The following is a 49931-nucleotide window of genomic DNA, read 5'->3' as shown; positions in this document are numbered from 1 at the left end:
GGGAGATATGCTCGCCAGCTGTTGTAGTTTGTTTTCCCCCACCTAAAGAGGTGGGAGACATCTTAAAGCTCGTTATATTACTATCACACGCAAAAAGCTGCTGCACAAGGAAGCCATATGCTATCCAGGTGCAACAGCTTTTTTGTTTGTTGTAAAAAATACTTGTTCTTATCCCAGGTCTACCAGTGTCCGTTTGCGCTTGTCAAACATGACACCCTGGGTGTAGCCATAGCGCCCCACATAATCAATGGCTTCGTCGATATAGCTGCCGCAATCCTCCGGCTTGTGGGCATCGGAGCTGGTTATTATTGGCAAATCAGCCTTGGCGGCCAGCTTCATGAACTTATAATATGGGGTTATTTCCGCAATTGGATAACGGTAAACCGTACCCGTATTCACATCAACGCACATATTGGCCTTTTTCAGGGCAGCTATGGCCCGCTCCAAATATGGCGTGGCATCAAAGGATGGAATAATCCTGTAGAGGCGGATATTGTAAGGATGACCCAGCACATCATAAAGTCCGCTGGCCACCATATGCTCTATTTCCCGGGTATAGGCATCATAAATATCATCCAGGGTATGATGGTTCCACTCGGACATTATTTCCTCGGAATCATAGGCCCAGCCCCGAATAAAGTGAATGGAGCCAATAATATAATCAAAATCGTATTCCTTCAATATTTCCGCTACCTGCTCCTGATTTTGGAAATTGCACACCTCTATGCCGGTTTTGGCCTTGTAGCCCGCCGATTTCAGTTTTTCCATAAATTCAAAATAATCATCCAGAGTGTGCTTGAACTTGTTGGATTTCAGCCACTGCTGCTGGAATTTTCCCACAAAGGACTCATCCAAAATCAAATCATCATAATAAAGCTGCTTAAACTCCGGAAAGGTGTGGCTGTGTTCCGAAATACCGATTTCATCCAGGCCCCGCATGGCAGCAGCCTCAAAGAAGCCCTTGGCCCAGTCCACATCATAGTCGCCTTTTTCAAAATGCATATGATAGTCAAATTTCATATACTGATCTCCTCTACCCCAAAATAACCTATGGTAAAAATTGCCTAAATCAAACCCTGCTTAATAAATTCCTTGATTTGGTGCATAACGCCGTGGTCTTCGTTGCTCCCGGCAGTAAACCGCGCCACCTTCTTCAGCTCCGGATGGGCATTTTCCATGGCGTAGCTGTAATACACCGATTGCATCATTTCATAATCGTTCATATAATCCCCAAAGGCCGCACATTCCTCCGGCCTGAAGCCAAATTCCTCCTGAACATGGTTGATGGCCCAGCCCTTGTTGATACCGGGATTGAGTATATCCACCCAGTAGTTGCTGCTAAGTGACACCTGCTGCTCCGGCTCAAACTGTGTTAATACCGGCATAAGATTGCGCTCTGCATCCAGCCCCTCACAGTCCGCAAAGGCCATTTTGACGAATTCATCCTCCACATCATCAAAGCTGTCCACAAATTCGCTGTGGGTAAAGAAACGGCGGGCCTCATGGATATATGGCTTCCACTCTCTACGCACATAGGCGTGCTTTTTGCCGCACAATATGGCATAAATACCATGTTTATCCGCCTCGGCGATTACCCGATGTACCAGATCCAGGTCCAAAACGCTGGAACAAATTTCCCTTCCCCGATACATATTAAAGGCCCCATTTTCCGCCAGGAACATAAAATCATCTTTATACTCCCCCATTTGCTCCAAAAGGGCAAAATACTGACGGCCACTGGTAGGGGCAAAGATAACGCCGCGCCTTTTAAGCTCTGCCATGACCTCCGGAAATTCCCCTGGCAGCTCCCCATTGTCATCCAGCAGGGTACCATCCATATCCGAAAAAATAATCCTTATCATAAAATCTCCCGTAAACAAGCAAATTACCAATATTACTTTACATTATAGCAGGTAATAAGGTTATTTCAACACAAAAAAAGGTCAGTGACTGTTGACTTCAGCTCGGGTCTCAGGGCTAGAACTTTTTTGCCTATTAATTACATAGCAGGAAAAATCAAAACTCGCTACGTCCTTTCAGGACTCGCTCAAACAATTGATTTTTCCTGCTAATTCCAGTATGGCAAAAAAGAGTTCATTAACGCCCTTCGCCCTAATGCTTCAGTCAACAGTCACTGACCTATTATTAATGAAATATCTAAAAGTGGGCAGAGGTAGATGGGCTTGAACGTACGGCATCGCTGCGTGAAGAAATCTTTTTCTTGGTATACTACGCTTTAGTGAAAAAAGTCGATGTTTGAGCGTAGCGAGTTTCGACTTTTTTCGCTATTTAATAGAGCAAGAAAAAGTTTTAGCAGCGTGACCGTGTGAAAGACAATCTGCCTCTGCCCCTTTTTTTATAAGATATTGCAATAATAGAATGGCAGGAACTACTGGATGTAGCATTTAGGACATGTTTTAGGTTCATGACCGACGCTACAGACAGTAGTCCCTGCCTTTTATTATTTAATTACCCTTTACGTCCATGATACAGACACCATGGCTCCTCGGCCATATAGTCCCCGTCGTTATAAAAGGCGGCCCTTGCCCGGCATCCGCCGCAGGCTCGCTTGAACTCGCATTCTCCGCAGCCATCCTTATATTCCAGGGTCCGCAGGGTGTTCAGCACCTCATTATTCCTCCAAATCTCGTCAAAGGGCATCTCCCGCACATCCCCCAGCTCCATGTTAAGGTATGCACATGGCTGAACCTTACCCCGTGGGCTGATAATACAGTAGGCCGTACCGGCCAGGCAGCCCCGGCGGAAGCGGGTCTTTATCCCCATCTGGGCCGCAATACGCATAAACTGGGGAGCACAGGTAGGCTTCAGCTCAATGTCCACCTCAGTCTGCTTCTTCATAATGCGGGTAAGGGTTTCCTCATACTGCTCGGCCCGCAGGGACTCAGCCTCAATGGTCTTGGCCCGGCCCGTTGGCACAAGGAAGAAGAAATGATGGGCCACCGCCCCCTCTGCCACAGCAAAGTCCGTGATGGCCTCCAGCTCGTGGTTATTCCAGTCCATTACAGTGGTATGAATCTGAAATGGCAGTCCCACTGCGCGGCAATTTCTCATGCCCTGAACGGCGCCTTCCCAGGCCCCTTCAAACTTACGGAACTCATTGTGCTTTTTCTTGTCCATGGAATCCAGGGAAATTCCCATACCCATGGCTCCGGCCTCCTTCAGCTTCCGGGCCATTTCCAGGGTTATCAGGGTACCGTTGGTACCAAATACACTGCGAAGGCCCAGGGAGGTGGCATAGGACACCAGCTCCAAAATATCCGGTCGGGTAAGGGGCTCACCGCCAGAAAAGATCATTATCTTAAAGCCTGCCTTGGCAATCTGCTCCAGCAGGGTCTTGGCCTCACTGGTGGAAAGCTCCTCCTCCGCCTTGCAGCCCGCCTCCCGGTAGCAATGGTCACAAAACATATTACAGGCATTTGTTACGTTCCAGGAAACTATCATTATTTATTACCTCCGCTAAGGCCAATTTCTTCATCCGTAAGGTAGCAGGCAGGATCAGATTCCCAGAAATCCCCGGTACGGGCCTCTGCACGGGTTCTGAAATTTCCGTTGCAATTATCAAGGAATTTGCACCTGCTGCAGCGTCCCTTTAAGAGAGGCTTTCTATCCTTCAGACCGGCCATTATCGGATGACCAGTATCGGTCCAGATTTCGCTGAATTTCCTATCACGCACATTACCAAAGGTATGATGCTGGGTAAACTGGTCAGGGTGAACGTAACCAAAGGGATCCACCTCACCGAAGGCAATGCCGGAGCGGTTGCCGCCATTCATGGATATAAATTCCTTTATCTGGGCCGCCAGCTGGTCATCGCCTGCCGCCAGTGCCTTCAGGTACATGTACACACCATCACAGTGGTTATCCACAGTGAGAATTTCCTTCTCCAAGCCCCGTTCCTCAAAATCCCTGGTGCGGCGGATAATGATATCCATGGCCCCACGGGATTCCTCCGGAGTCACATCCTCATCCATCATGGCATTGCCCCGGCCGGAATACACGAGATGATAGAAGCATACCCGGTTAATATTTTCACGCTCAATAAAATCGAAAATATTATCCAGCTCCTGAATATTGTGATGATTTATGGTAAAGCGAAGGCCTACACGCTGGCCTACCGCCACACAGTTCTGAATCCCCTGCATTGCCTTTTCATAGGCCCCGTCAACCCCACGGAATTTATCATTTACATCCTTTAAGCCATCCAGGGAAATCCCCACATAGCCCACCCCGATGTCCTTGATACGCTGGGCCACCTCACGGGTTATAAGGGTACCGTTGGTGGAAAGGGTGGGGCGAACCCCCTTCTTCTGGGCGTATTCTGCCAGCTCAAAAAAATCAGGGCGAATAAGTGGTTCGCCGCCGGAAAATAACAGTACAGGAACCCGGAAATCCGCCAAATCATCAATAAAGCTCTTGGCCTCCTCAGTGGTAAGCTCATTTTGATATTTTTTATTATCCGAGCTCATGTAACAATGGCGGCATTTTAAATTACAGGTCTTGGTGGAATTCCACACCACCACCGGTCCCATACCCTCGCCGGCACCGTTTTTCTGGGCATGGGCCCCCTTGGTATAACGCAGGGAATCACCATAATATTCCCGCTTAAATAATAACTTTGTAACACTAATCATTTTCCATCACCTAAATATACCCCTATTACTCACACACTTATTCCTTGCGGCCAATACCCGCCAGCAGCAGGGTAAGCTTCATTTCTATATTCCTTTCAAAGGATACCGGAATATGGCTGAAGGCTGCCGCCTGAAACATGGAATGAAACATTTCCGCCATAATCTCCGGCGATATATCATCCCTGAATTCCCCACTGGCCTGGCCGGCCTTCAGCAGCTCCAAAAACCTTCCCATAAACTCCGGGGCCGGCATGTCCACCCGGTGACCGCCACGGGGATTGGACTGGCTCATGGCTCCCGTAAAGAGCAATGGCAGCAGATATCTGTTTTCGCTCACCAGCTTGGCGGTAAGCATTACCATTTCCCGCAGGATAACCCCGTAGCCCGGTTGATTTATCATCAGGCTGTGCAGCTCCTCCGACATCACCCCGGCGAACCTGTTAAGGAGATTGATGAGAATGTCCTCCTTGGAATTAAAATAATTATAAAAGGTTCCCAGGCCCATATCTGCCGCATTCATAATATCAGCAATGGAGGTGGACTGAAACCCCTTTTTACTGAACTGCTCCACCGCCGCATTTAATATGTCATTGCGGGCCTTGATTTTTTTCAGCTCACGACGCCCCAGCCTTTCTTCATTATTTTCCTCATTATTTGCCATTATATCTGTCCTGTCCGATGTAATTGGATGTCCAGCCATGATACTACCTCCACGGATCCATGTTTAATACCCACGCTATGAGTAAAATGAATCCAATTCACTTTTTAACAGCTTTCTAAGTATATCACAAAATAAAAGCGCGAAGCAAGTGCTTCGCGCTTAATATACAATGGTGACCCAGGAGGGACTCGAACCCCCGACCCCTTGATTCGTAGTCAAGTACTCTAATCCAGCTGAGCTACTGAGTCATTGGCTGGCCTTAAATAACCAACAAAAATATGTTATCACAATAAAATATATTTGTCAATATTTTTTCACCCCGGCAACTGGGCTTTTTTCTCGCCGTCAGACACCAATGCGCCACTTAGCTTAACAAATTCCCTGTCGGCAGGGGTAAAGGAAAAAATTTTCTGATGCTCTGCCGGAATTATCTGATTTTCCTCAGCAATACTTATATCCAGCTGAATGCGGTTATTTCTGTCCCTGCGGAAGGAATATTCCCCTCTGGTACTGAGCCATTCATTAATCATCTCCAGATTAATAAAGGAGGCCTGTTTATTGTACTCCCTGTATTCATCTGTGGCAGCGGCAGCTGCCTGCTTCATATCAGAAAAGCTGCCTATCAAAAAGAAATCTGTACTATTTTCCGTAGTCAGCAGCTTCGTCACTATATAGGCCAATGTTTCCTCCTCATTTCTTCTTCCATGGCAGCAGCCGTGACTTCTTCACGTTAGTATGCTCCCACCCCACAATAACCTCCAGCACGGAGCCGGACACGCACCTGGTCTTGGCTGAAATACTTATGCAGTTGGCCGGCTTGGTGCTTGGGTCAATCTCCGCAATCTTCAGCCCGGTCCGTACCGGACAATCATCGTGCAGCATGCCCCGCAAGACACCGGCAATTGGCGTCCTTATATCCATTACATGGCCGCCTTCCACGTGGAGCCGTCCAATGAGCTCATCCTTGTCTATTACATAAGCAGTGGGATGCCCCGCCTCCAAATAACCATCACAGGGGGAATTTATGGAATGGGACTCCCGCATAATGGCCCGGGCCTCTGCTGTATCCCGTTCCGGCAGGGCAATGCCGTCCCGCAATATACGGCCGAGATTGTGGCCTCGGGCCGTCTCAATAACACAGGTAACATCCTGGCCTGCCACAAAGCCCGGCCCGATGCCTATGGTGAGGGGGGCCATATTTTTATTGGTGCCCAGATTACGCTTGGCATAAATCGCATCCACCAATATTTCCGGTTTAAAAATATCCAGGCTTTCCAGGTCCGGATCCACCATAATAACCAGCTTCCCGTCCTTCAGCATTTTGGCTGCTTCCTTGGCATCAGCCGCCTTATAGCAGGTCACCCGTTCCACCGTGGCCTCCCCGTCGTAAATTGCCTCAGAAAAAACAATATTCCGGCGAATGGCTGAGGGAAACTGCTTCTCCAGCATCAAAACCTTGTAACCGCAATTATACAACCGATGGGCAATACCGGTGGCCAGCTCGCCACCGCCCCTTATCATTACAAATTGTTTCATTTCTAGCTATCCTCATATATACGAACCCGAAGCCGCAATCCCCGTTCATCACACAGCTTCTGACAACGGTCTATCTCCTGCTGATTTTCCACCTTTTCCACCACGGTCATGACCACCTCAGGAACATATTCCTTGCAGTCCACAGCAAATTTCAGCATGGCCTCAAAGGACTCTATACCGTATTTGGCCCTGGTCAGCTCCAGATAACGTTCCTTATTGGAGGCATTCAGGCTTATGGAAATGGTGTCCAAAATTCCCCCGGAAAAATCACTGGCTGTACTGCGTCCGTACATAAGATCAGACAGGCCGTTGGTATTAAGGCGGGTTTTTACCTCCGGGTGAGTGTCCTTAACGTATTTTAAAAGCTTCACCACTGCATCAATACGGCTGGTGGGCTCACCGAAGCCGCAAAAGACTATCTCCGACACCTTATCCCAGGGAAGCTCATCCAGAAGTGACTTCACCTCATCCACCGAAGGCTCCTCCTTGAGCCACAGGCTGCTTTCCTCGGCCATTTCCTTCATATTGCGCAGACAAAAGGTACAGGCACAGTTGCACCTGTTGGTAAGATTTACATAAATACTCCGTTTGCCCTCCGGCTGCTCCCGTAGACTGTCGGCCACCGGCAAATACCGGCCGCCGGCATGAGTTGCATAAACTATCATATTGCCACCCCATATATAACTCTTATCTCAGCTCAGTCAAAAACTCCTCAAAGGCCAGACCGTAATTCCAGGGCAAATCCAGCTCACAGGTATATTCCAGCACCCTGTTAATAAAATCCGCCGCCTTGATAACTGCCGCCTCCAGGGACTCGCCATTTACCAGACTGCCGGCCACAATGGCTGCAAAGGCATCACCGGTACCGGACCGGTCGTCCCCCACCTTGTCCCTTTGAATAATCCGCTGAACTCCGTTTTTTTCGTAAACATAATTCTTGATGTGCTTATCATCACTGAGGCCGGTAATAACCACCTGCTCCGGGCCCCGTTCCCCAAGGCCCTTGGCCATTTTTGCCAATTCCTCCTCCCTGATTCTGCCCCCCTCAGGATATTCCACATCCAAAAGCTGACAGGCCTCAGTGAGATTAGGCGTTACCAAATCCGCCCATTTCAAAAGGCGGCGCATTTCCCGGCACATTTCCGGGGTATAGGAGGAATACAGCCGCCCATAATCCCCCATTACCGGATCCACCATTACCCTGGTATTCTCCCCCTTAAAGCGGTGAATGAACTCCTCCACCAGGGTTATCTGACCCAGGCTGCCCAAAAAGCCTGTGCAAATTCCATCAAATTCTATTTTGTGCTGTGCCCAGCTGTCCATATAGGGGGTCATATGCCGGGTATAATCATCTATAAAGGGATGCTCAAACCCGGTATGCACGGATAATATGGCCGTTGGCAGGGGACAGGCCTGTATTTTCATTGCTGAAATCAATGGCAGCTCCACCGTAACTGAACACCGGCCAAAGCCTGTTATATCATTAACCAACGCTATGCGCTTCTGTCGTTTCATCAAAATCGTCCTCTATCATCTGTACCCACAATTATTTAACCCGTCTAAGATACGGTGCCACCCGCTTCCTGAGCTTTGGATCCCTGCTAAGGGCCTCCTGGATAAGCCTCTTTTCCTTCTCCTTGGTGGCCTGCCGGCTGATATTCACCAAAATCCCCACAGCAAACAGGGACATAATCAGGGAGGTACCACCATAGCTGATAAAGGGCAGCGGAACACCAACAACGGGAATCATACCGCTTACCATAATCACGTTGGACACAGCCTGACCGCCTATCAGCAGCAGGATCCCCACCGCCAGCATCTGTCCATAGGAATCCTGGGCCTGCTTGGCAATGCGGGCCGCATAGCCGCAGAACAGCATATATACCATTAAAATGGCCACCACCATAATAAAGCCCATTTCCTGGCTGAATACGGCAAAGGCAAAGTCCGTATGAGCCTCCGGCAGGTAATCATACTTGCTGAGGCCCTCGCCGATGCCCATACCAAACAGACCGCCGGAACCAATGGACATCAGGGATCGTACCGTCTGATACCCCTGGTCATTCTCATATGGCCACGGGTCATAGGTAACCATCAGACGCTCCATTCGATAGGGCTGCATGTAAATCATAAGGCAAATCAGGGCACATCCGCCCAGCACCAGCCACTTCAGCTTGCTTAATTTAAGGCCGCCCACGGCCAGCATAATAACCGGAATACCCATAACAATACAGGCAGTACCCATATCCGGCTCCACATAAACCAGGAGAGCCAGGACACCGATTACCGCCAGCTGGCGGTTAAACAAATTCAGCTCCTTGCCCTTGCCGTTTCTGTAGGATATGTAATAGCCGGCCAGCATGATAGTCACCAGCTTGGCAAATTCCGCCGGCTGAAAGGAAAAGCCCGGCAAGGGAATCCAGCGGCGGGCACCATTGACCGGATCCGTAAACAGCAATACCACCAAAAGACAAACTATCAGTATTGCCGTTACCGGAATAATCAACGACCTCCACTTATGATAGTCAACCCGGCTCCCCAAAAAGCAGCAGGCTATTCCCAAGGCCATGCTGACCATGTGCTTGGCCAAAAAGGCATAGGGAGTCCCATAGTCCCGCTCCGCCATAACAAAGGTGGCACTGAACACATTAAAGGTTCCGGCAATAAGCAATATTATCACCAGGGCTATGATGGCCTCATGATTATTTTTCCATATCTTTACCCGCCGACGGCGTTCAAGTGGTTCTACTTTACGTTCAAGTGGTTCTACTTTATTCAAGGAAAGATTACCTCGCAACGATTAATTTTTTCACCAAATCCACTAAACTTGCGCTCATATTCCGTCATGATATTGTCCGGTCGGTGTTCAGCATGTAGGTCATAGGACACATCCTCCACCTTAAGGCCGGCCTCCTGAAACTGTTCCAGGGAAAAATCAAAGAGGGGACGATTATCGGTCTTAAATTCCAGCTTCCCCGGATGCTTCAGCAGCACTGAATAACGCCGCAGAAAGCCCACATGGGTCAGTCGGCGCTTGGCATGCCGGGCCTTGGGCCATGGGTCACAGAAATTTATATAGAACTGGTCCACCTCACCATGGTCAAAAATCTCTTCAATATGGTTAATATCAAATACCAATAATCTTACATTGGTAATTTCCAGCTCCCGAATTTTCTTGGCAGCCATGTACAGCACATCCTGCTGGGCCTCAATGCCAATGAAATTTATATCAGGATGTCCCAGGGCCATCTGGCTAATAAAATCCCCCTTGCCGGTACCCAGCTCCACGTGGAGAGGGGCCTTGCGGCCAAATACCTGATCCCACCGGCCCTTTTGGTCATCGGAGGCCGGATTATCCTTTGGGAATACAAAATCATCAAAGTTATGAATAGCCTGGTCCACCCAAGGCTTCCTACGTAAACGCAAACTTATCGCTCCTATTCAAATATAGTATTGTAGTGGCAAATTGATTTGAGCATTAGATTTCGATGCGTAAATAAACTATTTTTTTAATCCTGCACATTGGGAAAATATCCATTGTTTGAGCGTAGCGAGTTTGGATTTTTACCAATGCTAATTAAAAATAAAAAATAGTTTTAGCAGCGAAACCGAGCGAAAATCAAATGCCACTATATAACATTTTACTTTTTCTCAAAGCCATACTTTTTTAGATAGCGGTACAGGGTAACACGGCTTACGTGAAGGAGATTTGCCATACGGGACACATTGCCTCCCGCCGCCTTCCAGGCCTTCACAAAAATATCCTTATCTTCCTTCCACTTGTTGTCCGGCTTCACATCTCCCATCAGATTTATATCCTCCGGGCGGATAACCCCATCGGCAGTTTTAAAGAAGGCCACCTCCAGGACCCCCTGAAGCTGCTTTATATTCCCCGGCCAATCATAATTGGTAAGGAGCTTGACCGTTTCGTCCGAAATGGTTTTCTGTGGCATCTGGTGCTGACTGGCCAGCTCATTGACAATATGAACGGCCAAATCCCGTATATCCTCCCGCCGATTGCGCAGGGACGGTATACGAATTACACTTCTCGAAATAATATCATATAATTCCCTTGCAAACAAGCCTCTTTCCGTAAGCCGTTTCAAATCACTGTCACAGGCCCCCACAATCCGCACGTCTATGGACCGTTCCACGTCCTCCCCTACCCGGTTGGACTGACTGGTATTAAGGGCCGCCGCCAGCTCCACGGCAATATTTTTGGGCATTTTCTCTATTTCATCAATGAACAGCGTGCCGCCGGAGGCCAGCTCCAGCTTCCCCGGATGACTGATATCCGCATTAAGGGCCACGCCAAATATCTCCTGCTCCAAAATTTCCGGGGTAGTATCACCACAATGAATGGTAATAAGCGGCCCCGCCGCCCGTGGACTGGCCTGATGAATACCGTGGGCCATCCGCTGTTTTCCCGTACCGGCTTCCCCCTGAATCAGCATATGATGCTTATTTCTGGCAACGCGCAGTGCCTTGTCCTTAATGGAGCTAAAGTTAGTGCCGCCGCTTACCAAGGAGCTCAGGCTATATTTGGCCGTAAAGCCGGCTGCATGGGCCACCAGAGTCCGCAAATCCTCAATGGGCATGGATACGGCCACCACGCTGTGTACCGTCTCGTCCCCGTTATAATCCAGGGGAACTACTGTGGTAATATCCTCGTAGGTCTTGGCCTGGGTAATCCAGGTAACCTCCTTGTTGTAAGAGGGTACCCCCTTGAAGCCCCGGTAAATAGGGGTATGGCGATAATTCATTATCACCTCATTGAGATTGGTCTTAACCTCATTGTTATCCTGTGGCTTGGCCCCAATTCCCATCAGGCGGCTCATGCCCAGTTTATTGGCATAGGCCACCTCATCCCCGGCCATAACATGGTATACCGCAAAGGGCGTGGCATCCAAAATGGCCTCCTGGGCCTTAATGCGGGTAAACTGATGAAGGTAAACCTCCAGGGACTCCTTTATGGTCAGTAGCATGGCAATAATCGCATCCTGGGGCATATCAGTCTGCTCCACCGCCACCAGGGAAATGACATATTGCAGCTCGTTATCCACAATAATAGGTGCTGAGCAGGCATCACTTTGCTGGCATTCCTCTGCCCACATTTCCGGACCAAAGAGCCAGAAGGGTGCCCGATGCTCATAGGCAATGCTGATACTGGAGGTTCCCACCTCCTCCATGCCAACCCGAACCCCCTCTATCTCACCGGGAGTCATCTGATAAAAGGGCATGGAATAGCTTTTTAATACCCTGCAGTTGGCATCCAAAATAAGCAGGCTGATATTATATTTCTGAAAAAATTCACGGACATTGCCACTGATGTTTTCCAGATATTTAATCGCCGGTTCATGGAGCTGCTGGAGCTCCTTCAATTCAGAGGCTGACAAGCGGTTCTCCGTGGACATCTTATCCGATGGAACCTGCAGGTTGGCACTTTTCTCCCAGGATTTGGCTACCCAGGGGTGAACATTGGGGTCTATTTCCCCGGTATCTATAAATCTATGATAATATGCTTCAAGCTTTTCCCTGCTTCGACGTTCTCTGATCATAAAACCTTCACGCTCCCATCTATTTTATTTTGCTATTTAAAAAATAAATGTTTCTATAGCTTTGCATATACTCTAATTGTAACATCAGTGATTTTTCTCTGCAAATTTTCTGGCCTAAAAGTTACAGTTGATACCACATTTTACCCTATATAATGTAATATTTTTTCTTGTTCCTTTTTAAAGAGCTGGGATTATGATATAATCTCTATATCTGTACGTAGATGTGCAAAATTTTATAGATTGGTGGTTTATAAATGTCTACTCAATATAAGAAAATCCAAAAGAAAAATGCTGCCGCCATTGGCATTGATAAGGAAAAATCAAATATGAAACCAAAGGCCTCCAGGGATATGCTGCTGCTTATCATGATTGCCCTAACCGTGTTTATCATGGCCTTGGGCTGGCAGACCCTGGATCAGCTTGGTGTGGCCATGTATACCTGCCTGACAATCGGTATGGTATTGACATACATTAATCGTCATGGCAGCTTCACTGACCAGGTCCACAGAATACTCATCTGGGTCAGCATGGGAACCCTTTTCTCTTCCATCGTACTGTTGGGACTAAGTGTATATATGCAATACTTTGCATAATTCCCATTGACAAAAATGAAAACAGGAGCCCTTCAGCTCCTGTTTTTTTGTTGCTAAATATCCCCAATAGGCATAGGCTGACTCACTTCCAAAACCAGCTTATTTTCATCCCCCGCCGACAAATAATGGCGTTCCGGAAAATTATTGGTAATTGACTCAATAAAATATTCCCGCAGTGTATATTTTCCCCCATTGACTGCCATTAATATATCATATGGGCTGCCATTATCCCGCACAATAACCTTTACGGATTTACGCTTCCCCGGCTTCAGCATAAAGGAGAATTCCATGTGAAAGGGCTTCCCCTGGCACCGTTCCACAGCATGCATACCGATTTCCTCCACCAGCAGTCTGAGGTTTAGCAGCTGCTCTGATGTCAGCTCCCACTTCCTTAAATATTCTCCAATGTGGTGGGATAAATCCATGATCTCCCCCTTGACGGAATCTACATCATAGGAGCACTGGCCCTCCATCATTTCCCGGGTGATCAGGAGAAAATTATCGGTGCTGTACCACAGCCTGACCACCAACGCATTAAGGATAAACGCCAAGGCATAGCCGGCTCCTACCCCCAGCCACAGTCCTTCCATACCGGCGCGGGCTCCTGCAACCATTCCCAATACGGGACAAAGGATAAGCAGCATGGTTTTAACCAGCAGGCCATAATTGCGCTGCTCAATGTAAATATAATAATTGCTGTATATGAGGGTGGTGCCCAAAAATACCAGAAATAACAAAAAAATTCTCAGACAGGCCGCCGCCTCCTGAAGCAAGGGGCCATCCTCCACCCCAAAGAGCAGGGGTATAAGCTCCCCAAAAACACCGGCCCCCAAGGCTACAGCCAGGCTTATGCCCACCGTATGCGCTATCCCCAAATCCATGGTCTTTTGAATACTGCCAAAGCTCCCCTCAGAATGGTATTGACACACCATAGGCTGCAGGCAATCCACCACACCGGTATACAGGGCCAGGGCCAACACCAATATATTGGTAATAATCGTTACCACGATAATATGGTTCTCCCCCCAGCGGGCAATAACATAGGAGGACAATACCACCGGCAGCAGGGACAGGAAAAGAGTGTCCACGGAATGATAAAAACTAAGATACACCCCTCGGCATATCTGCCTGATATTAAGGCACCAGTGAAAAGCCAGCCTGCTTTTGGGGGAAAACAGGAAAAAGCATTGCACCAAACATGATATGCCGGTACCCAGCACCGTAGCCAGGCCGATACCCATTGTACCAAATATCTGGCACAGCAGAATATCCAACACCACATTGGACACAAAGGCAATGGCAGAGGCCCTTAGGCAAATCTGCTCCTCCCCCTCCTGTATGAGAAAGGTATACACAAATATATTGAAAAATACAATGGGCGGCAGCCATTTCAACCCATCATAATATCCCCGGGCATGGGCCATATATTCCGGTGAGATCTGCCAATAGGACAGCAAGCTATCCTGAAATATATGCAAAAGCCCCACCAGCACAATACCCAGGCCCAGAGACAGAATTATACCCTGGCTGAACAGGCGATTAACCTCCTGACGGTCCTCCCGGCCCTGGGCGTAGGCTGCCATCATACCTAATCCGTCAGCTATAAGATAGCTGATAAAAAACAGGGTGGTGACCAAGGGGAAAATCAGGGACATGGCCGCCACAGCCTCGTCGCCAATAAATTGACCAGCCACCACATTGTCCGTAAGCATAAGAATGTAGGACAGAGTCATGGATATCATGGCCGAGACAAACACGGAACGAAATCGGCTGGATATAACCGTTTTTTGACGAAAAGCAGACAAAAAGCTCATGCCAGCAGCTCCAATACGGATTTATCCTTTTGCTGCAGGCCCTTCATCATGTCATCCACCAGCTGGGCAAATCTGCCCATAGCCTCCTCAGAATAGCGGCTGGCGTCGTATTCCAGCTTCAGGCGATAGCTGTCATCATCCTCGATAATAACATGAATATCCAGAGAATTCTCTACAGCAGATGCCTTATTTTGCGGCAGATCCTGAATAACGGCCTTAGTACCGAACAATGAAATCTCTCCGCTGGCATTGCCCATGATATTCCCCTTTTGCAAAATAAAGCTGGCGCAATCATCCTCCAGCCCCTCGCTATAGACTGTCCCTAAGCTGTCCCGATATTGGAAGCCCTCAGTCAGCTTGGCGTCCAAATCATGGATATACTCATCTACGGTCATATCCCGATTATAGTCATAACGGACGGGTATTTGGATAAGCATCAGGCCCATAAGTCGCATTTCCATTCGGTTGGCACGGCCATTATGCACATAGCTCATAATAGTTTCCCTGCTGCCCGCCGACTTGGCCATGGCCAGCATTACCCCGGCCATTAAAAAGGTTTGTTCAGCATACCCGCTTTCCCGGAAAAAATCCTTGCTGATATTTTGTAAAGTTGCCAAATGGGCATCGAACTTCCAGTTTCCATCTGATTTGTCAATTGGTGGCAGGTGCTTTTCCTCCGCAAAATCCTTCAGCATAGTGCGCCAGTAGGCTATTCCCGCCTCATCCTTGGCTTTATCCGCCTCCTGACGAACATACTCCGCATAGCTATAGGCCTCCTGCTTAACCGGTTTTCCCCTATAGCGGAGATCCACCTCCCGGAAGAACAGCATGGACACCGCCACACCATCCATGATCACATGGTAAAAATCAGTGTAAAGATATTTTCCCGATGGAGTAATCATTAAATAAATGCGAAACAGGGGCCTGTCAATAATCTGATATGGCTTTTTCAGCTCCTGCTTGCGCCGCTGAAATTCCTCCTCGGACATGGTCTCAAGCCGCACCTTGGACAGGCTGCCGTCAAACCGTTGGCACAAATCCCCGGTTTCCGGGTGAAACAATAACCGGCACCGAAAAATGTCATGGGCCGCCAGGGTACCATTAAGGGCATCCGCCAATCGCTCCATGTCAATGGAATCATCCAATCTAGCCAGACCTCCGGCATTCATCATGGTGGATTTGGCCTTCTGCAAATGAGTATCCAGCATCCACCGCTGGATTGGCCGCAGCGGGTAAAAATCCTCCATACTGTCGGACATGGTGCCATCCTCACTGTCCTCTTCAGTATGGATAATATCAACGAAACGGTTAAAGCCGGTCATTTCAAAGACATCGCTGACATCAGCATTGGGATTGACCACCTTAAATTTGATATTTTCCTTATCAGCCCACTTGTGGGCGGCCAGCACCATACGCAGGCCCGCTGATGACAAATAATTCAGCTTGGACAAATTAAAATGCAGCTCATCAAAATCCGTCGACAAGCTGTCCATCCGTTCATTTAAGCAGCTGACCGTATTGGCATCCAGCCGCCCCCCAGCTTCATAACAATTATTCTGCAATCTGCCTACTTCCTGATTATATCAACAGTGAGTTCCATACAGCTTCACCTCATAGCACAAAAATATATTGTTTCTTTATACCATATTTTACGATACTGCCATAGATGGGCAGGGGAGAATTTAGATTAGGACGGCTATAATTTTTTGAACACACCCATAAAAAAGGACTGGTCAGAAGACCAGTCCAACTGTATTATCATTTTATGCCTCGCCCTTGGTTCCAAGAGCCTTAAGCCGTGCCAATGCACGCTGGAGGGATGCCTCAGCCCGCAGGAGATTAATATCCCCTCTGGCCTCGCCTCCCGCCTTATAATCATGGATACGCTGCTTGGCACGCTCCATGGACTTACGGGCACGGGCTTCATCAATTTCCTCTGGCAGCTCTGCCACAGACGCCAACACGGAAATTTTTTCCGGCTGAACCTCCATAAAGCCACCGCCTACTGCCACCAGCTTCTCGGTACCTTCCAGCTTTACCCGCATGGCATGGGGCACCAGACCGGTTACCAATGGAGCATGGTGGGGCAAAATACCCAGCTCACCATCAGTGGAACGGACAATCAGCATATCAATATCGGCAGAATAAACCACCTTATCCGGAGATACAATCTCTAGCTTTATTGTAGCCATGGATTATCCCTCCTTTTTCATCTTCTCTGCCTTCTCCAGAACCTCTTCGATACCGCCTACCATATAGAAAGCAGCCTCCGGCAATTCATCGTATTTACCCTCCAGGATCTCCTTGAAGCCACGGATGGTGTCACGAAGGGGAACGTACTTGCCAGGTGTACCGGTAAAGATCTCTGCTACAGCAAATGGCTGGGACAGGAATCTCTGAATCTTACGGGCACGGGCTACTGTCAGCTTATCATCATCGGAAAGCTCTTCCATACCCAGAATTGCGATAATATCCTGCAATTCCTTGTACTTCTGGAGAACTGCCTGAACGCCACGGGCCACCTCGTAATGCTCGGAGCCAATAACATTTGGATCCAAAATACGGGAAGTGGAATCCAGTGGGTCCACGGCTGGATAAATACCCAGCTCAGCAATCTGACGGGACAGAACTGTGGTTGCATCCAGATGGGTAAAGGTACCGGCTGGTGCAGGGTCTGTCAAGTCATCGGCTGGTACATATACAGCCTGTACAGAAGTAATGGAGCCCTTGTTGGTGGAGGTAATACGCTCCTGCAGGGCACCGATATCCGTAGTCAGGGTTGGCTGATAGCCTACTGCTGATGGCATACGGCCCAGCAGGGCGGATACCTCAGAACCGGCCTGAATGAAACGGAAAATGTTATCAATAAAGAGAAGCACGTCCTGACCCTGAACATCACGGAAATACTCCGCCATGGTAAGTCCGGTTAGACCTACACGCATACGGGCTCCAGGCGGCTCATTCATCTGGCCGTATACCAGAGCAGTCTTGTCAATAACGCCGGACTCAGTCATCTCAGACCACAGGTCATTACCCTCACGGGTACGCTCACCTACACCGGCAAATACGGAATAACCACCGTGCTGGGTAGCGATGTTATGAATAAGCTCCATGATAAGAACTGTCTTGCCTACGCCGGCACCACCGAACAAGCCGATTTTACCACCGCGGGAATATGGAGCAATAAGGTCAACGACCTTGATACCAGTCTCCAAAATCTGGGTTGCAGTTTCCTGCTCATCAAATTTAGGAGCCGGACGATGAATTGGCCAGAACTCCTTGTTGCCAACCGGTTTCGGATTGTTGTCAACCGTCTGACCCAAAACGTTAAATACACGGCCAAGGCAAGCGTCGCCCACCGGAACCTTAATAGGCGCCCCGGTATCTACAGCTTCCATGCCACGGGTAAGACCATCGGTAGAGCTCATGGCGATACACCGGGTAACGCTGTCACCCAAATGCTGCATAACCTCTACTACCAGATCTATTTCCACGTCGCCGGCTTTACCCTGGATTGTAATTGCATTAAGAATCTCCGGCAGTTCACCTGCAGGAAATTCAATATCTACGACAGGTCCGATTACCTGTACGACTTTACCTTTTGCCAATGGTAAACCCCCTTATTTAAGTGCCTCAGCACCGCCCACGATCTCTGTGATCTCGCGGGTTATGCCGGCCTGACGAACTTTATTATAGTGCAAATCAAGTTTTGCGATAAGCTCCTGAGCATTATCCGTAGCATTACTCATGGCATTCATACGGGAACTGAGCTCGCTGGCCGAAGCCTGAAGCAGTGCCGCATAAATAGTGGTAACTAAGTACTGCGGCAGCAGATACCCCAGCACCTCCGCTGCATTTGGCTCATAGATGTATTCTGTACGAATTTTCTTTTCGCCCTCCTCCGCGGCAAGATTGCCGAAGGGCAGCAGCTTAACGGTTTCAGGTACACAGTTAATTGCCGAAACGAACCTGGTATATACCATGAACACCTCTTCAATTTCCCCGGACTTAAAACGCTCAATAATGTCCTCAGCTATCTCCTTGGCATTTTCAAACTTAGGGCGTTCGCTGATACCAATGTACTCGCCGGAAACATCATAGCTACGGTTGGAAAAATAATCCCTCGCTTTACGGCCTACAGTTATAAGCTGGGTATTGCCCTTATCCGCCACCTGGGCCACAGCCTCTTTAATGGCATTACTGGAATAGGCTCCAGCAAGGCCCTTATCAGAAGCCATTACCAAAATGAGGCGCTTGCCCCCTGGATAATGTTCCAAAAGGGGATGACTGAAATCAGTCACATTTGCGGCAACATCAGATACGACCTGAGCCATTTTTTCTGCATAAGGCTTATTGGCAACAGCCGCCTCCTTGGCCTGACGAAGCCGGGAGGTTGCTACCATGTTCATGGCATTTGTGATTTGCTGTATACTCTTTACGCTCTTAATACGACGGCGTATGTCCTGTAAACTAGCCAAATAAAATCACCTCGCAGCCTTATGCCATCTTATAGGTTACAGTTTCCTTAAATTCCTCAATAGCCTTGGAAATCTCGGTCTCCAAAGCATCATCCAGCTTTTTCTGATCCGCAATCTTCTGAAGAACAGCCTCGTGCTCATTGTGCATGAACTTCAACAAATCGGCCTGGAAAGGAACCACCTTGGCCACAGGAATATCCGTCAGGAAGCCACGAACGGCGGAGAAGATTACAACCACCTGCTCCTCTACGGCCAGCGGAGAATACTGGGCCTGCTTCAAGGTCTCAACCATGCGGGCACCGCGATCCAGCTGGGCCTTTGTAGCCTTATCCAAATCGGAGGCGAACTGGGCAAAGGCTGCCAGCTCACGATACTGGGCCAAATCCAGACGCATGGTACCAGCTACCTGCTTCATAGCCTTAATCTGGGCACTGCCGCCTACACGGGATACGGAAAGACCCACGCTGATTGCCGGACGGATACCGGAATAAAAGGCATCAGTTTCCAGCATTATCTGACCATCGGTGATGGAGATTACGTTGGTAGGAATATATGCAGAAACGTCGCCGGCCAGGGTCTCGATAATTGGCAGGGCGGTAATGGAACCGGCACCTAAATTATCGGAAAGCTTGGCTGCGCGCTCCAGCAGACGGGAATGCAGATAGAATACATCGCCAGGATATGCCTCACGTCCTGGTGGACGACGGAGCAGCAGAGACATGGCACGATATGCGGCAGCATGCTTGGTAAGGTCATCATATACGCAGAGGCAGTGTCCGCCCTTGTACATGAAATACTCGGCCATGGCAACGCCGGAATAAGGAGCCAGATACTGAAGCGGAGCACTGTCGGAGGCTGTAGCAACAACTACGATGGTGTATTCCATAGCCCCGGCATCCTCCAGGGTTTTTACTACACGGGCAACGGTGGAGGCCTTCTGACCAATGGCCACATAAACGCAGGTACAGTTCTGGCCCTTCTGGTTCAGAATGGTATCTACGGCAATGGCCGTCTTGCCGGTACCGCGGTCACCGATAATCAGCTCACGCTGACCACGGCCAATTGGTACCAAGGCATCAATTGCCTTAAGACCAGTCTGGAGCGGCTCATGTACTGACTTTCTGTCAGCGATACCAGGAGCCTTATACTCCACCGGACGATATTCGGTTGTATTGATAGGTCCCTTGCCATCTACCGGGCGGCCCAGTGCATCTACTACACGGCCAACCATGGCTTCACCTACAGGAACCTGCATGATGGTGCCGGTACGCTTTACCGTATCTCCCTCCTTGATGGCAGTATCGCCACCAAGAATAACTGCACCAACGTTGTCCTGCTCCAGATTAAGAACAAGACCATATATATCGTTACCGAAATCCAGCAGCTCGCCTGCCATAGCCTTGCTGAGGCCGTGAACATGGGCGATACCATCACCGATTTCGATAACAGTGCCTACATCATCAACATTCAAATCAACATTATAATTCTTGATTTGATCCTTGATAATGGCTGTTATTTCTTCCGGATTCATTTTCATACTTCGCTGTCACCCCATTTTCTCAATTACTTGCCATTAATTCAGCCTTCAGGGCCTGCAAACGACCGGTGACACTGCCATCGATGCGCCTGTCACCGATTTTTACAACTACGCCGCCGATGATTTTCTTGTCCTCATGCATGCGCAGCTGTACCCTTTTGCCGGTCACTTCTTCCAATTTGCGGCCAAGACTTGCCTTAAGCTCTGACTTTAAATCAAAGGCACTGGTTACATCAGCGATTACAATGCCCTGTGCTTTATTGGACAGTTCCTGATAACACTCGTTAATGGCCTCCAGCAGCACGATGCGCCGCTTGTCCACCAGAAGCAGCAAAAACTTGAACATCAAGTCAGAAACCTCACCCTTTAAAAGCTTGGTAATAAGTTCCTTCTTGGCTTGAGGCTGTACCTGCGGGTTGGTCAGGAAGCCTTTAAGATCAGCCTGGGAAAAGAGGTCATGGCTTACCTGGGCAAGCTCCTTGCCGTACTTTTCAAGCTGATTTTCCTCTTTGGCAATCTCAAAGATTGCAACCCCGTATTTACGGGCAAGCTGTATATTTAACATGGCAAATCACCAATCTTGTCCTTATCGAGCTGGTCGATAAACTCCTTGATAAGTGCTTCATTCTCAGCAGCATCAATATTCTTGGAAACGATTTTCTCAGCTGCGGCAATGGAAAGTGCAGCAACCTGTCCCTTGAGCTTTTCAACTGCCAGAGCGCGTTCCCTCTGAATCTCCTGCTGGGCAGCATGCTTCATCTGATCGATCTCAGCTTTGGTTGTCTGCATGCTGGCCTCATGATCTTCACGAGTGCGCTTTTCTGCCTTGTCAATGATCTCCTGAGCCTTTACACGGGCACCTGCCAGCTGTTCCTGATACTGCTTCAGGGTAGCTTCAGCAGCTGCTGCATCGTCGTCAGCCTTCTTAATACTGCCGGCGATTCTTTCCTCACGCTCTTTTAACATCTTAACAATAGGCTTGTACGCAAAAATACGGAGAAGAACAACAAGAACCAAGAAGTTCAGCATCTGCGCAATTAATGTTGCGTTAATATCAATCAATTCTATTGCCCCCTCTACTTAATAGACTCATCGGCAGCGTTAATTACTTGATGAGCGGATTAGCGTAGAGAATAATCAGGGCAATAACGGTGGCGATAATACACATTGCCTCGATCAGACCTACGGAAATCAGGGTGTTAGTGAAGAGTGCGTTCTTTGCCTCTGGCTGACGGGTCAAGCCCTCAATAAACTTACTGGTTACCAGTGCATCACCTAAAGCTGCACCAACTGCTGCCAAACCCATAATAATACCTACACCGATCATAGCTGCCGCTACCATAACTGAATGTTCCATTAGATAATCCTCCTTAAAATAAATAACGATTTTTTCTGTTTTCGTCGTGATAAACTCCGTGCAAAATAATATTTTGCACTACGCTCTTACACAAAATCTAAAGCTCATCTGCATCCTTCGGATTTGCTTCGCTAAGATTTCATAGTAAAAATAACGAGAAAACGTTCCTACTCCTCACTGTCCTTTACTGCATTGGCCAAATAAGCCAGGGAAAGGCTGGTGAAGATAAATGCCTGTACTCCGCCGATAAACAAACTGAAAGCCAGCCATGCTACAGATGGGAGAATTGCCCATTTAGCCAGCATAAGCAAAATAATGATGAGAATCTCACCTGCCAGAATGTTACCAAATAGACGGAAGGCCAGTGTGATTGGCTTGGCGATTTCCTCAATAACGTTAATGATAACAAATATTGGGAACGGCTGGAAGAAATGCTTAATATAATGCATTCCCTTCATGTATACGCCCAAAGTGTGTACCATAACGATAATGAAAAGTGCCAGGCCCAAGGTGGTGTTCAGATCATTTGTCGGCGATGCCATAGTAGGCACCAGACCAAGCCAATTGGCTACAATCAGGAAAAGGAACAATGTCACAATCAATGGACAAAGGAATTCTCCCTTTGGACCAAGACTGGTAAGCGTCTGCTCCCTAAGCCACACGATGAGTCCCTCAACAATGTTCTGGGCACCAGTTGGTACCATTTTGAGGTTCCTGGTGGCAAGTATAGCTATTAATAAAACAATGGCCATACTTATCCAGGTCATCACCAGTGTCTCCCAATTGAAGGTCAGGCCGGCAAACTGCACTGTTTCGCGAACACCGATTTCATGCATAACCTATACCCCCTTCTAATGTATCCGGACCATGCCGGACACAACATGAGAATTTACATCGACTCACTTACAGATATCTGCTGTAGTTGGTCTGTATCAACAGGACCATACCCAATAGATAAACGATGGCAAAGCCTGTGACCACTGCCACAAACTGATCCATCCCCATATGGATAGCCACGGCAAATACAGCCCCCAGCAGTAACAGACGCAAAATAAGTCCCATTGCCATGGTACTCTTTGCCTGGGCTGCAGTCATATCCGCACTGCGCCACAACCGTCCCAGCATAATACCATACCAGGCAATACCCATAATATAACCGGCTGCTACCCCGCAAAGCAAAATTATCTGCCCATATACCAGAAGATAAACTGCCATTATGGCCGTCAGCACTCCCAGTATTCTTAACATCCTTAGGACGTTAGTCGATATAACTTCCCGCATATTCCTCCTCCGACAAGTACATTACCCGTCTTCGTTGAATATAATATTATTCTATGCCGGCAAAAAACCAACATAAGATAACTATAATTATAGCATAAGTAATTAGCGTATTCACCTAATTTTCATACGATGAAAAGCAGGAAATAAAGCCTAAATTATGCCTTTAAGCTGCTTGTAGGTTAAATAAAAGGCCACAGGAACCCCCAGAATAATGCCAACCAGCTTCCCACCATAGGCCAATCCCAGAAGGTCATCTGCAAGGGAACCCATGAAAATACAAATCCCTATAACTACTGCAAAGAAAATACCTATGCCCCCCAGGACGCCAAAGGCCTTCAACGCCTGGGACAAGCCCCCGGCTTCCCGACCCTTATTCTCACTACTATGGTTATTCGCCGTCTTCATGGTTTTCACCTGCCTTTGCCAATTGAAATATCTGTACAATTTGCAACACTTGAAATTATAGCAAATTTCCTTTATTTGTGAAACAATTCTACTAAATTTATGAAAATAATTTCATATTAATATTCTCATAATTTCTATTTATGGTTCTCATGTAAAGGGGCAGGTGGTGGTTACTGTCGCGACGGTCATGGCCCTAATTTTTTGTCCCCTTTAAATAGTGAAAAAATCATAACACCCTTCCCTCAGACAAATGAAATTTTTCACTAAAATTGATGTACGGACAAAAAGCCTTTCTTAGGGATTAATGACCTAAGTGCTCCAGTAAGCCCCCCTGTCCTTATGTGCAATAACTGTGGGTGGCATGGAATAAGGACATGAAGCATGCGAAGCTCAAAAATGACACATCTGTAATAAACTCATCGAAGCCACTGTGATGTGGCGGACGGTTACTAAGTCCGTCCATACCATCTTTAAGCCGATAAATAAATTGATGTGGCACTAGCGAAGCAAATGAATGGCCTATTCCATGACAGGACCCACATTGTAACAAATAAAAAAAGGACCACGGATAACGCAGTCCTCAACATCATGAAATTATTTGGCCACAAAGCGGTCTGGCTTGGCATGACCCTTTCCATACTTATGGAGAATAGCCTCCACAATACGACGGGATGCCTGGCCGTCACCATATGGATTGCAGGCCTCAGCCATGCTGTTATATTCCTGCCTATCCGTCAGCAGCTTCTTGGCTTCCTCATATACCACCCCTTCATCAGTACCAATGAGCTTAACGGTACCAGCCTCCACGGCCTCAGGCCGCTCTGTGGTATCACGCAGCACCAGCACCGGCTTGCCAAGGGCTGGGGCCTCCTCCTGAACGCCACCGGAGTCAGTGAGAATCATATAGGCCCTGTGCATCAAATTGGCAAAGGGCTCGTAATCCAAGGGATCAATGAGGTAAACCTTGTCATGGCCCCCCAATTCTTCCTTAACTACCTCACGAACCTTCGGGTTCTTATGAACCGGGAAGACAATCTCCACATCCTCAAATTCCTCAGTGAGCTGACGCAGAGCCTTGTATACGTTGCGCATGGGTTCACCCAGATTTTCGCGGCGGTGGGTGGTAACAAGAATTATCCGCTTATTTCTGTAGTCAATGCTCTGAAGGGTATCGTTCTCAAAAACAAAATCCTCCCGGACAGTTTTATGCAGAGCATCAATAACCGTGTTGCCGGTAACAAAAATGCTTTCCTTATTGATGGATTCTGCCAAAAGGTTGCTCTCGGAGGTATTGGTAGGGGCAAAATGCATATCCGCAATGGAGCCGGTAAGCCTGCGGTTCATTTCCTCCGGGAATGGCGAATATTTATTGTGGGTTCTCAGCCCAGCCTCCACATGGCCCACTGCCGTCTGATGATAATAGGCGGCCAGTGCACCGGCAAAGGTGGTGGTAGTATCACCATGTACCAGCACAATATCGGGCTTTTCCTTCTGCAACACCTTATCCAGGCCCATCATAGCCCGGGAGGTAATATCAAATAAGGTCTGACCGGCAGCCATAATATCCAAATCATAATCCGGCCTGATATGGAACAAATTCAACACCTGATCCAGCATATCACGATGCTGGGCAGTAACCGCCACCACCGGTTGAATTTCTTCAGGATGTTTAGCCAGCTCCAACACTACCGGAGCCATTTTAATTGCTTCTGGGCGGGTACCAAACACGGTCATAACTTTAATTTTTTTACCCATCATAATCCCCTTCCACATACAATATACTAATTATAAATTACTGGCAATCACGGATTCTTCATTCTGAGAATCCCCAGCTTTTTCGCACCAACAAACACCACCAGCAGCACTGCCACAACGATGGCAACAGCAATACCGCCGGATACCTCATTGAGAAGCACTGCACTCATGCCCAGCATGGCACTGATTACATACATCAGCAATACGGCCTGACGCTGATTAAAGCCCATGTCCAGCAGGCGATGATGAAGATGGCCCTTGTCAGGCTTGAAGATTGGCACACCGCCACGATAACGGCGAATAATGGCAAAGGAGGTATCCATGATAGGCACACCCAAAGCCAAAATTGGCACTATAAGGGCAATGGTAGCTGCACTCTTGACTGCCCCTATTACAGAAATTCCGGCCAATACAAAGCCTAGGAACATACTGCCCGTATCTCCCATAAAAATCTTTGCCGGATTAAAGTTATACCACAGGAAGCCAATGGCGGCTCCTGCCAAGGCTGCAGTAACAATGGTCACCAGCACAAAGGAGTTCTGAATGGCCACCAGCAGAATAGTAATGGAAGCAATGGTTGCTACACCGGCCGCCAGTCCATCCAGGCCATCTATTAAATTGACGGTATTGGTCAGCCCCACAATCCAAAATAGGGTGGCCGGAACCGCAAAATATTCCAGATAAAAATAATCGCCAAAGGGATCTGCCACGAAATCAATCTGTACGCCAAAAGCTACCAGAACCCCTGCTGCCACAATCTGCCCCAGGAGCTTCACCTTGGGCGGCAGATTTTTGTAATCGTCGATTAAGCCAAGAATAACAATCAGGGTTGCCCCCACCAATAAGCCGATAACGCCGGACTGTACATCCTCCGGCAGCAAATCAAGCTGCAGAGTACCCAAGACTCCTGTCATAAAGGCAATATAAATGCCCAAGCCGCCGATGCGGGGAATAGGCTTTTTATGAACTTTTCTGGCATCAGGTGCATCCATGGCACCGGTTTTATCTGCAAAAAGGATAACCACCGGGGTAATAACAAGGGATACCACCAGGGCAATCAACAATGCCCAAATAAAATTTGGCATACAAAAGGTCACCTGCTTTCTTTAGAACAAACCAATTTTACTCCACTAAATAAACTATGTCAACCAGATAAGCAAGATGAAAGTATAGGGGCTTTCGTCCGATATTAACGGGTATATAGGTAAAATTAAATGGTCATACTTAGTGGAACACTTAGGGCATGAGTCGTTAAGAAGCCCTTTTGTCCGCACCTTAATATTAGTGAAAAAAATCATTTGTTTGAGCGAAGCGAGTTATGATTTTTTTCACTATATAAATCGGACAAACAGCTTTAGACTCATGACCGTCGTGACACTAAGTATGACCATCTGTTTATCACTTGATATCCTTCGGTTCTACCTCCACCACTGACCCGTCTGACTCCAGATAAATCACCTTGTCCAGCATGGCATTGCGGAGCATGCGGCGGCACAGGAGGCATGGCTTGCCGCTGGCCAGGGTACCATCTGCATTGTAGCCCACAATATAGGCTGTGGCCCCCTTCATTTTCTCCGGATCACCGTTGATAATGGCATTCTGCTCGGCATGAACTGCCACGCACAGCTCGTAATTCTGCCCTGGCTTAATGCCCAGGCGCTGGCGCTCGCACAAGCCCGTATCAATACAGTTGGCCTCCCCCCTGGGGGCCCCATTATAGCCGGTGCTGACAATAATCCTGTCCTTCACAATAATTGCCCCATACTTCCGTCTCAGGCAGGTAGACCGCTTCCCCACAGCCTTGGAAATATCCAGAAAATATTCATTCCACTCCGGTCGTTTTACTGCATCAGCCATATTTTCTCCCCCTCTGGTCCTTACTCTAATGCATACTATCCAAATATCGTCTGGCTAAAATAACCGCCACAAAATCATCCACCGGCTCCGGCGGTACCTGCATACTGGTGGGCAGCAGCCGCCGCCAGCCACGGGGTGGATTTGCCTGCCAATATTCCCGGCGGGCCAGCTGGGTGGTAAAGTATTCGTCCACCTCCACCAGCTGCAGCTCCGGACATTCAGCCTTTATCCGCCTCTGGGCTTCCCCGCTGGTAGTTCCGTTGCCGATTACCAGTATATCAGCCCCGTATTCCCCCTTTAAATTGCGGATTATAGCGGGTAATGAGGCCGTTTCTGTCACCTGCCGGTACAGCACTTCACCATTGCCGGACACAGCCGCCACCCCACATTTATCCCGCCCGGGATCCACCGCCAAAATACTATTTACTAATATCTGCCCACTCACAATAAATACTCCTGTATATCAATCAAAGGTAGAGACTGCTGTCCTTCGCCAAGCGTTAAGACAATCAGTCTCTACCTTATTGAACATCTGTCAGTATACTAAAAAGCCCCCACTACACCGGATGCAATAATTTTCAGCTTTATCCGCAAAGGACCCAATACGTCACAGGTTCCCTTGGCATAGGCGTAAATTGTGGCATTGCCACGGGCTGTCCGCAGGGCATCAATGGCATCGTATATTTCTTCCCCTTCGACGGTTCCCACGTTGCCGGAAATCGGATCAGCCAACACCCCTCTTTGGGTGGCCAACAGGTTAATATTACGCAAAAAGCCGGTCATTGCCTCATTCAATTCATTTTCCTTATTCACATTGATATGAACGGCTTTAGTAGCAATCAGCTCTCCATCATTAAATACCCGTTTGTTTCGATATAGCTGCAGCACCGTCCGCACATCCTCACCACGAACCAGATTGCCAATGGAGGCAACCCGTACCACCATATCAACCTTGCTTTCGGAAATAACCTTGGAGGCATATTCATAGTCGGACTCCAAAACCCAAATCTGCTTCTCCTGCTCCGAAGCCTTGTCCCCCAGCCGGGCTGCAATATTTTCCCTGGCGATATCCGTCAGCGCACGGAGATCCTTCATGGTCTCCTCCTGGGTGCGGCCACACTGTACCACCCCGCTGGACAGGACCTCACCGGCCCGGAAAGCAATATCCCCCTCCCGCATTATTTGAATACCGGCAGTCAGACTGTCATTCCGCTCCTCCAATTGGCGATTGGTACCTGCCAGCTTGGCATTATCCTCCTCCAAATCCTGATTTAGAAGGGTCAGACTGCTGTTTTCCGTCATCAGCTCCGCTTTGGCGGCTTCAAGGGCATCATTGCCCCGTTGCAGCTCATCAGCCCGCTGCTCCAGCTCACGCCGCTGATCCATGAGCTGCTCCAGATCACTGCGGGTCTTCAGCAGAGTTTCATCGGTCTTGGCCTGCTCCCCCTTGGCCTTCTCCAACTCCTGGGAGGCATAGGCCAGACGGTTTTCCATTTCCCCCATATTATGACGCAGCTGCTCCATGCCAAACAGGGCCGTGCGCACGTTTTCCGACACAGTGGCCATTACGGCCAGGGTCATGGTAGTAATGCTTATTCCCGTAAGTATAGTCACCAATATGGAGGTATGCCTTGGTCTAAGGCCGAAAATCGTCAGCTTCTTCTTACCTACCCTGGACCCCAATCTGTCACCAATGAAGGCTATGGCTCCGCCCACGATTACCAGAACCACTATTAAAAACAGGCCATACACGACGAAGTCACTTCCTTCCATAAAATAAACTGAATACTGTCCATTACTTTGCCGCCCTGTACATAAGCCAGCTGCCGGCAATAAGTCCCACAATATTAGGCAGCCATACCGCAATAATCGGTGGAATAGTTCCGCCCTGGGCAATGGCCCCGGCCATGGTCATCAGGCTGTAGTAAATGAAGATAATAATAATACTTATTACAAATCCCCGGGAGGAGCTGTTTCTGTTGGGCTGCATCCCCAGAGGAACGGCCACCAAAGTGAAAATCAGGCTGGCCATCGGAATGGTAATCCGCTGATACAGCTCGGTTTCCAGCTTGGCCGTATTTACATACTGGCTTTTCATGATTTCAATCTGGGCCGTCAGCTCAGTCATGGACATTTCCTCCGGCTTCTTCTGTTCGCGGATAATTTCCTTTGGACTTTCGCTGACCGGCAGCACCTGGGTCTCAAAGTGCATGGTATGACTGGCTTCCCCGCTGGATACATCATAGATAATGCCCTGATGCATGGTCCACTGATTATTCTGCCAATCAGCGTATTCGGCATTCTCCACATGGCTCAGCACCCCTTTTTCAAAGGACTGCATGGTGATGCCCAGCATCTTGTTGCTGATGGCGTCGTACTTACGGGCATAAATAAGATTTTCAATATTACCGTTTTTTATGTCCTTTATAATAATATGCTCCTGGGACTGGGGGGCCAAATTCCCCCTTATTTCGTAATTAAGAACGTAGCTGTAGGCCTCATTGGACCAGGGTACAATGTATTCGCTGAAATAAACAGCAAACACGCTGACAAAGGCTCCCAAAATAACGGCCGGAGCCGCAATCCGATAAAAGCTGATACCGCAGGACTTCATGGCGGTGATTTCACTGTTACCGGACAGGCGGCCAATGGTCAGCAGCCCCGACAGCAGCATGGACATGGGAAAGGTCCAAATAATAACCCCTGGTAGGCTCAATACGAAAATCTTGGCCACAGACGCCAGGGATGCACCGTACTCCGTAATATATTGTGCAATACGGAACAATGTTCCTGAACCGATGAATACGGCAGAAAATGCACATATACCAAATATAAAGGTCTTAAAAACCTCTTTAAATATGTATTTATCTAAAATTCTAATCTGCATCCTCTTACCCCTATTATAAAGTAAAATCATTACCAAGATAGAACCGCTTGGCCAATTCACTGTTTGCTATTGTATTACTGTCCCCCTCCAGGAGGATTTTACCGTTGTTGAGGATATAGGCCCGATCAACTATATGCAGGGTCTCCCTGACATTGTGGTCGGTTATAAGAATTCCCATCCCCCGCTCCTGAAGGTATTTAATAATTCCCTGAATATCAGCTACAGCCAAGGGGTCAACTCCTGCAAAGGGCTCATCCAACAGGATAAACTGGGGCTCCAGGGCAAGGCACCGGGCGATTTCCACCCGTCGCCGCTCACCGCCGGACAGCTCCGTTCCCAACCGATCTATGACGTGGGATACGTGGAATTCCTCCAGCAGCTCCTGAACCTTTTTCCGCCGGGTGGCCTTGTCCTTTATGGTGCCCTCCAAAATGGACATGATATTTTCCTCGACGGTCAGATTGCGGAATATGGATGCCTCCTGGGCCAGGTAGCTGATACCCAGCCGGGACCGCTTGTACATAGGCATATCCCCAATGGGGATATCAGATAAATAAACCTCACCACGGGTGGGCTTTTCCAGGCCCACAATCATATAGAAGGTGGTGGTCTTTCCGGCTCCATTGGGCCCCAGCAGGCCCACGATTTCCCCCTTATTCACACTGAGGGAAATCCCATCCACCACATTGCGCTTTTTATATGTCTTAACTAAGTTTCTGGCCTCAATATTCAATGCCGCAGACCTCCTACTGCTTCACCGATGCCTTACCGTCATCAGCCAAATACACGGTCAATTTCTTGCTTTTCAGGGTATTATTGTCCTGAACAGCCCAGGCATTGCCGGTAATAACCGCCTTACCATTTTCCTCGCCCCAATAATCCATCTGGTCGCCGCCGACCTCCATATTATTTTTAGGACTTACCAGGTGTATATTGCCATTTCCCACAATATGCTTGTCCCGTAAATAGCCATGGATGAAATCAGCAGTAAAGGTCCCCTCCGGCGATGTAATGCTTCCTCCGCTTGGAATCAGCAGGTGTTCATCCTCCTGGAAATATTCCACCCTTGGTCCCATAAAGTGATTATCTGCCTTTGTACCATTTACTGACCCAACAGCAATCATGTGGTCAGGCCCGTCAGTGGTTACCAAATCCGCCGTTACCCGCATATCCTCCTTGGTGGCCACCACGTCACCGCTTACCTTGCCCTCCTTGGTCTTGGCGTTATACTCAGCATAATTTCCCGTAACAGTGGCATCGCCCTTGGTCATGACCACATTGCCCCTGGCACTGGCCAATCCGGTGTTCATATCGTATTCAACCTCTTCGGCATCCAGGGTTGCCGGTTCATTATTATCAGCCGCATAAATGGTACCGGACACAGCCATTGTAGCAATACCGGCCATTACAATTGCTTTTTTTATGTTTAATTTTATGCTCATAGCCCTATCTCCTATTCTCAATTGCCCTTTTCCAGATGAGCATTGCCAACGGCCTTATATTTTGTAAAGCCATTGGTGCTTTCGATCCGGTCACCATACACCTTCAGCTGCTCCTTATCATATTCTATCCTGGCGTCGCCCTTCATAGCCAACATATCCTGATCGGAAAGCCATTCCATTTCCTTGCAGGAGAACCGGCCGCCATCGCTGGACTCCCCCTCCACTCCGTTTACAATCACCAAGTGATGGGTACTGTCCGTATAGGTAGCCTGTGGAGCCTTCAGCACCAAGGTCAGGCCATCGTCAAAATTGTATGTAACCTTAACATTGGTAAGGGAAACATCTCTGGTATCAATATCCATTTTCATATCTTCGGCAGTAACTGTCCAGATAATTTTACCATTTCTTTCCTCACTTATGGTATTGCCGTCAAAATCCACAATACGCTGCTCCGGACCGGTGCCGCTATCCTCCGGCGGTTCCGGTATACTGTTTACCGCCCATACAATAAGAGCCGCCAGCAGGAGCAGGGTAACCCCCACCAGGGCCTTTCCTGTTTTATTCATTGTCAGCTACCTCTGTTTTAACTATATGGTGCTTATGCACCTGTTGCTCAGGAGCCGTGTTCCACCGTTTTTGGAACCACAGCCACTGAGTCGGATTTTCAATAATAATTTTTTCCAGGATCTTGGTCATCTTGTAGGTAAGATTATACAGATCCCGGTCGCTGTCACCGGTATCCTCATAGCGGAGGATCTCGCCAATCACTACCTTGTGATGGCCATCCGGCTGACGAAGTATAAAGGCTGGCAAAATTGGGGAATTGAATTTTCGGGCAAATACCGCCGCCCCCATAGGGGTAGAGGCCGTTTTACCCAAAAATTCAATAAAGGCACCACCAGGACCAGCATCCTGATCGGCCAAAAAGCCCAAAATTCTCCCCTTCTTCAGGGCCTTGGCTGCCGACAGCAGCTCACTGGTCCCCCGGGAGAAAATCTCAACATTAATCGTTGCCCGCAAATCGTTTAAGGCATTGGTATAATCCATATTGGGCTGCTGCTTGGCAATGGCACTGACCGGCATGTCGTTCATGGTAAAGGCGGCTGACAGCCACTCCCAGTTCCCCACATGACCGGTGAGAACTACTACCCCATGCTTCTCTGCCAGGGCAGCCTCCATACGCTCCAAATGGTCAATTTCAATGTGCTTCTTAAAATTCTCCTTGTTCAGGGCAGGCATATACAGCACTTCAAAGAAATTCCGGCCCATATTGATAAAGGACGCCCGAACCATTTTCTCAGCCTCTTCCTGAGATATTTTCAAGGATTCCCTCATCTGCTTTATCGCCAGATTTCTCTGTTTCTTTATTAATTTGTAATACAGGATACCCAAGACCTTACCGGCGGCCAGCAGCCAGCTATATGGGGTTCTGCATGACACCCAGCTCAGAAACATCAGAAGTTTGTATACCATAAAAATCCAAATCTCCTATCCCTAGAAAGAATATAATTATTGACTCATACCGTCAACTGGTTTTTTACCGGTAAGCAAGATGAAAGCATACGGGCTTTCATCAGCCCTTACAGGAAATCTAAAGTTCATCTTCATCCTTCAGATTCGATTCACTAAGATTTCCTGGTAAAGGTTCCCACAAGGGAAGACCACTTCCCCTGCTCCTTTAATATAAATTCAATAATTTCCCGGACGGCTCCGCCGCCGCCCGGCAGCTCGGCTGTCACCTGGGCCAGCTCCCTGACCTCAGGTACCCCGTCCCCCACACAGCAGCCCAGGCCGGCCTGGATTATAAGGGGAATATCATTTAAGTCATCCCCCACATAGGCAATTTCCTCATCCGCCAGGGAGTACTTCAGCTTAAGCTCCTCGTAGGCCCCCCGCTTATCAATAAAGCCCTGATAAAGGGCATCTATCTTCAGCTCCTTGGCCCGCCTGGTCATGATCCGGGAGCTGCGGCCGGTGATGACCGCACTTTTCAGCCCTGCCTTATGGGCCATGGCTATTCCCATACCATCCCTGGCCGAAAAGGCCTTCATGGCCTCCCCCTCCGGCCCCATATAAATCCGTCCATCCGTCAGGGTACCATCCACATCAAAAATAATCAGCTTAATTTTCTTGGCAATATCCGATGCCCCATTAGCAGCTTTCATAATCATACAACTCCTTGACGCAAAAGATCTGTCAAATGCACAATCCCCACCGGCTTATTATCGGCACTAACCACCGGCAATACGGTAATAGGCCGTGGCTTGTGCTTTTCCATAATACTCAATGCCGAGGCCGCCAGCTTCTCCTGGGTAATGGTCTGTGGAGTTCTGGTCATCAGCTCCTCCACCGGCTCGTCCAGGAACTGGCTGCCCTTGGCCAGACAGCGGCGAATATCGCCATCGGTCACCAGGCCAATAAAATTCCCGTCATCGTCCACCACGGAGGTGGCTCCCAGTCCCTTGTCCGTCATCATAAAGAGGGCTTCCTTGGCGGTGGCGCTATAGTGAATAATCGGATTGTCCTCCCCGCTATGCATAACATTTTCCACAGTCAGCAGCAGGCGGCGGCCCAAGGAGCCACCGGGGTGAAACAGGGCAAAATCCTGACGGGTAAAATTCCTGGCTTCCAGCAAGGCCACGGTAATGGCATCCCCCATGGCCAAGGTGGCTGTCGTACTGGCGGTAGGAGCCAATCCCAAAGGGCAGGCCTCCTTTTCCACACTCACATCAATAAAGAAATCAGCATTGCGTCCCAACGCCGAATCCCGGCGGCCGGACATGGCGATAATTTTCGCTCCGATGCGCTTAACCACCGGCAGAATATTTACTACCTCAGTGCTTTCACCGCTGTTGGATATGGCTATGACCACATCAGCCGCCGTTACCATACCCAAATCACCATGAAAGGCCTCGGCGGGATGCATGAAGAAGGACGGTGTTCCGGTGCTGGCCAGACTGGCGGCAATCTTGCGGCCCACATGGCCGGACTTGCCCATACCGGTAACGATAACCCGGGCCTTACATTCCAAAATGCACTGAACGGCCCGGACAAATTCCTCATCCACATGTTCAATCAGCTTCATCACTGAGTCCGCTTCTATTCGCAGCGTTTCTATTGCAGAATCTTTAATCATTATACTGTATGCCTCACAACACAAATCACAACTGTTTTCTCACAATATCATGAATGGCAATGGCATCCTTCAACAGATCCTCCAGCTTATCCAGATAAATCATGTTAGGTCCATCGCACAAGGCTTCCTCAGGATTATCATGCACCTCCATAAAGAGGGCGTCCACACCGGCTCCTACTGCGGCCCGGACCAGATTTGGAACATATTCCCGGTTGCCTGCGGAACATGTACCGGCTCCACCAGGCAGCTGAACGCTGTGGGTTCCGTCAAATACCACCGGATAACCAAAGGAACGCATTATCGGGAAGGCCCGCATATCCACCACCAGATTATTATAGCCAAAGGTTGCTCCCCGCTCGGTAAGCATAATCTGGGAGCAGCCCCCCTCATGGAGCTTATCCACCACATTACGCATATCCGCCGGTGCCATAAACTGCCCCTTCTTGACATTTACCACGGCACCGCTTTTGGCCGCTGCATACAACAGATCCGTCTGACGGCACAGAAAGGCCGGAATTTGGACAATATCAGCCACCTTGGCCACAGGCTTCACCTGCTCCTCGGTGTGAACATCGGTAACAATTGGTACCTGCAGCTCATCCTTGATGTGCTGCAGCATTTCCAGTCCCTTCTTCAGACCAGGGCCACGAAATCCGTTAAAGGAAGAACGGTTGGCCTTATCAAAGGACGCTTTGAAAATATATGGTATGCCCAGCCTGCCGCATATTTCCTTAATCGTGCGGCCAATCAGCAGACAACGGTCCATTTCCTCCAGGACGCATGGACCAGCCAGCAGTGCCAGCGGCTTGCCATTGCCGATTTCAAAATTACCCACCTGAACAGTATTCATAATGCGTACCACCCTTCTTCGTTAGGCATTCTGCCCATTTAAACGCTGTTTATATGCTATATTCACCGCTTCCAAATCCTCCCGGGTATCCACCCCGACAAAATGGAAATCAGTGGTTATAACCTTTATCTTATAACCATTTTCCAGAGCACGCAGCTGCTCCAGGGACTCGGTGGTCTCCAGAGGCGTAGGCTCCATCCTGGCATAATTTAACAGGAAATCCCGCTTGTAGGCGTAAATGCCAATGTGCTTATACACCGTTACCCCGGTATTTTCCCGGGGATAGGGTAAAAGGCTGCGGGAAAAATACAGAGCATAGCCCTGCCGGTCAGTAACTACCTTTACGTTATTGGGATTATTCATATCCGCCGGATCAGTAATCGGCGACTTCACCGTGGCCATCTGCAAATCCGGGTCATCATCAAAGGCTGCCGCCAATTCATCAATAAGTGCCGGCTCAATCATGGGCTCATCACCCTGTACATTGATAATCAGCTCTGCCTCCGGGTGGGCTGCCGCCACCTCAGCCAGCCGGTCGGTGCCCGTGGGATGGTCCTTGGCCGTCATCATGGCCTGACCACCGTTGTCCACCACCGCTTTATAAACCCGCTCATCATCTACCGCGGCAATTACCCCTGTCAGGCGTTTTGCCTTGGCTGCCTGCTCATAAACCCGGGATATCATCGGCTTCCCGCAAATATCTGCCAGGGGCTTCCCTGGCAGGCGGGTAGATGCAAACCGCGCCGGAATTACACAAAGTGTATTCATTGACATATCAGCCTCTCTTTATTCTTTAACCTGTTGCTGCCCCAGCTTTTCAGCAATTTTTTTCTGCAGCAATGCTTGAAATTCTTCCTTGCCATTCTGCAATACCACCTCTACGGTGAGGATCAATACCGGAATAGCCTTGTCATCCGGCACCGCTGCCAAAAATTCCATCGGCAGCTTTACCGCATCCTTTTCGGTGGTTACTATGGCCTCAGCCCCCTGACGGACGGCCTGCTCCATGGCATCCACCATTTCCTCCTGGGTATATTCGTGATGGTCCGGGAACCGGAAGCTTTCGATAATATCCGCTCCGGCACTGGCCACGGTCTGCTCAAAGGAGGAGGGGTTGCCGATGGCGGACAGGGCCACCACCTTTTTCCCCTTTATGACGGAAATTGACATGCCCTCACTGGCCACATTCCGTTTCCAATCACACAGCTCAATGCAGGACTGGGGGTGATGAATGCTTTCCACCACCGTAGGATTGCTGCCATATTTGGCAATCTGATCCCTGATGTACTTATTAAAGCCCGGCTGGCCCTGGTCCACCTTGGTCATAAGACACACATCAGCCCGCTCCAGATGGGTAATGGGCTCCCGCAGGGTCCCCCTTGGCAATACGTAGCCATTACCAAACAGGTTAACGGAATCAATGAGAACCACATCCAAATCCCTGGCCAGCTTCCAATGCTGGAAGCCATCATCCAGAATGGCCACCTCGGCCCCGAAGTGCTCCACGGCATACTGGCCGGTCTTATACCGGTCCCGGCCAATCAATACCGGAACCTCCCGCAGATGCTTGGCCAACATATAGGCCTCATCACCGGCCTGATCCGCTTCCATATAAATATGATTGCCATCAGATACCAGGCCAACCTCCCCCTGCCACTTGGCCCTATAGCCCCGGTTCAGGATAACCACCTTGTAGCCCATATCCCGGATATATTTGGCCAGCCGTTGCGCTGTAGGGGTTTTGCCTGTGCCGCCTACAGTGATATTACCCAGGCTTATGACAAAGCAGTCCAGCCTGTTGGTCGGCAAAATACCGAATTTATAGCTGTCCAGCTTCAGGTTTACCAGCATACTGTACACCTTGGACAGAATAAACAAAATGGCCATTACACAGCGGTTAAAAAAGCCCTGTGGTTCCTTATTATGAATAATCTGCATGAAATAGGTCTGGAAATTCTCCAATTTATCCGTGGCCTTTACCTTGTTCATTTCCACCTTGGTCAGGAGATCATTAAGGATAATTGCTGTCCGATGGGCGGCTCCCTTGTTTTCCTGACAGATAGCCAGGGTTTCGGCCTCCATGCGATGACGCTCCCCATCATCCCTGAACAGGTGCAGGGCCTCCACCGCCAATTCTTCACCTGATTTAACGGTTATTACCGCATTGCGGTTTTTAAACAGCAGGTGGGTGTCCTTAAAATTCTGCATATTTTCGCCCACGATAATGGCCTTGCCGTGGGCGGCCGGCTCCAATATATTGTGTCCGCCGTGGGGAATAAGGGTACCCCCCACAAAAATAACATCACCCACGCTGTACATCTTGCCTAATTCGCCAATGGTATTGAGAATAACCACATCATGGTCCGTGGAAAACTTCTCCTGCAGCTGGGTTCTGGTAACAGCCTTAAAGCAGTATTGATCACAAATTTCCAATATGGCATTAGTGCGCAAAATGGCCCGGGGGGCAATTACCAGCTTGGCCTTGGGGTATATCCGGCGGATTTCATTGAAGGCCCTTATGACGTACTCCTCTTCTCCCTTGTGGGTAGAACCGGCCAACAGCACCCCCTGATTATCCTCCAGCCCCAGCTCCAATAAAAGATTGTGCTTTTCCTCCGGACTTACATCCGTATAGGTCTGGTCAAACTTGGTATTGCCCGTTACGGTAACCAGGTCGGGATCCGCCCCCAGCTTCAATATATTTTCTGCATCCACGTTGGACTGCATGGCAAATACCTTTATGGAGCTGAGGATTTCGTCCCACAGCCCCATCATATAGCGATAGCTTTTGGCACTTTTGTCGCTGATGCGGCCATTTACCATGAGAACAGGAATATCCAGCTTCTTGCAGGCCCGCAGGAAATTGGGCCAAAGCTCCGTCTCCACCGGCATAAACACCCGGGGACGGACCCGATACAGCAAATTTGCTGACAGCCAGGGCAAATCAAAGGGAAAATGAATTATACTGTCCGCATCCTTTATGATGCGGTTAGCCATCTCATAGCCGCTGTTGGTAAACACCGAGACCAAAATGGGGCTCTGGGGAAATTCCTTGTGGAATTCCTTAATCAACGGACTGGCCGCCACAATTTCACCGACGGAGGCTGCATGAACCCATATACAATTTTTGCGGGCCACCTTATCCAGGGCATGCTTGGGCAGAAAGCCCAGCTGCTGCTTGATTCGTTCCACGAAGCCCTTTTCCCGGACTGCCCGAATGCAGAATACCGGTATCATTAAAATGACAATCAGTATACCTACAACATTGTACACTAAATGGAGCATAGAATTATTTTCTCCTCAAACAACCAATATTTTACGGATTACTGCTGCGGAACTGAATATTGTACAGATTGCTATACAGCCCATTGTTGGCTAATAACTCCTCATGGGTACCATGCTCAATGACATGGCCATTTTCCACCACGTAAATCTGATCCGCATTAAAAATCGTCGACAGGCGATGGGCAATAACGAAGGAGGTCCGGCCGACCATCAGCTTGTCCAGGGCATCCTGAACAATTTTTTCACTTTCTGTATCGAGAGCCGAGGTGGCCTCATCCAGAATAAGCACCCGGGGATTTTTCAAAATAGCTCGGGCAATGGCCAGGCGCTGACGCTGACCGCCGGACAGATTCAGTCCCCGCTCGCCGATTTTGGTATCATAGCCCTCCGGCAGCTCCCGAATAAACTCATCGGCGTTGGCGGCCTTGGCGGCCTCAATAATCTCTTCATCGGTGGCATCCAGCCGGCCATAGCGGATGTTCTCCATAACGCTGGTGCTGAACAGCATGGTTTCCTGGGGCACCAGACCGATCTGCTCCCTGAGGGAATCCGTGGTAACCTCCCGCACATCATAGCCATCTATGGAAATAGAACCGGAATCTATATCGTAAAAGCGTGGTATCAGATTGGCAATTGTCGATTTACCGCTGCCACTGGGTCCTACCAGGGCAATCATCTGCCCCGGCTCCGCCGTCATGCTTACATTGGACAGGGCCGCCTGACTGTCGGAATAGGAGAAGGTCACATTATCAAATACCACCTTGCCCTCTATCTTAGGAAGAAGCTTGGCACCAGGCTTATCCTTAATCTGCTCATCCAAATCCATTATACCAAACACGCGCTCGGCAGCGGCCATGGCCTTCTGGATTGCCCCATACACCCGGCTTAACCGCTTTACCGGATTGGCCAAATTAACGGCGTAGGTAAGAAAGGCCACCAGCTCACCGGCGGTAATAGTCTCATTGACCACCTCGTAGCCGCCAAACCACACAATAAAGGTTACGGCCACAGCCGCCAAAAACTCCACCGTCGGGGTAAGTAGGCTCATGAGCTTAACGTTTTTCATGGCCGCCTGGAAATTCAGCACATTTTGCCGGTCAAAACGCTTAATCTCGTAAGCCTCCCGCACAAAGGACTTTACCACCCGAATAGCCGCAATGCTTTCCTGCAGCATGGAGGTAATATCCGCCATCCGCTCCTGAATGACCGTACCGGAGCTTTTCAGCTTCCGGCCAAAAATCTTCATGGCATAGCCCACCAGGGGAATAGTCATCAGGGTCAGCAGGCTCAGCCGCCAATCAAGATACACCATCATCACCAGGGAACCCACCAAAATAGAGGCCTCGGTAACCATCTCAATCAGGTTATTTACAATGGCACTCTGCATGGCACTCACATCATTGGTAATATAGCTCATTACCGTACCGGTCTGCTGCTTGTCATAGTAGGACAGGGGCATTCGCTGAAATTTGCGGAAAAGAATTCCCCGCACATCAATTATAACCTTTTCTCCCACATAGGACACCAAATAGCTCTGACCGTAATAAAAGACCCCTCGCAGGAACATTACCACCAAAATACCTACGGCAATCAGGTTCAGCATATACATATCCCTGTCCATAAGCACCTTGTCAATCATATCCTTGATAATCCATGGAAGGTACAGGTTGGCCCCAGCCGCCATAATTATACAAAATACCGCCGCCACCAATCGCTTAATGTATGGCTTTATATACATAAGCAAACGCTTATAATTTTTCATTTAATTTCCAACCTCCCGGCCGTCTTTTCCATACCGCTTCGCCGCCGCCAAAATTTTTTCTGCCACCCGGCCCGCCGCTCCCGGCCCCCCCAGGGTGGCTGTTGCTTCATTAAGGCCGGCGACTACCCTTCCCCGGTAATCCCCATCAGCATAAAACCGCCTGGCCTCCTCATATATATTCCGGGCTGTAACCTCATCCTGCAACAGCTCCCGCTGCACCTGACGGCCAGCCAGAATATTGGGCAGGGTAAAAAATTCGATATCCACCAGCAATTTGCCAATAGCATAATTAAGTCTGCCCATCCGATAAAGGCACACACAGGGCAGTCCCAGCAGGGCCGCCTCCAAAACCACCGTTCCCGAGGCAGCCAGAGCAAAGGTGCCGATATTCATTAAATCGTAATTGTTATCTGTGGTGTAATGGACCCCTACCTGATAGTGGGCCACAATCCCTTCAATAAGTGCCTTGTCAATCCCCGGTGCCACCGGCAAATAAAATGTCAGGGCTCCATTATCCTGCTGCAGCAGCTCCGCCGCCGCCAGCATAGCCGGCAGCAACATTGTTATTTCCTGCTTACGACTCCCCGGCAGCAATATAACCGGCTGCTTATCAGACTCCACCTTAAAATAGCGTCTTGCCTCATCCACCGTCATGGTAGGCTTCACCGTATCCACCAGGGGATTGCCATTGAAGGAAATATTAGCTCCTGCCGCCTTATATACCGGCAGCTCAAAGGGAAATATGGCCGCAAATTCATCGGCAATGGCCGCACATTTTTTGGCCCGCCCCTTGCGCCAGGCCCAGGCAGAGGGGGGAATATAGGAAAACACGGGTATGCCCATCGCCTTGGCTTTTTTGGCCAATCGCCAATTAAAGTCAGGATAATCGATGAGCACCAATATATCCGGCTTCTCCTACCGCATAAAGGACTCCAGCTTATTCAGCAGGGCAAATATCCGATGCAGGTTCTTAATAACCTCCCAGACCCCCATAATGCTGTATTCCCGCATATCAGAGCAGAGACGCACCCCGGCCTCGGCCATCTTGGGGCCGCCAAAGCCAATCAGTTCAGCCTCCCGGCAGCGTTCCAGCACGGCCCGGGCCAGGCTGGCCCCGTGTACATCTCCGGAGGGCTCTCCTGCAGAAAACATTATTTTCATTGTAGACCCCCTCCGTAAAAATCGCATAAAATTCCATTAAAAAAGCATTACAATATATTATCGCATATTTTATTCTTACATACAACACAAAAGGGACCGAAATCTTCCAGTCCCTAAAATATTCTGCACAATATGTTATTCCATAACGGCAATGGTAATATCATTGGCATCAGCCAACCCTATAACCTTTGCCCGATCCACCAGCAGGGTTCGGCCGGCCTCAAGGACCAGTCCCTTGGCGCCTACGGCAATCATGCTTTCAATGGTTTTGGTACCAACTGCCGGTACATCAAACCGCAAATCCTGATTGGGCTTGGCCACCTTGGCCACCACCGCCCCACCACGGGCCAGCTCACCGCCCCGGCGAATGCAGGCATCAGTACCCTCAATGGCCTCCAGGGCCATAACCCCCAGCTGCTTCACCACCGCAGTCTGTCCCACATCAAGACGGCCAATTTCCCTGGCCATCTCCATACCAAACCGCATATCCTTCAGCTCCTCCTCTGTAGGCTGACGCTTGGTAAGCACCCCCACCTGAGGTATCAGGGATTTTATCAGGGCAGTTTGATCAAAGGCCTCCAGATTATCCTTGGCCAACTCCTTAATAAAGGCCAGCATCAAGGTGTCATCCTTGCGGTCCGGCAGGGTGAATATCAGGGACAGCATCCGCAAATCCGGCTGAACATGCTGACCGCTGTACAGAATTTCCTTGGTAACCTTGCCAATCATGGTTACCTTCTGTACACCCTTTTCCTTAAGGTAGTCAATTATCGCCTGCAGCTGGGCCACATTAATGTCCTTGTAGCCGGCGGTGCAGCTCTTAAGCTCCTCATCCACTCCCGGAACCAGGCCCACACAATATACTTCATAGCCCATAGCCTTGGCCGCCATGGCACATTCCACCGGCAAGCGGCCCACACCAGCCAACAGACCAATTTTTTCCATCATTATCCTCCGCTGTTACTCCTCAGCCCCATCTCCGTTTTTGGAGCTGTGCTTTATATTTGGCCGACAAATGCCCCGATCGGCATTTCTGAGGAAGCCCAGCAAATGCTCGATTTCCTCGCAGGAATCCACCTGCTCCTCAATGGCCGCGATTGCCTCAGGCAACCGGAGACCGGACCGATACAGAAATTTATAGGCCTGCTTGATTTTGCTGCGGTTCTCCGCCGTAATACCCGCCCTGGACATACCCACACTATTAAGGCCACAGGCCCGGGCCGGTGAACCATCCACAATGGTAAAGGGCACAATATCGTGGATATTGCGGGACATGCCGCTGACCATGGCATTGCGTCCGATGCGGACGAACTGATGAACGCCGGCCATACCGCCAATCACTGCCCTGTCCTCCACTACCACATGACCGGCCACCATAGCCGCATTGGCCATGACGATATTATTGCCCAATATACAATTATGGGCCACATGTACATAGGCCATCAGCAGACAGTCGTCACCTATACGGGTAACCTCATCCTCGCCACAGGCCCGATGAATAGTACAAAATTCATGAATTTTGGTACGGTTGCCAATCTCCACAAAGCTGCGCTCGCCCTTAAATTTCAGATCCTGAGGCTCCTCACCAATGGATGCCCCCTGAAAAATATGGCAATCCTGACCGATCCTGGTCCAACCGGTAATTACCACATTGGGCCCCACCACCGTGCCGTCACCAATCTCCACATTCTCCCCAATAACCGTAAATGGTCCGATTTGTACGTTTTTACCTAATTTGGCATTGGGGTGAACCACGGAAAACTTATGTATATCAGCAACAGAATTATTATTATCTGTCATATAACCTTACACTCCTTTAGTATGCCCGTAGGGATTTGTAACAATCCATAACTAACGCCATAATTTATAAGTCATCAAACATCACAAATTGACTACATGGCTTTTTACCTCATTTTTGACCATTTAGCGGGCAAATACTAAATTTTCCTTCGTTTTCCTCCACTTTTCGCCCTAATTACTTATTTACAGGCTGCTGTAAAGCAAAGGTAAAATCCCCCTGGGCAGCAAAAACGCCATCCACAAAGGATTCCGCGTGCAGGCGGCCATAGTCCCCATGAACCTTCACCAGCTCGGCCTTCATAATAAGCTGATCACCGGGAACCACCGGCTTCTTGAACTTGATATTGTCCATACCGCCAAACAGAGCAATCTTGCCCCGGTTTTCCTCAGGATAAAGCATGGCTATGCCACCAACCTGGGCCATGGCCTCCAGGATCAGCACACCGGGCATAATGGCCTGGTGGGGAAAATGACCATGGAACTGTGGTTCATTATAGGTTACATTTTTAATGCCTGTAGCTGACTTAAAGGGATCGATTTCAATAATCCGATCCACCAGCAAAAATGGGGCACGGTGGGGCAAAATCTTCTTAATCTCATCAACTTCCAATACCATTTAAATACCTTCTTCCTGTTCTACTACTGTATATTATCTGTCACCTTACTTGTAAAATGAGACTTATTCAGTGGGAGATTTATCCCCCCGCTGAATACAGCCTAATTAATCAAGAGCTATGGGGGCTCGTCTCCTGCCTAAGAGGGAAGAGACTTGCCACCAGTCAGCGTGGGGTCAAATTCCCTGGCCAGCAGCTTGGCCATGGTGGTGTTCAGGGCATGACCGGATTTTACCGCAATAAAATGTCCCCGGACAAAGCCGGCCAGCCGCAGGTCACCAACGATATCCAAAATCTTATGGCGCACCAGCTCATCAGGATAGCGCAGTTCATTCATCCACCCCTGATCATTGTACACAATAACATTTTCCATGGTGCCGCCCAGGCCCAGCCCCATCTTCCGCAGGGCTTCCACCTCAGCCTCATAGGCAATAGTGCGGGCTTTCCCCACTTCCCTGGTATATTCCTCCGGGGAAATTTCATAGTCCCCATACTGAATACCAATCAGGGGATGGGGGTTAATGGAGGTGAAGCTTACCCGAAAGCCATCATAGGGCACTGCCAAAATAAATTTGTCACCATCATCCACCCGATACAGCCTGTCAATAATGATTTCCCGCCGCGGAGCCTCCAGCTCCCGGACACCGGCCTCTTTAATCAGCTCACAGAACACCTGGCTGCTGCCATCGGCCACAGGCGGTTCCTCAGCATCGATAATTACCCGGCAATTATCTATCTTCATTGCATTAAACGCAGACATCATATGCTCAATGGTGAACAGCTTGATGCCATTAGCTTCAATCGTAGTTGCCCTAAGAGTAGATGTAACATTTTCCGCCCTGGCCTCCACCTGAGGGGTACCCGGCAAATCCTGCCGCACAAACACAATTCCCGTATCCGCCTCAGCCGGCTGCAGAGTCAAATGAACCTCTACACCGGAATGCAGCCCCACTCCCACATAGCTTATTTCGGAGTTAAGGGTAGTCTGATTACTCAAATTCAGCCCTCCTTGACTTATCATCTCAAGTTTAATTATACAAAATCTTTAACCATAGTGCAAAAGGGCTAATCCAGACCGGTTTCCCGCACGGATTTCCACCGGTCATGTAGCCAGAACCAATCCTCGGGATGGCTTCTTATATGGCCTTCCAGCAAGTCCATAACCTCCTGGGTGGCCTTTCTGATATCTCCCTTTTTGTCCTTGGAACGCTCCACGTAAATAGGCGGATATATGGTTATATGATGTCCCCCATCAAGCCGATGGGTTATCTGTCCATGAAAAATCGGTGCCCCCTGGGACCGGGCAATGGTGGCCGGCCCGGTAAAGCAATTTGTCTTCCTGTCAAAAAAATCCAGAATAATACCATCCCGCAGGCTTGGATCCTGATCGGTAATAAGGCCAATCATCCAGCCCTCCTTAATCATCTGGAACATTTCCCTGACCCCGCTGGTATAGGTAATATGCATCCCCACCAGAGTACGGTATTCGTTAATGAACCGGTCCATGGCACCATCCTTCTGCTTTCTGGCCACCCCCACCAGGGGCACGCCATACTGGGCCAGGGCCGCTCCCATCAATTCCCAGCTATCGCTGTGGGAGGTGGCAATTACAGCCCCCTGCTGCTTATCAATAGCCTCCTGCAAATATTCCAGTCCGTCAATGGTGACATATTTTTTTATATAATCATCCTTTATCAGCTCCGGATAGCGCAAAACCTCCATAAGCATGGGGCCAAACTGCACCCAGGAGGACTTGGCGATACGCTCCGCCTCCCTGTCATCTACCTTCAGGCAACGGACAATATTGTCATAGGCCAGCCTTTTTCGCCTGTGGGGTACCACTGCCCAGGTCAGTCTTCCCAAAAATTTACCAAAGCTGTTGCAGCTTTCCATGGAAAACTGACAGGCCAGCCAGCTAAAAAATTTCATGATATAGTATGCCATTATAACCAATACTCCTTGACGAAATTCTACTGCACCATTTCGGGGTGACGCACCAACCACCCGGTGATATCCTGTAATGCTTCCCGTTCCTCCAAGTATTCTTCCACGTTGATTTTCGTATCCACCGGATCACTGGATTCTGCCAGCTGCTGGCGGTTTTTTTCCAAATAGGAACCTATGAATTTTATATCCATCCAACTATATGGGGTTACCACATGCTCTATTTTCTCCGTAAGAGACGGCTTAATACTATAATACTCAAAGCCCTCTGGCGCAATAAGCTCCATTATAGTAGGCAAAATATTCTGGTGCTCACCCAAAACATTATTGGCCAACATATCCTTGGTCAAATCCGGGTGATGGATGTAGAAGGAGGTTAACATTTTCTCCCTGATAGTTTGATAATTGCGTGGCAGTATTCCCTTATCGTACGGAAGCACAGCAGCCGAATGGTCTCCGGTAACAATAAATAAGCTATCCGGGTATTGCTTTCGCATATCCTCAATAAAATTCATAAGACAGCGGTCAGCGTAGCATACCCCCATAAACCTTCTGGCCTCCATAGTGTCACGGCGAAGCTTATCCGGCATTTCCGGCATAAGCTCATCAATATCCAGACCATAATCACCATAAGGCAGATTATAAGGGCCATGATTAGAGGTTGTGTATATAAAATGAAATTGTGGTGTATCGCCATCATTCTTCCTTATAATATCGCCCACTGATTTTAAAAAAATATGATCATACACACCAAGCCAGGTGGAGGGAGAACCGGCAGGACATATCTCCGGGCCACCGTAAGCTTCATCGAAGCCTGCTCCGGGAACAAAGTGCATCAAGCTTCCCCAATTAAGACTGCCACCATACCAAAAGCTTGTATGGTATCCAAGCTTTTTCAGCTGAACAGCCATGGCTGTTGGTATTTTCGATATATCGCAATTCCAAAGGGCTTTATTTTCATTGAGCTCCAAATCACAATCATACACTCCCAACAAAATACTTCCAAGTGCTGTCTGGGAAATCATACCTGCCTGCTGAAAATTAGCTAATGTAACTGTCCCCTTTTCCTGTTGAAATTTCTTACTGGCATCCATAAGGTGAAGCTTATTATAAATGCTGTCAAAGGGAGCCTGACACTGACTTTCGCCTAACAGGAAAAAAATATATTTAGGCTTATTAATCCTCGGACCCTTGGCGATATGCCTGAAATGCAGCAACGGATTATCAGTCTCACCTGAAAATTCCGGGCAAATTTTATTTATACTTGCTTTAGATTCATCGTCATCTTTTTTGACAAACTCAGGAACCGGATGTTTAAGAACCAATTCCAATGCTATCAAATCATCAACAGTTGCTTTACCCAGAAACACATCCTCCTTGACGATCTGCGGAACCTCATCCCACTCCGGCTTCAACCTGTGGCGGAACGTACCGCCAAACCGGAACCAATAAAAAATTGCAACTGAAGATAAAAACATTAAGGTATTGCAGGCATACTGCCAATACTCATTTTCCATTACTAAAAAACCATACCTTGGAATACCAAGCACAGTGTTTGTCAGCCAAATACATACAGCAATATATGGTATAAAGCTTAACAAAATCCAGACTCCATGATTTTGATTAAAGAAAATATCTGCCAAATTTTTTTTATCTGCATTCCTACCAAATAAAATATTTTTATTAATAATATCCTGATAGTGGTAATAAAAAATCATTTTTGTCCAGAACAAGATATATAGCACTACCAAATATAACACTACCAGCATTACTCTCACAGTATCACCTAGGTCAAAATACAGGCTGAAAAACGCCCCCGGAATGCTGACCACAACGAGAGAAATCAAGTAAACATACGCATTAAAATCCATTCCCCACCAAAAGCCATATCTAAAGCAATGGTACAGTCTTTTGCCCTCCCATTCACTGAATTTCCTGGGACCAAAATATAAAATAAAAGCCAACCTGAAAATTGCACACATTAAAGGCGGCAGAACGGCTATCTTAATATCCTGCTGCCACCCCATAAAAAAAGCATCAAACAATGTCAAATCAATCACTCCACTTTTAAACATAGGAACATTCTATCACATTTGACATCTTATAGGTAATAATAATGTACAGATATAATAAAAATAACTCACCTAACTGCATTTAAAATGGCAATTAGGTGAGTTTTCAATTTACTAATAAATTAGCTTGTCGGTAAAAATATCAGTAGGAGGCATCGGCACCGCCGGTAACCTTGGCCGTCTGTACCTCTACATGGTCCGGCTCCAGATGATACTTGGAGTTGAATGGATGCTTAGGATAGAGCTTGGCTCCCCTCTTTTCCAGGAAGGAACGCAATACCCATGGCTTATCGGAAATAAGGCCATCCACGCCCATATCGTACATCATTTCCATGTCCTTAACATCGTTAACGGTCCAAGGAACCACCTTCATACCAAGGCTGTGGGCCTCATCCACCATATTCTTGCTGACTTCACCATAATATGGGGAAACAATGTCAGCACCGAAGGAATGGGCGGCAGCTACTGCGTCACCCTTGAAATCCTTAATATCCAGGCCACCCAGCCAAGGAGATTTTTCCTTGTCAAATGGTCTCAGGGACTCAGCAAACTTGCCCCAGGAGGGCTCTTCCTCGATGAGGGCAGAAAGGGTGATATTGGGATTCATCTTCTTTTCCATCATAAGGGTTTCCCAGTCGAAGGACTGAAGAACCACCCGGTCCTCCATGTTATACTTCTTAACCAGCTCGTTGAAGCGGGTGAGGAAGGCCTTCTTATCAGCATTGCCTGCATGCTCCTTAACCTGCAATGGATCAGGATAGGACTTGGTCTCAATGTTGAACTTAACATTCTCGTTACCGGAGGCCTTTACCAGCTGGAAGAGCTGCTCCAGGGTAGGAATTTGGGCAAACTCTGGGTCAACTCTGGTCTGACCATGAAGCTTGTAATAATCAACATTAGGATTAATCTTGGATACGTTAAACTTCTGAATTTCGGCAACAGTCATCTTGCGGATATCATATTTACCATTCTCAATCCAATTGCCATTGGCATCACGGGTAATCTCGTGATTCAGAATTGGGTTGTGGCTCATTACAATATCACCATCCCCGGTGAACTGCATATCGCACTCGATGCAGGTTGCGCCATTCTCGATAGCGTAAGCATAAGAATACAAGGTATTCTCCGGACGGGCATCCCGGCCGCCACGATGAGGCTCAAAGTCAAAAACCCCTGCAAAATCAACCTTTGCCTCGGCCTGTGGCAAATCGGCAATACCGGCTGCCCCTGTGGCCAATACTGCTGCCAAAATCCCCATAGCAATTTTTTTACGATTTAATTTCATTTTATTTCCCCCTTAAAATTTAAATCTGCGTATATTATACCATAAAAATGTAAAAAACTTTATAAACTTTTGTTCAATTGGCAAAATTTTAAACAATATTCTCAAGGTGGACAGGGGCTGCTTTTTTGTCCTATCCCAAAGCATATACAGGCATATAAAATGATAACTTATTCAGGTGGAGTTTTAACTCCATCTGAATTTAGTTGAAT

At 48.6% G+C, this 49931-nt stretch carries 48 protein-coding genes, 1 tRNA gene and 1 pseudogene; 1 reads left to right on the top strand and 49 read right to left on the bottom strand.

The window, feature by feature from the left end; translation table 11 throughout:
* Positions 1-168: 168 nt before the first annotated feature.
* The 13 genes from Q0Y54_RS01345 to Q0Y54_RS01285 form a co-directional block, all read right to left on the bottom strand.
* Positions 169-1020, bottom strand: a complete 852-nt coding sequence (locus tag Q0Y54_RS01345; RefSeq protein WP_297963516.1) for a histidinol-phosphatase — start codon at positions 1018-1020, stop codon at positions 169-171.
* A gap of 44 nt (positions 1021-1064) precedes the next feature.
* Positions 1065-1862 carry an HAD family hydrolase gene (locus Q0Y54_RS01340; RefSeq protein ID WP_297963514.1) on the bottom strand — a complete coding sequence of 266 codons (798 nt, stop codon included), beginning with the start codon at positions 1860-1862 and terminating at the stop codon, positions 1065-1067.
* 607 nt (positions 1863-2469) lie between these two features.
* The gene (nirJ2, locus tag Q0Y54_RS01335; RefSeq protein WP_297963512.1) at positions 2470-3462 is read right to left on the bottom strand and encodes a putative heme d1 biosynthesis radical SAM protein NirJ2; all 993 of its coding nucleotides are present in this window, start codon (positions 3460-3462) and stop codon (positions 2470-2472) included.
* Positions 3462-4652 carry a putative heme d1 biosynthesis radical SAM protein NirJ1 gene (nirJ1, locus tag Q0Y54_RS01330; RefSeq protein WP_297963510.1) on the bottom strand — a complete coding sequence of 397 codons (1191 nt, stop codon included), beginning with the start codon at positions 4650-4652 and terminating at the stop codon, positions 3462-3464. Before nirJ1 ends, nirJ2 begins: the two co-directional genes overlap by 1 nt.
* Before the next feature lie 37 nt (positions 4653-4689).
* The gene (locus Q0Y54_RS01325) at positions 4690-5352 is read right to left on the bottom strand and encodes a TetR/AcrR family transcriptional regulator (protein ID WP_297963508.1); all 663 of its coding nucleotides are present in this window, start codon (positions 5350-5352) and stop codon (positions 4690-4692) included.
* Between the two features lie 131 nt (positions 5353-5483).
* A tRNA-Arg gene (locus tag Q0Y54_RS01320) sits at positions 5484-5561 on the bottom strand.
* A 66-nt stretch (positions 5562-5627) separates the two neighbouring features.
* Positions 5628-5993, bottom strand: a complete 366-nt coding sequence (locus Q0Y54_RS01315) for a hypothetical protein (protein WP_297963506.1) — start codon at positions 5991-5993, stop codon at positions 5628-5630.
* Between the two features lie 10 nt (positions 5994-6003).
* Positions 6004-6849: a selenium-dependent molybdenum cofactor biosynthesis protein YqeB gene (gene yqeB / locus Q0Y54_RS01310; protein WP_297963504.1), complete on the bottom strand. Its 846-nt coding sequence runs from the start codon at positions 6847-6849 to the stop codon at positions 6004-6006.
* Positions 6850-6851: 2 nt separating this feature from the next.
* Complete coding sequence (locus tag Q0Y54_RS01305) at positions 6852-7514, bottom strand: TatD family nuclease-associated radical SAM protein (RefSeq protein WP_297963502.1); 663 nt, start codon at positions 7512-7514, stop codon at positions 6852-6854.
* 22 nt (positions 7515-7536) lie between these two features.
* Positions 7537-8364, bottom strand: coding sequence for a pyridoxamine kinase (locus tag Q0Y54_RS01300; protein ID WP_297963500.1), 828 nt, complete (start codon positions 8362-8364; stop codon positions 7537-7539).
* Positions 8365-8395: 31 nt separating this feature from the next.
* Entirely contained in the window at positions 8396-9628 is a 1233-nt protein-coding gene (locus Q0Y54_RS01295; RefSeq protein ID WP_297963498.1) for an FtsW/RodA/SpoVE family cell cycle protein, read from the bottom strand.
* A complete protein-coding gene (gene trmB / locus Q0Y54_RS01290) occupies positions 9625-10275 on the bottom strand; it encodes a tRNA (guanosine(46)-N7)-methyltransferase TrmB (RefSeq protein WP_297963496.1) in 651 nt (216 codons plus the stop codon). Before trmB ends, Q0Y54_RS01295 begins: the two co-directional genes overlap by 4 nt.
* A 215-nt stretch (positions 10276-10490) precedes the next feature.
* The gene (locus Q0Y54_RS01285; protein WP_297963494.1) at positions 10491-12407 is read right to left on the bottom strand and encodes a sigma-54-dependent Fis family transcriptional regulator; all 1917 of its coding nucleotides are present in this window, start codon (positions 12405-12407) and stop codon (positions 10491-10493) included.
* Positions 12408-12661: 254 nt separating this feature from the next.
* On the opposite strand from Q0Y54_RS01285, the gene Q0Y54_RS01280 reads away from it, so the two are divergent.
* Positions 12662-13000 carry a hypothetical protein gene (locus Q0Y54_RS01280; RefSeq protein WP_297963492.1) on the top strand — a complete coding sequence of 113 codons (339 nt, stop codon included), beginning with the start codon at positions 12662-12664 and terminating at the stop codon, positions 12998-13000.
* Between the two features lie 53 nt (positions 13001-13053).
* Here Q0Y54_RS01280 and Q0Y54_RS01275 read toward each other — a convergent pair whose 3' ends face one another.
* The 36 genes and pseudogenes from Q0Y54_RS01275 to Q0Y54_RS01100 all read right to left on the bottom strand — a co-directional run bounded on the left by Q0Y54_RS01275 (position 13054) and on the right by Q0Y54_RS01100 (position 49722).
* Complete coding sequence (locus tag Q0Y54_RS01275; protein ID WP_297963490.1) at positions 13054-14814, bottom strand: MATE family efflux transporter; 1761 nt, start codon at positions 14812-14814, stop codon at positions 13054-13056.
* The gene (locus Q0Y54_RS01270) at positions 14811-16376 is read right to left on the bottom strand and encodes a condensation domain-containing protein (RefSeq protein ID WP_297963488.1); all 1566 of its coding nucleotides are present in this window, start codon (positions 16374-16376) and stop codon (positions 14811-14813) included. Before Q0Y54_RS01270 ends, Q0Y54_RS01275 begins: the two co-directional genes overlap by 4 nt.
* 201 nt (positions 16377-16577) lie before the next feature.
* Positions 16578-17006: an ATP synthase F1 subunit epsilon gene (gene atpC, locus Q0Y54_RS01265; protein ID WP_297963486.1), complete on the bottom strand. Its 429-nt coding sequence runs from the start codon at positions 17004-17006 to the stop codon at positions 16578-16580.
* A gap of 3 nt (positions 17007-17009) precedes the next feature.
* Positions 17010-18422, bottom strand: coding sequence for a F0F1 ATP synthase subunit beta (gene atpD / locus Q0Y54_RS01260; RefSeq protein ID WP_297963484.1), 1413 nt, complete (start codon positions 18420-18422; stop codon positions 17010-17012).
* A gap of 12 nt (positions 18423-18434) precedes the next feature.
* The gene (atpG, locus tag Q0Y54_RS01255; RefSeq protein ID WP_297963482.1) at positions 18435-19292 is read right to left on the bottom strand and encodes an ATP synthase F1 subunit gamma; all 858 of its coding nucleotides are present in this window, start codon (positions 19290-19292) and stop codon (positions 18435-18437) included.
* A gap of 19 nt (positions 19293-19311) precedes the next feature.
* A complete protein-coding gene (atpA, locus tag Q0Y54_RS01250; protein ID WP_297963480.1) occupies positions 19312-20829 on the bottom strand; it encodes a F0F1 ATP synthase subunit alpha in 1518 nt (505 codons plus the stop codon).
* 22 nt (positions 20830-20851) lie between these two features.
* Positions 20852-21394, bottom strand: a complete 543-nt coding sequence (gene atpH / locus Q0Y54_RS01245; RefSeq protein WP_297963478.1) for an ATP synthase F1 subunit delta — start codon at positions 21392-21394, stop codon at positions 20852-20854.
* Positions 21388-21891 (bottom strand): F0F1 ATP synthase subunit B, encoded by a 504-nt coding sequence (gene atpF / locus Q0Y54_RS01240; protein ID WP_027397628.1) that lies wholly within the window; start codon positions 21889-21891, stop codon positions 21388-21390. The genes atpH and atpF overlap by 7 nt, the downstream gene beginning before the upstream one ends.
* 43 nt (positions 21892-21934) lie before the next feature.
* Complete coding sequence (atpE, locus tag Q0Y54_RS01235) at positions 21935-22186, bottom strand: F0F1 ATP synthase subunit C (RefSeq protein WP_027397629.1); 252 nt, start codon at positions 22184-22186, stop codon at positions 21935-21937.
* A gap of 167 nt (positions 22187-22353) precedes the next feature.
* Complete coding sequence (atpB, locus tag Q0Y54_RS01230) at positions 22354-23022, bottom strand: F0F1 ATP synthase subunit A (protein WP_027397630.1); 669 nt, start codon at positions 23020-23022, stop codon at positions 22354-22356.
* A gap of 67 nt (positions 23023-23089) precedes the next feature.
* Complete coding sequence (locus Q0Y54_RS01225) at positions 23090-23467, bottom strand: hypothetical protein (protein WP_297963475.1); 378 nt, start codon at positions 23465-23467, stop codon at positions 23090-23092.
* Positions 23468-23617: 150 nt separating this feature from the next.
* Complete coding sequence (locus Q0Y54_RS01220; RefSeq protein WP_297963473.1) at positions 23618-23872, bottom strand: AtpZ/AtpI family protein; 255 nt, start codon at positions 23870-23872, stop codon at positions 23618-23620.
* Between the two features lie 594 nt (positions 23873-24466).
* On the bottom strand, positions 24467-25630 hold the full coding sequence (wecB, locus tag Q0Y54_RS01215) for a non-hydrolyzing UDP-N-acetylglucosamine 2-epimerase (RefSeq protein WP_297963471.1): 1164 nt from the start codon (positions 25628-25630) through the stop codon (positions 24467-24469).
* Positions 25631-25674: 44 nt separating this feature from the next.
* Positions 25675-26712, bottom strand: coding sequence for a glycosyltransferase family 4 protein (locus Q0Y54_RS01210; RefSeq protein ID WP_297963469.1), 1038 nt, complete (start codon positions 26710-26712; stop codon positions 25675-25677).
* 313 nt (positions 26713-27025) lie between these two features.
* The gene (locus Q0Y54_RS01205) at positions 27026-27484 is read right to left on the bottom strand and encodes a deaminase (protein WP_297963467.1); all 459 of its coding nucleotides are present in this window, start codon (positions 27482-27484) and stop codon (positions 27026-27028) included.
* Positions 27485-27509: 25 nt separating this feature from the next.
* A complete protein-coding gene (locus Q0Y54_RS01200) occupies positions 27510-27929 on the bottom strand; it encodes a pre-16S rRNA-processing nuclease YqgF (protein WP_297963465.1) in 420 nt (139 codons plus the stop codon).
* Positions 27930-28027: 98 nt separating this feature from the next.
* Positions 28028-29257 (bottom strand): DUF3084 domain-containing protein, encoded by a 1230-nt coding sequence (locus Q0Y54_RS01195; protein ID WP_297963463.1) that lies wholly within the window; start codon positions 29255-29257, stop codon positions 28028-28030.
* A gap of 22 nt (positions 29258-29279) precedes the next feature.
* Positions 29280-30371 carry an LptF/LptG family permease gene (locus Q0Y54_RS01190; RefSeq protein WP_297963461.1) on the bottom strand — a complete coding sequence of 364 codons (1092 nt, stop codon included), beginning with the start codon at positions 30369-30371 and terminating at the stop codon, positions 29280-29282.
* Between the two features lie 13 nt (positions 30372-30384).
* Positions 30385-31104 carry an LPS export ABC transporter ATP-binding protein gene (gene lptB, locus Q0Y54_RS01185; RefSeq protein ID WP_297963459.1) on the bottom strand — a complete coding sequence of 240 codons (720 nt, stop codon included), beginning with the start codon at positions 31102-31104 and terminating at the stop codon, positions 30385-30387.
* A gap of 13 nt (positions 31105-31117) precedes the next feature.
* Positions 31118-31813 (bottom strand): LptA/OstA family protein, encoded by a 696-nt coding sequence (locus tag Q0Y54_RS01180; protein WP_297963457.1) that lies wholly within the window; start codon positions 31811-31813, stop codon positions 31118-31120.
* Between the two features lie 17 nt (positions 31814-31830).
* On the bottom strand, positions 31831-32379 hold the full coding sequence (locus tag Q0Y54_RS01175) for an LPS export ABC transporter periplasmic protein LptC (RefSeq protein ID WP_297963455.1): 549 nt from the start codon (positions 32377-32379) through the stop codon (positions 31831-31833).
* Complete coding sequence (locus Q0Y54_RS01170; protein ID WP_297963453.1) at positions 32372-33286, bottom strand: lysophospholipid acyltransferase family protein; 915 nt, start codon at positions 33284-33286, stop codon at positions 32372-32374. Before Q0Y54_RS01170 ends, Q0Y54_RS01175 begins: the two co-directional genes overlap by 8 nt.
* 152 nt (positions 33287-33438) lie before the next feature.
* Complete coding sequence (locus Q0Y54_RS01165) at positions 33439-33978, bottom strand: HAD family hydrolase (protein ID WP_297963451.1); 540 nt, start codon at positions 33976-33978, stop codon at positions 33439-33441.
* Positions 33979-33980: 2 nt separating this feature from the next.
* Complete coding sequence (locus tag Q0Y54_RS01160) at positions 33981-34949, bottom strand: SIS domain-containing protein (RefSeq protein WP_297963449.1); 969 nt, start codon at positions 34947-34949, stop codon at positions 33981-33983.
* Positions 34950-34974: 25 nt separating this feature from the next.
* The gene (gene kdsA, locus Q0Y54_RS01155) at positions 34975-35799 is read right to left on the bottom strand and encodes a 3-deoxy-8-phosphooctulonate synthase (RefSeq protein WP_297963447.1); all 825 of its coding nucleotides are present in this window, start codon (positions 35797-35799) and stop codon (positions 34975-34977) included.
* Between the two features lie 21 nt (positions 35800-35820).
* Positions 35821-36567, bottom strand: coding sequence for a 3-deoxy-manno-octulosonate cytidylyltransferase (gene kdsB, locus Q0Y54_RS01150; RefSeq protein ID WP_297963522.1), 747 nt, complete (start codon positions 36565-36567; stop codon positions 35821-35823).
* Between the two features lie 18 nt (positions 36568-36585).
* Positions 36586-39084, bottom strand: coding sequence for a tetraacyldisaccharide 4'-kinase (lpxK, locus tag Q0Y54_RS01145; RefSeq protein WP_297963445.1), 2499 nt, complete (start codon positions 39082-39084; stop codon positions 36586-36588).
* 31 nt (positions 39085-39115) lie between these two features.
* Entirely contained in the window at positions 39116-40846 is a 1731-nt protein-coding gene (gene msbA / locus Q0Y54_RS01140; RefSeq protein WP_297963443.1) for a lipid A export permease/ATP-binding protein MsbA, read from the bottom strand.
* A pseudogene (gene lpxB / locus Q0Y54_RS01135) lies at positions 40847-42007 on the bottom strand (lipid-A-disaccharide synthase).
* A gap of 135 nt (positions 42008-42142) precedes the next feature.
* Positions 42143-42952 (bottom strand): LpxI family protein, encoded by an 810-nt coding sequence (gene lpxI / locus Q0Y54_RS01130; RefSeq protein WP_297963520.1) that lies wholly within the window; start codon positions 42950-42952, stop codon positions 42143-42145.
* 15 nt (positions 42953-42967) lie between these two features.
* The gene (gene lpxA, locus Q0Y54_RS01125) at positions 42968-43807 is read right to left on the bottom strand and encodes an acyl-ACP--UDP-N-acetylglucosamine O-acyltransferase (protein ID WP_297963441.1); all 840 of its coding nucleotides are present in this window, start codon (positions 43805-43807) and stop codon (positions 42968-42970) included.
* Between the two features lie 175 nt (positions 43808-43982).
* Positions 43983-44423 (bottom strand): 3-hydroxyacyl-ACP dehydratase FabZ, encoded by a 441-nt coding sequence (fabZ, locus tag Q0Y54_RS01120; protein WP_297963439.1) that lies wholly within the window; start codon positions 44421-44423, stop codon positions 43983-43985.
* Positions 44424-44560: 137 nt separating this feature from the next.
* Positions 44561-45418 carry a UDP-3-O-acyl-N-acetylglucosamine deacetylase gene (gene lpxC, locus Q0Y54_RS01115; RefSeq protein WP_297963437.1) on the bottom strand — a complete coding sequence of 286 codons (858 nt, stop codon included), beginning with the start codon at positions 45416-45418 and terminating at the stop codon, positions 44561-44563.
* Between the two features lie 68 nt (positions 45419-45486).
* Positions 45487-46365 (bottom strand): lysophospholipid acyltransferase family protein, encoded by an 879-nt coding sequence (locus tag Q0Y54_RS01110; protein ID WP_297963435.1) that lies wholly within the window; start codon positions 46363-46365, stop codon positions 45487-45489.
* Positions 46366-46391: 26 nt separating this feature from the next.
* Complete coding sequence (locus Q0Y54_RS01105; protein WP_366072054.1) at positions 46392-48008, bottom strand: LTA synthase family protein; 1617 nt, start codon at positions 48006-48008, stop codon at positions 46392-46394.
* A gap of 571 nt (positions 48009-48579) precedes the next feature.
* Positions 48580-49722, bottom strand: coding sequence for a glycerophosphodiester phosphodiesterase family protein (locus Q0Y54_RS01100; RefSeq protein ID WP_297963433.1), 1143 nt, complete (start codon positions 49720-49722; stop codon positions 48580-48582).
* Positions 49723-49931: the final 209 nt, after the last annotated feature.

The organism is uncultured Anaerovibrio sp. (assembly GCF_947302755.1).
Classification (GTDB): Bacteria; Bacillota; Negativicutes; order Selenomonadales; family Selenomonadaceae; genus Anaerovibrio.
This window is presented reverse-complemented; position numbering and strand designations above follow the sequence as displayed.

What these genes read in the sequence shown, in the direction of transcription:
- Q0Y54_RS01305 (WP_297963502.1), bottom strand. Translation starts at nt 7,514, where the DNA reads ATGATAGTTTATGCAACTCATGCCGGCGGCCGGTATTTGCCGGTGGCC.
- msbA (WP_297963443.1), bottom strand. Translation starts at nt 40,846, where the DNA reads ATGAAAAATTATAAGCGTTTGCTTATGTATATAAAGCCATACATTAAG.
- Q0Y54_RS01180 (WP_297963457.1), bottom strand. Translation starts at nt 31,813, where the DNA reads ATGAGCATAAAATTAAACATAAAAAAAGCAATTGTAATGGCCGGTATT.
- Q0Y54_RS01220 (WP_297963473.1), bottom strand. Translation starts at nt 23,872, where the DNA reads ATGAAGACGGCGAATAACCATAGTAGTGAGAATAAGGGTCGGGAAGCC.
- atpB (WP_027397630.1), bottom strand. Translation starts at nt 23,022, where the DNA reads ATGCATGAAATCGGTGTTCGCGAAACAGTGCAGTTTGCCGGCCTGACC.
- atpE (WP_027397629.1), bottom strand. Translation starts at nt 22,186, where the DNA reads ATGGAACATTCAGTTATGGTAGCGGCAGCTATGATCGGTGTAGGTATT.
- wecB (WP_297963471.1), bottom strand. Translation starts at nt 25,630, where the DNA reads ATGATGGGTAAAAAAATTAAAGTTATGACCGTGTTTGGTACCCGCCCA.
- Q0Y54_RS01160 (WP_297963449.1), bottom strand. Translation starts at nt 34,949, where the DNA reads ATGATTAAAGATTCTGCAATAGAAACGCTGCGAATAGAAGCGGACTCA.
- nirJ2 (WP_297963512.1), bottom strand. Translation starts at nt 3,462, where the DNA reads ATGATAGTTTCCTGGAACGTAACAAATGCCTGTAATATGTTTTGTGAC.
- Q0Y54_RS01195 (WP_297963463.1), bottom strand. Translation starts at nt 29,257, where the DNA reads ATGGAAGGAAGTGACTTCGTCGTGTATGGCCTGTTTTTAATAGTGGTT.
- Q0Y54_RS01325 (WP_297963508.1), bottom strand. Translation starts at nt 5,352, where the DNA reads ATGGCTGGACATCCAATTACATCGGACAGGACAGATATAATGGCAAAT.
- Q0Y54_RS01225 (WP_297963475.1), bottom strand. Translation starts at nt 23,467, where the DNA reads ATGCGGGAAGTTATATCGACTAACGTCCTAAGGATGTTAAGAATACTG.
- Q0Y54_RS01165 (WP_297963451.1), bottom strand. Translation starts at nt 33,978, where the DNA reads ATGAAAGCTGCTAATGGGGCATCGGATATTGCCAAGAAAATTAAGCTG.
- Q0Y54_RS01280 (WP_297963492.1), top strand. Translation starts at nt 12,662, where the DNA reads ATGTCTACTCAATATAAGAAAATCCAAAAGAAAAATGCTGCCGCCATT.
- atpC (WP_297963486.1), bottom strand. Translation starts at nt 17,006, where the DNA reads ATGGCTACAATAAAGCTAGAGATTGTATCTCCGGATAAGGTGGTTTAT.
- Q0Y54_RS01175 (WP_297963455.1), bottom strand. Translation starts at nt 32,379, where the DNA reads ATGAATAAAACAGGAAAGGCCCTGGTGGGGGTTACCCTGCTCCTGCTG.
- kdsB (WP_297963522.1), bottom strand. Translation starts at nt 36,567, where the DNA reads ATGAATACACTTTGTGTAATTCCGGCGCGGTTTGCATCTACCCGCCTG.
- Q0Y54_RS01190 (WP_297963461.1), bottom strand. Translation starts at nt 30,371, where the DNA reads ATGCAGATTAGAATTTTAGATAAATACATATTTAAAGAGGTTTTTAAG.
- Q0Y54_RS01340 (WP_297963514.1), bottom strand. Translation starts at nt 1,862, where the DNA reads ATGATAAGGATTATTTTTTCGGATATGGATGGTACCCTGCTGGATGAC.
- Q0Y54_RS01275 (WP_297963490.1), bottom strand. Translation starts at nt 14,814, where the DNA reads ATGAGCTTTTTGTCTGCTTTTCGTCAAAAAACGGTTATATCCAGCCGA.
- yqeB (WP_297963504.1), bottom strand. Translation starts at nt 6,849, where the DNA reads ATGAAACAATTTGTAATGATAAGGGGCGGTGGCGAGCTGGCCACCGGT.
- fabZ (WP_297963439.1), bottom strand. Translation starts at nt 44,423, where the DNA reads ATGGTATTGGAAGTTGATGAGATTAAGAAGATTTTGCCCCACCGTGCC.
- Q0Y54_RS01300 (WP_297963500.1), bottom strand. Translation starts at nt 8,364, where the DNA reads ATGAAACGACAGAAGCGCATAGCGTTGGTTAATGATATAACAGGCTTT.
- lpxA (WP_297963441.1), bottom strand. Translation starts at nt 43,807, where the DNA reads ATGACAGATAATAATAATTCTGTTGCTGATATACATAAGTTTTCCGTG.
- Q0Y54_RS01110 (WP_297963435.1), bottom strand. Translation starts at nt 46,365, where the DNA reads ATGGCATACTATATCATGAAATTTTTTAGCTGGCTGGCCTGTCAGTTT.
- Q0Y54_RS01285 (WP_297963494.1), bottom strand. Translation starts at nt 12,407, where the DNA reads ATGATCAGAGAACGTCGAAGCAGGGAAAAGCTTGAAGCATATTATCAT.
- kdsA (WP_297963447.1), bottom strand. Translation starts at nt 35,799, where the DNA reads ATGAATACTGTTCAGGTGGGTAATTTTGAAATCGGCAATGGCAAGCCG.
- Q0Y54_RS01345 (WP_297963516.1), bottom strand. Translation starts at nt 1,020, where the DNA reads ATGAAATTTGACTATCATATGCATTTTGAAAAAGGCGACTATGATGTG.
- Q0Y54_RS01205 (WP_297963467.1), bottom strand. Translation starts at nt 27,484, where the DNA reads ATGGCTGATGCAGTAAAACGACCGGAGTGGAATGAATATTTTCTGGAT.
- nirJ1 (WP_297963510.1), bottom strand. Translation starts at nt 4,652, where the DNA reads ATGATTAGTGTTACAAAGTTATTATTTAAGCGGGAATATTATGGTGAT.
- lpxI (WP_297963520.1), bottom strand. Translation starts at nt 42,952, where the DNA reads ATGGAAAAAATTGGTCTGTTGGCTGGTGTGGGCCGCTTGCCGGTGGAA.
- atpH (WP_297963478.1), bottom strand. Translation starts at nt 21,394, where the DNA reads ATGTTAAATATACAGCTTGCCCGTAAATACGGGGTTGCAATCTTTGAG.
- lpxK (WP_297963445.1), bottom strand. Translation starts at nt 39,084, where the DNA reads ATGCTCCATTTAGTGTACAATGTTGTAGGTATACTGATTGTCATTTTA.
- Q0Y54_RS01210 (WP_297963469.1), bottom strand. Translation starts at nt 26,712, where the DNA reads ATGCCAAATTTTATTTGGGCATTGTTGATTGCCCTGGTGGTATCCCTT.
- Q0Y54_RS01100 (WP_297963433.1), bottom strand. Translation starts at nt 49,722, where the DNA reads ATGAAATTAAATCGTAAAAAAATTGCTATGGGGATTTTGGCAGCAGTA.
- atpA (WP_297963480.1), bottom strand. Translation starts at nt 20,829, where the DNA reads ATGAAAATGAATCCGGAAGAAATAACAGCCATTATCAAGGATCAAATC.
- Q0Y54_RS01170 (WP_297963453.1), bottom strand. Translation starts at nt 33,286, where the DNA reads ATGGTATACAAACTTCTGATGTTTCTGAGCTGGGTGTCATGCAGAACC.